This is a genomic window from Sphingobium sp. TKS (assembly GCF_001563265.1).
Lineage (GTDB): Bacteria > Pseudomonadota > Alphaproteobacteria > Sphingomonadales > Sphingomonadaceae > Sphingobium.
On the sequence record NZ_CP005083.1, the window covers coordinates 347,017 to 401,004 of the forward strand.

General features: G+C 63.4%; 61 protein-coding genes and 2 pseudogenes (1 of these 63 only partly in view). 33 read left to right on the top strand and 30 right to left on the bottom strand.

Annotation, left to right across the window (positions count from 1 at the left end):
- Together K426_RS01710 and K426_RS01715 are read left to right on the top strand one after the other, a co-directional pair.
- Window positions 1-273 carry the 3' portion of a hypothetical protein gene (locus tag K426_RS01710; protein ID WP_020818465.1) on the top strand. The gene continues 57 nt to the left of window position 1, outside the view, so 273 of the gene's 330 nt are visible here — the last part of the coding sequence; the start codon falls outside the window, past its left edge; its stop codon occupies window positions 271-273.
- A gap of 32 nt (window positions 274-305) precedes the next feature.
- Window positions 306-908 carry a hypothetical protein gene (locus K426_RS01715; RefSeq protein ID WP_020818466.1) on the top strand — a complete coding sequence of 201 codons (603 nt, stop codon included), beginning with the start codon at window positions 306-308 and terminating at the stop codon, window positions 906-908.
- Window positions 909-1,313: 405 nt separating this feature from the next.
- Here the strand turns inward: K426_RS01715 and K426_RS01720 are convergent, their stop codons facing one another.
- Window positions 1,314-3,179 (bottom strand): reverse transcriptase/maturase family protein, encoded by a 1,866-nt coding sequence (locus tag K426_RS01720; RefSeq protein WP_066553268.1) that lies wholly within the window; start codon window positions 3,177-3,179, stop codon window positions 1,314-1,316.
- A 944-nt stretch (window positions 3,180-4,123) separates the two neighbouring features.
- Between K426_RS01720 and K426_RS01725 the strand changes: the two genes are divergently transcribed.
- Together K426_RS01725 and K426_RS01730 are read left to right on the top strand one after the other, a co-directional pair.
- A complete protein-coding gene (locus K426_RS01725; protein ID WP_020818467.1) occupies window positions 4,124-5,122 on the top strand; it encodes a DUF2493 domain-containing protein in 999 nt (332 codons plus the stop codon).
- Between the two features lie 181 nt (window positions 5,123-5,303).
- The gene (locus tag K426_RS01730) at window positions 5,304-5,870 is read left to right on the top strand and encodes a hypothetical protein (RefSeq protein ID WP_020818468.1); all 567 of its coding nucleotides are present in this window, start codon (window positions 5,304-5,306) and stop codon (window positions 5,868-5,870) included.
- Between the two features lie 2 nt (window positions 5,871-5,872).
- Here K426_RS01730 and K426_RS01735 read toward each other — a convergent pair whose 3' ends face one another.
- Complete coding sequence (locus K426_RS01735; protein ID WP_015460598.1) at window positions 5,873-6,136, bottom strand: hypothetical protein; 264 nt, start codon at window positions 6,134-6,136, stop codon at window positions 5,873-5,875.
- 595 nt (window positions 6,137-6,731) lie between these two features.
- On the opposite strand from K426_RS01735, the gene K426_RS01740 reads away from it, so the two are divergent.
- Both K426_RS01740 and K426_RS01745 read left to right on the top strand, forming a co-directional pair.
- A complete protein-coding gene (locus K426_RS01740) occupies window positions 6,732-7,223 on the top strand; it encodes a hypothetical protein (RefSeq protein ID WP_020818469.1) in 492 nt (163 codons plus the stop codon).
- A 366-nt stretch (window positions 7,224-7,589) separates the two neighbouring features.
- On the top strand, window positions 7,590-7,814 hold the full coding sequence (locus tag K426_RS01745) for a hypothetical protein (RefSeq protein ID WP_020818470.1): 225 nt from the start codon (window positions 7,590-7,592) through the stop codon (window positions 7,812-7,814).
- A gap of 119 nt (window positions 7,815-7,933) precedes the next feature.
- Here K426_RS01745 and K426_RS01750 read toward each other — a convergent pair whose 3' ends face one another.
- On the bottom strand, window positions 7,934-8,152 hold the full coding sequence (locus K426_RS01750) for a hypothetical protein (RefSeq protein WP_020818471.1): 219 nt from the start codon (window positions 8,150-8,152) through the stop codon (window positions 7,934-7,936).
- A 554-nt stretch (window positions 8,153-8,706) separates the two neighbouring features.
- On the opposite strand from K426_RS01750, the gene K426_RS01755 reads away from it, so the two are divergent.
- The 5 genes from K426_RS01755 to K426_RS01775 all read left to right on the top strand — a co-directional run bounded on the left by K426_RS01755 (window position 8,707) and on the right by K426_RS01775 (window position 15,339).
- Window positions 8,707-8,997, top strand: a complete 291-nt coding sequence (locus K426_RS01755) for a hypothetical protein (RefSeq protein WP_025160433.1) — start codon at window positions 8,707-8,709, stop codon at window positions 8,995-8,997.
- Window positions 8,987-11,293 carry a type IV secretion system DNA-binding domain-containing protein gene (locus K426_RS01760; protein WP_020818473.1) on the top strand — a complete coding sequence of 769 codons (2,307 nt, stop codon included), beginning with the start codon at window positions 8,987-8,989 and terminating at the stop codon, window positions 11,291-11,293. Before K426_RS01755 ends, K426_RS01760 begins: the two co-directional genes overlap by 11 nt.
- A complete protein-coding gene (gene mobF / locus K426_RS01765) occupies window positions 11,293-14,364 on the top strand; it encodes a MobF family relaxase (RefSeq protein ID WP_020818474.1) in 3,072 nt (1,023 codons plus the stop codon). Before K426_RS01760 ends, mobF begins: the two co-directional genes overlap by 1 nt.
- A 49-nt stretch (window positions 14,365-14,413) precedes the next feature.
- The gene (locus K426_RS01770; RefSeq protein WP_020818475.1) at window positions 14,414-14,614 is read left to right on the top strand and encodes a hypothetical protein; all 201 of its coding nucleotides are present in this window, start codon (window positions 14,414-14,416) and stop codon (window positions 14,612-14,614) included.
- Window positions 14,615-14,685: 71 nt separating this feature from the next.
- Complete coding sequence (locus K426_RS01775; protein WP_020818476.1) at window positions 14,686-15,339, top strand: hypothetical protein; 654 nt, start codon at window positions 14,686-14,688, stop codon at window positions 15,337-15,339.
- A gap of 20 nt (window positions 15,340-15,359) precedes the next feature.
- Here K426_RS01775 and K426_RS01780 read toward each other — a convergent pair whose 3' ends face one another.
- Both K426_RS01780 and K426_RS32305 read right to left on the bottom strand, forming a co-directional pair.
- The gene (locus tag K426_RS01780) at window positions 15,360-16,559 is read right to left on the bottom strand and encodes a tyrosine-type recombinase/integrase (protein WP_020818477.1); all 1,200 of its coding nucleotides are present in this window, start codon (window positions 16,557-16,559) and stop codon (window positions 15,360-15,362) included.
- Between the two features lie 145 nt (window positions 16,560-16,704).
- On the bottom strand, window positions 16,705-17,235 hold the full coding sequence (locus tag K426_RS32305) for a ribbon-helix-helix domain-containing protein (RefSeq protein ID WP_063619123.1): 531 nt from the start codon (window positions 17,233-17,235) through the stop codon (window positions 16,705-16,707).
- A 132-nt stretch (window positions 17,236-17,367) separates the two neighbouring features.
- Here K426_RS32305 and K426_RS01790 point away from each other — a divergent pair, with 132 nt between their 5' ends.
- Together K426_RS01790 and K426_RS01795 are read left to right on the top strand one after the other, a co-directional pair.
- Complete coding sequence (locus K426_RS01790) at window positions 17,368-18,042, top strand: type IV toxin-antitoxin system AbiEi family antitoxin domain-containing protein (RefSeq protein ID WP_020818478.1); 675 nt, start codon at window positions 17,368-17,370, stop codon at window positions 18,040-18,042.
- Window positions 18,035-18,898 (top strand): nucleotidyl transferase AbiEii/AbiGii toxin family protein, encoded by an 864-nt coding sequence (locus K426_RS01795; RefSeq protein ID WP_020818479.1) that lies wholly within the window; start codon window positions 18,035-18,037, stop codon window positions 18,896-18,898. Before K426_RS01790 ends, K426_RS01795 begins: the two co-directional genes overlap by 8 nt.
- Window positions 18,899-18,918: 20 nt before the next feature.
- On the opposite strand, the gene K426_RS01800 is transcribed toward K426_RS01795, so the two are convergent.
- The gene (locus tag K426_RS01800; RefSeq protein WP_020818480.1) at window positions 18,919-19,518 is read right to left on the bottom strand and encodes a hypothetical protein; all 600 of its coding nucleotides are present in this window, start codon (window positions 19,516-19,518) and stop codon (window positions 18,919-18,921) included.
- 310 nt (window positions 19,519-19,828) lie between these two features.
- Here K426_RS01800 and K426_RS01805 point away from each other — a divergent pair, with 310 nt between their 5' ends.
- The 3 genes from K426_RS01805 to K426_RS01815 all read left to right on the top strand — a co-directional run bounded on the left by K426_RS01805 (window position 19,829) and on the right by K426_RS01815 (window position 21,996).
- Window positions 19,829-20,617 carry a hypothetical protein gene (locus K426_RS01805; RefSeq protein WP_145907144.1) on the top strand — a complete coding sequence of 263 codons (789 nt, stop codon included), beginning with the start codon at window positions 19,829-19,831 and terminating at the stop codon, window positions 20,615-20,617.
- Between the two features lie 282 nt (window positions 20,618-20,899).
- A complete protein-coding gene (locus tag K426_RS01810; RefSeq protein WP_020818482.1) occupies window positions 20,900-21,373 on the top strand; it encodes an Hsp20 family protein in 474 nt (157 codons plus the stop codon).
- A gap of 104 nt (window positions 21,374-21,477) precedes the next feature.
- A complete protein-coding gene (locus tag K426_RS01815; RefSeq protein ID WP_025160432.1) occupies window positions 21,478-21,996 on the top strand; it encodes an Hsp20/alpha crystallin family protein in 519 nt (172 codons plus the stop codon).
- Between the two features lie 123 nt (window positions 21,997-22,119).
- Here the strand turns inward: K426_RS01815 and K426_RS01820 are convergent, their stop codons facing one another.
- Genes K426_RS01820 through K426_RS30020 form a run of 3 tightly spaced genes read right to left on the bottom strand, consistent with a single transcriptional unit; the run spans window position 22,120 to window position 23,002 of the window.
- Window positions 22,120-22,491: a hypothetical protein gene (locus tag K426_RS01820; protein ID WP_223308157.1), complete on the bottom strand. Its 372-nt coding sequence runs from the start codon at window positions 22,489-22,491 to the stop codon at window positions 22,120-22,122.
- 8 nt (window positions 22,492-22,499) lie between these two features.
- Window positions 22,500-22,769, bottom strand: coding sequence for an usg protein (locus tag K426_RS01825; RefSeq protein ID WP_020818485.1), 270 nt, complete (start codon window positions 22,767-22,769; stop codon window positions 22,500-22,502).
- On the bottom strand, window positions 22,766-23,002 hold the full coding sequence (locus tag K426_RS30020) for a hypothetical protein (protein WP_021224284.1): 237 nt from the start codon (window positions 23,000-23,002) through the stop codon (window positions 22,766-22,768). The genes K426_RS01825 and K426_RS30020 overlap by 4 nt, the downstream gene beginning before the upstream one ends.
- A gap of 272 nt (window positions 23,003-23,274) precedes the next feature.
- Between K426_RS30020 and groES the strand changes: the two genes are divergently transcribed.
- The 5 genes from groES to K426_RS01850 all read left to right on the top strand — a co-directional run bounded on the left by groES (window position 23,275) and on the right by K426_RS01850 (window position 26,627).
- Window positions 23,275-23,589 carry a co-chaperone GroES gene (gene groES / locus K426_RS01830; RefSeq protein ID WP_020818486.1) on the top strand — a complete coding sequence of 105 codons (315 nt, stop codon included), beginning with the start codon at window positions 23,275-23,277 and terminating at the stop codon, window positions 23,587-23,589.
- A gap of 56 nt (window positions 23,590-23,645) precedes the next feature.
- Complete coding sequence (gene groL, locus K426_RS01835; protein ID WP_020818487.1) at window positions 23,646-25,265, top strand: chaperonin GroEL; 1,620 nt, start codon at window positions 23,646-23,648, stop codon at window positions 25,263-25,265.
- Between the two features lie 158 nt (window positions 25,266-25,423).
- Complete coding sequence (locus K426_RS01840) at window positions 25,424-25,810, top strand: STAS/SEC14 domain-containing protein (RefSeq protein ID WP_020818488.1); 387 nt, start codon at window positions 25,424-25,426, stop codon at window positions 25,808-25,810.
- 97 nt (window positions 25,811-25,907) lie between these two features.
- Window positions 25,908-26,327: a hypothetical protein gene (locus tag K426_RS31105; RefSeq protein ID WP_139375815.1), complete on the top strand. Its 420-nt coding sequence runs from the start codon at window positions 25,908-25,910 to the stop codon at window positions 26,325-26,327.
- A gap of 93 nt (window positions 26,328-26,420) precedes the next feature.
- Entirely contained in the window at window positions 26,421-26,627 is a 207-nt protein-coding gene (locus K426_RS01850) for a hypothetical protein (RefSeq protein ID WP_020818490.1), read from the top strand.
- Window positions 26,628-26,633: 6 nt separating this feature from the next.
- On the opposite strand, the gene K426_RS01855 is transcribed toward K426_RS01850, so the two are convergent.
- The 19 genes from K426_RS01855 to K426_RS01945 form a co-directional block, all read right to left on the bottom strand.
- The gene (locus K426_RS01855; RefSeq protein WP_020818491.1) at window positions 26,634-29,435 is read right to left on the bottom strand and encodes a conjugal transfer protein TraG N-terminal domain-containing protein; all 2,802 of its coding nucleotides are present in this window, start codon (window positions 29,433-29,435) and stop codon (window positions 26,634-26,636) included.
- A gap of 16 nt (window positions 29,436-29,451) precedes the next feature.
- The gene (locus K426_RS01860) at window positions 29,452-30,918 is read right to left on the bottom strand and encodes a conjugal transfer protein TraH (protein WP_020818492.1); all 1,467 of its coding nucleotides are present in this window, start codon (window positions 30,916-30,918) and stop codon (window positions 29,452-29,454) included.
- A complete protein-coding gene (locus K426_RS01865) occupies window positions 30,918-31,739 on the bottom strand; it encodes a conjugal transfer protein TraF (RefSeq protein ID WP_025160430.1) in 822 nt (273 codons plus the stop codon). Before K426_RS01865 ends, K426_RS01860 begins: the two co-directional genes overlap by 1 nt.
- A 145-nt stretch (window positions 31,740-31,884) precedes the next feature.
- The gene (locus tag K426_RS01870; protein ID WP_029986356.1) at window positions 31,885-33,699 is read right to left on the bottom strand and encodes a conjugal transfer protein TraN; all 1,815 of its coding nucleotides are present in this window, start codon (window positions 33,697-33,699) and stop codon (window positions 31,885-31,887) included.
- Window positions 33,700-33,716: 17 nt separating this feature from the next.
- Window positions 33,717-34,463 carry a type-F conjugative transfer system pilin assembly protein TrbC gene (gene trbC, locus K426_RS01875; protein ID WP_020818495.1) on the bottom strand — a complete coding sequence of 249 codons (747 nt, stop codon included), beginning with the start codon at window positions 34,461-34,463 and terminating at the stop codon, window positions 33,717-33,719.
- 11 nt (window positions 34,464-34,474) lie between these two features.
- Entirely contained in the window at window positions 34,475-35,497 is a 1,023-nt protein-coding gene (gene traU, locus K426_RS01880; protein ID WP_020818496.1) for a conjugal transfer pilus assembly protein TraU, read from the bottom strand.
- Complete coding sequence (locus K426_RS01885; RefSeq protein ID WP_020818497.1) at window positions 35,494-35,763, bottom strand: hypothetical protein; 270 nt, start codon at window positions 35,761-35,763, stop codon at window positions 35,494-35,496. Before K426_RS01885 ends, traU begins: the two co-directional genes overlap by 4 nt.
- Window positions 35,763-36,368 (bottom strand): type-F conjugative transfer system protein TraW, encoded by a 606-nt coding sequence (traW, locus tag K426_RS01890; RefSeq protein WP_021223066.1) that lies wholly within the window; start codon window positions 36,366-36,368, stop codon window positions 35,763-35,765. Before traW ends, K426_RS01885 begins: the two co-directional genes overlap by 1 nt.
- 47 nt (window positions 36,369-36,415) lie before the next feature.
- Window positions 36,416-36,952, bottom strand: a complete 537-nt coding sequence (locus K426_RS01895) for a S26 family signal peptidase (protein ID WP_020818499.1) — start codon at window positions 36,950-36,952, stop codon at window positions 36,416-36,418.
- Window positions 36,933-37,586, bottom strand: a complete 654-nt coding sequence (locus K426_RS01900) for a type-F conjugative transfer system protein TrbI (RefSeq protein WP_020818500.1) — start codon at window positions 37,584-37,586, stop codon at window positions 36,933-36,935. The genes K426_RS01895 and K426_RS01900 overlap by 20 nt, the downstream gene beginning before the upstream one ends.
- Window positions 37,579-37,938 (bottom strand): hypothetical protein, encoded by a 360-nt coding sequence (locus K426_RS01905; RefSeq protein ID WP_020818501.1) that lies wholly within the window; start codon window positions 37,936-37,938, stop codon window positions 37,579-37,581. The genes K426_RS01900 and K426_RS01905 overlap by 8 nt, the downstream gene beginning before the upstream one ends.
- A 3-nt stretch (window positions 37,939-37,941) precedes the next feature.
- On the bottom strand, window positions 37,942-40,533 hold the full coding sequence (gene traC, locus K426_RS01910; protein WP_020818502.1) for a type IV secretion system protein TraC: 2,592 nt from the start codon (window positions 40,531-40,533) through the stop codon (window positions 37,942-37,944).
- 1 nt (window position 40,534) lies between these two features.
- The gene (locus tag K426_RS01915) at window positions 40,535-41,515 is read right to left on the bottom strand and encodes a TraV family lipoprotein (RefSeq protein ID WP_048574957.1); all 981 of its coding nucleotides are present in this window, start codon (window positions 41,513-41,515) and stop codon (window positions 40,535-40,537) included.
- Window positions 41,512-42,384 carry a DsbC family protein gene (locus tag K426_RS01920; protein WP_020818504.1) on the bottom strand — a complete coding sequence of 291 codons (873 nt, stop codon included), beginning with the start codon at window positions 42,382-42,384 and terminating at the stop codon, window positions 41,512-41,514. The genes K426_RS01915 and K426_RS01920 overlap by 4 nt, the downstream gene beginning before the upstream one ends.
- A complete protein-coding gene (locus K426_RS01925; RefSeq protein WP_020818505.1) occupies window positions 42,371-43,696 on the bottom strand; it encodes a TraB/VirB10 family protein in 1,326 nt (441 codons plus the stop codon). The genes K426_RS01920 and K426_RS01925 overlap by 14 nt, the downstream gene beginning before the upstream one ends.
- Before the next feature lie 4 nt (window positions 43,697-43,700).
- A complete protein-coding gene (locus K426_RS01930) occupies window positions 43,701-44,501 on the bottom strand; it encodes a type-F conjugative transfer system secretin TraK (protein ID WP_021223067.1) in 801 nt (266 codons plus the stop codon).
- Window positions 44,498-45,064, bottom strand: coding sequence for a type IV conjugative transfer system protein TraE (locus K426_RS01935; RefSeq protein WP_020818507.1), 567 nt, complete (start codon window positions 45,062-45,064; stop codon window positions 44,498-44,500). Before K426_RS01935 ends, K426_RS01930 begins: the two co-directional genes overlap by 4 nt.
- A gap of 1 nt (window position 45,065) precedes the next feature.
- Complete coding sequence (gene traL / locus K426_RS01940; RefSeq protein WP_020818508.1) at window positions 45,066-45,356, bottom strand: type IV conjugative transfer system protein TraL; 291 nt, start codon at window positions 45,354-45,356, stop codon at window positions 45,066-45,068.
- A 58-nt stretch (window positions 45,357-45,414) separates the two neighbouring features.
- Window positions 45,415-45,735 (bottom strand): hypothetical protein, encoded by a 321-nt coding sequence (locus K426_RS01945; protein ID WP_020818509.1) that lies wholly within the window; start codon window positions 45,733-45,735, stop codon window positions 45,415-45,417.
- A 349-nt stretch (window positions 45,736-46,084) separates the two neighbouring features.
- Between K426_RS01945 and K426_RS01950 the strand changes: the two genes are divergently transcribed.
- Together K426_RS01950 and K426_RS01955 are read left to right on the top strand one after the other, a co-directional pair.
- Entirely contained in the window at window positions 46,085-46,534 is a 450-nt protein-coding gene (locus K426_RS01950; protein WP_020818510.1) for a hypothetical protein, read from the top strand.
- A 167-nt stretch (window positions 46,535-46,701) separates the two neighbouring features.
- Window positions 46,702-47,196 (top strand): helix-turn-helix domain-containing protein, encoded by a 495-nt coding sequence (locus K426_RS01955; RefSeq protein ID WP_020818511.1) that lies wholly within the window; start codon window positions 46,702-46,704, stop codon window positions 47,194-47,196.
- Window positions 47,197-47,236: 40 nt separating this feature from the next.
- Here the strand turns inward: K426_RS01955 and K426_RS01960 are convergent, their stop codons facing one another.
- Entirely contained in the window at window positions 47,237-48,190 is a 954-nt protein-coding gene (locus K426_RS01960; RefSeq protein WP_021223069.1) for a lytic transglycosylase domain-containing protein, read from the bottom strand.
- A gap of 110 nt (window positions 48,191-48,300) precedes the next feature.
- Between K426_RS01960 and K426_RS01965 the strand changes: the two genes are divergently transcribed.
- The 10 genes and pseudogenes from K426_RS01965 (at window position 48,301) to K426_RS02010 (ending at window position 53,607) form a co-directional block, all read left to right on the top strand.
- Window positions 48,301-49,596 (top strand): hypothetical protein, encoded by a 1,296-nt coding sequence (locus tag K426_RS01965; protein ID WP_020818513.1) that lies wholly within the window; start codon window positions 48,301-48,303, stop codon window positions 49,594-49,596.
- A 100-nt stretch (window positions 49,597-49,696) separates the two neighbouring features.
- The gene (locus tag K426_RS01970) at window positions 49,697-50,221 is read left to right on the top strand and encodes a hypothetical protein (protein WP_037485683.1); all 525 of its coding nucleotides are present in this window, start codon (window positions 49,697-49,699) and stop codon (window positions 50,219-50,221) included.
- A gap of 284 nt (window positions 50,222-50,505) precedes the next feature.
- Window positions 50,506-50,577, top strand: a pseudogene (locus K426_RS32310) (hypothetical protein); the annotation flags it as partial.
- Between the two features lie 283 nt (window positions 50,578-50,860).
- A complete protein-coding gene (locus tag K426_RS01980; RefSeq protein ID WP_021224639.1) occupies window positions 50,861-51,124 on the top strand; it encodes a type II toxin-antitoxin system RelB/DinJ family antitoxin in 264 nt (87 codons plus the stop codon).
- Window positions 51,111-51,392 carry a type II toxin-antitoxin system YafQ family toxin gene (locus K426_RS01985; protein WP_020818517.1) on the top strand — a complete coding sequence of 94 codons (282 nt, stop codon included), beginning with the start codon at window positions 51,111-51,113 and terminating at the stop codon, window positions 51,390-51,392. Before K426_RS01980 ends, K426_RS01985 begins: the two co-directional genes overlap by 14 nt.
- A 31-nt stretch (window positions 51,393-51,423) precedes the next feature.
- Complete coding sequence (locus K426_RS32315; RefSeq protein ID WP_020818518.1) at window positions 51,424-51,606, top strand: hypothetical protein; 183 nt, start codon at window positions 51,424-51,426, stop codon at window positions 51,604-51,606.
- Window positions 51,603-51,971 carry a DUF7673 family protein gene (locus K426_RS01995; RefSeq protein ID WP_020818519.1) on the top strand — a complete coding sequence of 123 codons (369 nt, stop codon included), beginning with the start codon at window positions 51,603-51,605 and terminating at the stop codon, window positions 51,969-51,971. The genes K426_RS32315 and K426_RS01995 overlap by 4 nt, the downstream gene beginning before the upstream one ends.
- Before the next feature lie 37 nt (window positions 51,972-52,008).
- Complete coding sequence (locus tag K426_RS02000; protein WP_020818520.1) at window positions 52,009-52,380, top strand: antitoxin PaaA2 family protein; 372 nt, start codon at window positions 52,009-52,011, stop codon at window positions 52,378-52,380.
- Window positions 52,377-52,637 (top strand): hypothetical protein, encoded by a 261-nt coding sequence (locus K426_RS02005; RefSeq protein WP_020818521.1) that lies wholly within the window; start codon window positions 52,377-52,379, stop codon window positions 52,635-52,637. The genes K426_RS02000 and K426_RS02005 overlap by 4 nt, the downstream gene beginning before the upstream one ends.
- A pseudogene (locus tag K426_RS02010) lies at window positions 52,634-53,607 on the top strand (tyrosine-type recombinase/integrase). Before K426_RS02005 ends, K426_RS02010 begins: the two are co-directional and overlap by 4 nt.
- A 10-nt stretch (window positions 53,608-53,617) precedes the next feature.
- On the opposite strand, the gene K426_RS32060 reads toward K426_RS02010, so the two are convergent.
- Window positions 53,618-53,881, bottom strand: a complete 264-nt coding sequence (locus K426_RS32060; protein ID WP_197672745.1) for a hypothetical protein — start codon at window positions 53,879-53,881, stop codon at window positions 53,618-53,620.
- Window positions 53,882-53,988 lie beyond the last annotated feature (107 nt).

Here is a 53,988-nt window from a genome sequence, read left to right on the forward strand (position 1 = left end):
ACGAACCCCGCCATGGTCGACCGCATCCGGCGTGCGGCAGACCGCCTCAACCGCTACGAGATCGCCGCACGCCTCGCCCAGGCGATTGCCGAAGCCGCCGACGCGGCCCACGTCCGCGCGTTCGAACAAGCCCAGTTCGGCGAAGCGAGTGCCGATGCGATCGTCGACAGCGAATATTACGACGACCTCGCCGCGGCCTGGTCGCTGGTCGCCGGCGAGCACCAGCTGATCAGCCCCGATGCCATCTTCGCGCATGACGGGTCAGTTCACTGACCCGTCCTTCCGCTCAAGCAAGGATTCCGCTCATGGCCACACAGCCCGCCCCCAGACCCGCCGTACAGCATTGCTACGGCGTCCTTCTCCATCACCGCCTCGCCTGGTGGCTCGTCGAGTTTCCCGAACTCGACGCGGCGCCGGTTCGCGCGCGCAAGCTCTCGGGCCGGCTCACGCCGGCCCTCGCCGACTGGCTTCGCTCGGAGACCGGCGATGCCGGTCTTCCCGCCGAGGTCACGGCCCTGCACCCGGACAGCCGTTGCTGGTCGGGCGAATTCTCCTGTGTGCGCGCCGCCGGGAGCGTCGATCTGTATGACATCGACGCGCATCCCTGGGGCAGCGATGCCGGCGAACTCGAGCTTCGGTTGGCGCGCACGATGATCGATGCGACGATCCGGCCGCTTCCGTCCGGCTTCACCTCGGTCTTCTTCGATCTTCCTTCGGAGAATCAGCCGGTGCTTGCCATTCGCCTCAGCGGCTATAGCTGCGCCACCTTTGAGCTGATGACCGCTCGATACATGCCGACCTATCGGCCGCGCTCGCCGTGGCGCGACATTTCGAACGACGCCGTCTCCGACAGTGGCAGCGACATCCTTGGGTGGCGTGAGGCCGCGGACTGGATCGGCCCCGTCTGATCGCTGCCGACGTCGAATGTCCGGGACGGGTGCCAGCCATGTCCCGGGCGCCGGCGTGACCACCCCTCGCACGGCGGAAGCCGCGATGCCGAAGTTCCTGCCGGCATGAGCGCATTGGCTCGCAGGATATTGCCCATATGCCTGATCTCGGGGCGCTGCGCTCCCGATTGCGGCATGGCGCAACATGGGGATGGGGCGGTTGCATGGATGGTTGGCGCATCCCGTCCTTCGCCAGGGCAGAAGGACGGGACCGGGGCTCTATTCGCTAAGCCGCCGCCCGCGCATGCGCGCGGTCCCCGGCTAACCTCACGGAGCCGAGGCCTGAGCCTCGTCTCCGTAGGGTGGGCGCGAGACGCCTCTTTCGAGGACGCCCCAGCGCCTCCCCCCGAACCGTGCTTGCACCTTTCAATGCACACGGCTCTCCATTCTGTCGGGCATCCGACCACCATGGTGTGCGACGTGACATTTGCGGCACAGAACGATGGTCCTGCGCCGCCGCGCCGATTGTTTCCACAGTGTCAGTTGGTCGCCCCGTTTGTCTTTCAGGCGGTTGGGATGATGCATCTCGAACGGTCCATCGGTATCGCCGCATGCTTGGCATTCTTCAGCGGTGAGGCGGGTAACGAGGTCGTTCGAACTCTGCGCAATGCGCGAGCCGACCGTGATGGTATCGACGATGGGATTGCCCCACGTCTTCACGATCAGATGTTTCAGCTTCCACACCTTGTGGACGCGCGGTTTGCCCCGGACCGTGGTGGTGACACCATAGTCCGCCCCCATTTTCAGGGATTTCATGACCTGCTTTCTACTCGTACGCCGTCGACAGGCTATCGTCGCCAACAAGCTCCTGAACATGACCAGCTCAAGTTTGTCGAGCGACGCTTTTACGCCGTCGGCGATCGCATAATAGTTGGCGAAGCCACAGAACTCCGAGTTATAGGCAACGATAATTTCCGCGACACTGGAGTCGAGGAACTGCGGACGTGCTCGGCCATTCCTCTTGTCGAGGTTGCCGAGCTTTTTCCGCCTGCAGAACCCATAGACCCGATCCCGTGGCACCCACAGCTTGATATTCCCCCGCGTTGGCCGACGAAGGACGCGACGCATCCCACCGCCGACCTTCTGCCGTCCCGCCATCGTGCCGGCGGAGCGCAACGTGAAGGCGCATACATGGAAGCCAAGGAACGGCGATCCCTTCGACGCATCGCGAACCCCGGTTTTCTCCGGTGATACCGCCAGATTGAGCCGCTCAGCGAGGAAGTGCTGTATATCGGCCATGATCCGGACGGCGTCCGCCTTGCTGCCGATCACACCGACAAGGAAGTCGTCGGCATAGCGGCAATAGCGCAGGCGGCGGAAGTTGGGGTCCATTTGATCGACGGATGATATTTTCCGTCGATCCCGATTGATGGCTTCGATCCGAGCCAGACAGGCCCGGACTTCTGCCTCGTCCGCGCCACCGGCACGGATTGCGTCGATCTTCTTACGAAGTGCGGCGATCTGCTGGCCCTGAGCAGCATAGGCAGGATTGGCCCGCCGTTTGACGCCCTTGTCGAAGCCCGCCCGCATTTCCTCCATGAACAAGTCAAGCTCATGGAGATAGATGTTGGCAAGCAAGGGCGAGATGACCCCGCCCTGTGGAGTGCCGCTATAGGTCCGTTCGAACTTCCATTCGTCCATGCACCCTGCCTTGAGCATTGTTCCGATCAGATCGATGAACACAGGATCATCGATGCGCCGGGCCAAGAGGCCGAGCAGGATGTCATGGTCGATGTTGTCGAAGAACCCGCGAACATCCACTTCGATCAGCCATTTCGCACCCGTCCAGGTTTTGCGGATCTCCTCGAGAGCCGTGTGGCAGGAGCGACCCGCGCGGAACCCATGACTATGTTTCGAGAACACAGGCTCATAGATCGCCGCGAGGATCATTCTCGCCGCCTCCTGAACGATGCGATCATCCGCCGTAGGGATGCCCAATGGGCGCATTTTACCATTGCCCTTGGGGATATAGACCCGCCGCACTGGACGAGGGCGGTAACGGCCATCCGCCACGCGTTCGACCAGACGATCAAGCCTTGCCAGCGTCATGCCGTCGAAGGTCTGGCCGTCTACTCCCGGCGTCATGGCACCCCGATTCCGGGATACTCTGTCATAGGCCCGCTCATATAAGCAGCGGTACCGCATGAGGCGGTGGAGACCATTGATCCGCTTGCCCGCCCGCGACAGGGCCGGAAGCGTCTCGATCCGTCTCAGGATAGTAGCGGTCTGCATCAGCAATCCCTTTCCCTTGATCCATCGAGGTTACAGAACTGCCGTCCTTCGCCCGGATGCTGCGGATTTCGACAAGGATCACTCCCGCTTATACCGCTGCTCCGTCCGCCTCGCGGCGGCTATCCCGGCCATTACACCGGGCATTTGACTACTATGACGGCTCCGTCGCCATGCAGGTCCGAACAAGCCGTCCTGTTTAGGCGATCCCGCAGTTGCGCGAGTGAGGAGTCGCGGCGTGTTTAGGTGCCCCGTTCGTTTCCTTAATCCCCTTACCGGGGCTGCGCCGAGCGGACTGGCAGCGATTCACTAGGACGTGCTCCTCGCTCCGCTCGGAATGGTGTGACAACCGCGTTCACCATCGCCAACCTGATAGCCGCTGGAATCTGGGATTCAGACAATCCAGTCTTCACCATGCACACCTTGCCTGTTGGTCAACCGTCAGGTTGCGGCACCCGACTTCGATCCATTCCCCGACATGCTATGGTCCCGTTTCCCTTTCGGAATCTCAGCCGGTTCATCACCAGCACCGGTAAGTCGGTCAGGCATAAGCTACGCCAGTAAGCTCAGTTCATTCGAACACTCCTTTCTTCTTCGCGCCACAACGGCGCACGCCCGTCCGGGTTACGATCCCGCTTGCGGTTGTTCTCGCCGGTGAGGTTTTACACCCCTATTCCTCTCTTGTGTCTGCCTAGTGTGGCATGCGGGGTTGGCGGTCCGTCGAGCATGAGCGGTCCCCCCCAATTTTGACGGCGCCGCCGCGCCGCTGACGCGTCCCGGCAACCCCGACAAAATCGGTTCCCCCACTCCCCGCTGGCGCGGCGTTAACCGGGGTCCGGCCTGTGGCCGGCTTCCCGGTTAACGTGCCTGACCTCCCTGACCACCGCATGCCCTGAGTCAGGTCTCATCCGAGGGGATGAGACAGCAAAAACGCCATGGAGGCTCACATGACCAAGTCTTTCACGAACTTCGCCGACCTCGCCAGCTTCATCGCCGGCGAAACCGGCCATCACGGCCAGAGTTCGATCTACGAGGGTGCTTTCATCGAGCACGACGAACGCGCCAAGCTGTCGCCCGTCGACGAGACCGAGCAACGCGAGATGCCCGATCCCGAGCAAGCCCGCGCAGCGGTGGAAATGGTGATGGCGACGCTGTTCGACGTGTTTCGCGACACGCGGCTCGAGCCTTTCGCGAGCGACCTCGCCTGGGGCTTCGTCAACAGCTTCCATGTCGTCGCCAAGCGTCTCAGCGACCGCGAGGACGACGCGGCCAAGGAGCTCGGAGATCTCGCCCGCAGCTTCGATCCGAGCGAGATCTACGCCTCGCAGCTCGAGGAGGCGCAGCTGCTGTGCCAGACACTGCAGGGGTGCCGCGATGCGATGGAATGCATGCGCGACCATGCCGCCGAAGTCTATCGCGTCGAGACTGGCCGTCCCTACTCGCCGACCCGCGGCAGCCGGGTGTCGAGCGGGGTCACCGCCTCGATGATCGATGCCCGCAACTATCTCGCCGAGCGCGCCCGCGAGCGCCGCGAACAGTTCGCGCCCGAAGGTCCCGTCGTCGCCTTCTCCGGCGGTCAGGTCTGGGACGATCACGAGATGCTCTGGCGCGGTCTCGACTCCATCAAGGCCCGCGTGCCGGAAATGATCCTCGCGACCACCGCGCAGACCAAAGGCTGCGACGCGATCGCCCAGGCCTGGGCGGCAGCGCGCGGCGTGAAGGTCATCCTGTTCCGGCTGGATCGCCGTCTCGGCGCCAAGGCCGCCTTCGTCCGCAACGATCGCCTGCTGGCGCTCAAGCCGGTCGAAGCGGTCATCTGCGAGGGGTCGGGCATCCAGATGAACCTCGCGCAGAAGCTGCGGCAGGCCGGCGTTCCGCTCCATGTCGTGAAGCTGGACCAGCAGGCCCCGCGCCCGGCACCGCAGCGTCAGCAGCGCTGGGCCTGAGCCCGCGCCCGAGAGAGGCTCCGGCATCCGCCGGGGCCTCTCTCTTCCTTTTGCGCGCGACATGCGGAGCGCGGGGGCATCGAACCCCCGCGCTCCGCCGGGGCGAACGCCATGCGGCATCAAGCCGCGTCCAGAGAAAAGGGGGATGAAAGGGTGGCGGTTTGCCCAAGGAGACAAAGTCATGTCCATCCTCTTTCGCATCGCCGTTCCTGCCGACGACACCCTCGCGCCGGTTGCCGTCATCACTGCCCGCCAACTCGCCGCGCTGCGCCGCATCCTTCGCGCCGAAGGCGACCGAATCGGCACCGCGCTCATCGAACCCGACGACATCATCGGCGACAGTTTCGAGGTCCGGGTCTGCCCGCTCGCGCTGGCCACGGTGACGGCCATCTTCGACCATGATCCGGCGGTGATCAGCGTGGTCGAGGAAGCGCAGTTTCGTGCCCGCCGGGTCTGCGTTCACCACTGCGCCAACTCGGCCGAAATAACCATGAGGGTCGCGCTTACATCCGATAGCGGGCTTGAACTCGATCTTGCCTATGGCAACGCCTATGCGCTTCTCGAAGCCTTGGGCGTGGACGCCGAGAGCGTAGGAGAGATCGCCCTTTCCCAGCTCAGGGAGCGCATTGCCGACCCGGCTACGTCACGGCGCGCGATGCGCTTTGGCGTCGAACAGTATCTGCCCCGGCTGAAGCGTCTGGCGGATAGCGCCGATGGAACGGACGACGCCCGCCTCGCCTGGGCCTGATTTCAATGAATTTCCCGCGACAGATCATTGCGAGGGCCGCCCAGCAATCGGTCGATCGCCATCTGCAAATGCGGGGTGCAATTGGTGTCCCGGATCGAATCGAGCACGCCCAGAGCCTCGCGCATCAAGACCAGCGCATAAGCGCGCTGCATCCTCGCATCGCCACCATCGCCTTGCCCAATTTCGCCGCGCAGCATTCGGATCGATAGCATGACCTGCTCCACGAAATGTCGATCCGATGCCTCCAAATCTTCCGGCTTGATCATCCGACTTCCCCTCGCCTCCGCCGAGGCGGAAACGAGAGAGCCATTCCCGCCCAACGCTCCCGCGCGAAGGCGCGGGAGCCGGGGCTTAAGAACACGTCGAGACATGCGCCTACGCTTTTAGAGCCGAGGCTCCTGGACATATGCGCAGGCACCCCGGCGTGAAATCACACCGTGTGCCGTTCTCGACAGGGTTCTTAAGCCCCGGCGCTGCCGTTTTTGCAGCACGCCGAAGCGCCTAGCACAGCGACGAGGACCAACCAAGCGGCACCCCGTTCGCCGGAGTAGCGCCGGGGATTTACTGCCGGGTTACCCGCTCGACTTGCCGGGCAGGAGGCAAGCACGCGTTCGCACATCTCGGCATCAGACGGGGCTTCATCGCCATAGCATGACGCTGGGTGTTCCTCGGCCGTCAAGGATCAGCGGTCCCCCCGATTTTGCCGCCGCTCCGCTGCGCTACCCGGCAACAAAATCGGTTCCCCCGCTGCCCGCTTCGCGGCGGCCATGCCGTCCCTGACCGCCTCAACACCGCGTCCCGCTGAGCCCATCCTCATCGATGAGAGATGGGGAGCACGGCATCATTCTGATGGAGGCTCTTATGGACAACCTTTCCGACGATCTCCGGGCGCTGTTCAACGCTCCGATCTGCCCGTACTGCGCGACGCTCTACGATCCTGAGCAATATGACGAGGTCGATGAATGCGCCCGCTGTTCGAACTGCTGCAGGGCATACCAGGTCGCGGCCGAACACCGCCCACCACAGCCGCACATTCCGCAAGATGACCCGCTGTCGGCAGCCGCCCAATCAGATAGTCTGGCCCAGTTTCGGGACGAGGCGGGCCGCGTTTCGAAAGCCATGATGCGCCAGACCGCCGGAGGAAGCTACCAAATGTACGAACGCTGGTTCACAGAAGCGCTCGGGCCTGCCATCGACAAGCTCGATCCGGTGCTCCGGCCCCAGGCAATCACGATCGCCAGCGAGCTTGGCTATATCGCCGATACCGAGGTCATGGCGGCCGGCTTCGGTCCAGGCCTATGCTCGATCAGCGGCATCGATGAGCATTTTTGCCATTGCGGCCGGCATCCCTGACGACATCGGGGCCGGGTATCCGCTCGGCCCCTTCTTCTCATCCATCGCCGAACTCGTTCCGGCTCGCTCGCGTGCCGCGCGGACCCGTCGGTCCGCACGCCGCTACGCCTTGCCGCAGCGTCCCGACGAGGGGAAACATCTCTCACAGACTTCCCATTATGTCGGACGGCCGAGACCGCCTCAAGGACGGTGGGGCCCCACCATTTTCTTCGGCGGATCGAGCGCGGCGCTTCTCCTTCGGCGTTGGCGGCCGCCGAAGAAAATCGTGACCCCCACCGCCGCTCACGCGGTCGCTTCGCGATCCTTGACCCGGCCTCGGCCGCCCGACGCGCCGCTCCTGTCATTCAAGACCGACAGGAGCCTATCATGCAGATCATCTCGACCAGCGCCGCCGCCGACAACGCCGCCTTCTTCGCCGCCATCGCGAATGCCGAACGCCGCGCGCTTCACAGCTACTTCGACCAGCATGTCGTGGCGGACGAGGAGGCCGGCTACATCACCATCGACGAGGGCGATTACGGCGCGCTGCCGATGACGATCATAGACCGGATCGTCCACAGCGTGCCGGGCGGACGGCTTGACGAATTCTGAGACAGATGGGGAGGGGCGCGTCTGCGCCTCTCCCTTTTTTTGCTGTGGGGTCAGAACGGACATGGAGGGCATCGAGCCCTCCATGTCCGTGCCGCGAGCATGCTCGCGGCGGGGGCTGTTCACGCCGTCAGGCGCTTTTCCACTTCGTCTATCCCGAGGCTCCGAATCCGGCCGAGAAGGTTCCCCAGCCGCTTTGTCTCGAGTTTGAGAAGACCGGTCTTCTCGATGGCCTGAATGGCTGCCTCGCGTTCCTTCTCTTCCAGTCTTTGCCGCCGCTCTTCGAGCTTGCGGACATCCTTTTCGATCGCGGCTCTTTCCTGTTCCAATGTGCGTGCCATGAAGGGCCTCTTGGTTCACGCTGATCGGGCTATGAACCGCGACACTATAGCCTCTCGCGACCGGCCTCGAAAGCGGAACGTCGCCGATGTTTTTCGGTGCACTTTTCCTCGTGCAAACAAATCCCATCAGCGTCGTTCACAACGCTAAGACGCGCAGACTGGCAGTCTCGCTTCGCGTAATCACGCCTTGCACGCCGTTCCGTCCAAAGGACGGCGAGGCGCCCCGCCGAAGGCATTTTTCATCCCAGACCATCTGTGTCACATGACGACCCGAGGGTGGAGATCTGCCCTGGTACAGAGCAGCACACCCTACGCACCAGGGTGCAGGAGCTTTCTTCGCGTTTTCAAGAAGATGAGGCGAAAACCGCGCGTGTTCGCCTGTGGGACGCATGTGGCGCCCACACGCAAACCGCTATTTTGCGGGCATTTCAGTGTGTTACGCGAGAACACGGGCCGCTCGCCAGATCGAGAATTCTTGCCATGCGGGCATGGCTGAACTATAAGACGGGCAGGTTTCTGAGACCCCACCAGCCTCCCTGCTAGGAGGCCTGGTTTTGATGACCCCCAACAAGCATTGCACGGTCAGGCTCGACCGCAGCAAATATGACCGTCTAGTCGCGATCGCGGCCGAGCGCGAATGCACCGCCTCAGACCTCATCCGGCACGCGGTCGACGCCTTCCTTGGAGCCGGCCAGATTCTCGCTGGAAGCCAGCGGCGGCTCGCGCGGATCAACGAGTTTCAGCACCTCGCTCTCGACATCATCATCCGCGAGCAATTCCCCGAATATCGCGATCGCATCCTCGCTGAAACCGACAAGCGTCTGGAGACCTACCATGGCGCGTAAGGACATTCGATCGAACGGGCGCAACATCCCCCTCATTCATCACAGCGCGCGCGGAAATGTGCAGCGCAACTCAGGCAATTTCACGCGCGGAAGCCAGCTCCTCACGCACGAGATGCTGATGTGGTTCTCGGGCGCGAAGCTGCCCTTCCTGCTATGGTTTTTTGTCTTCCTCATAGCCTTCTGCCTCATCCTCGCCGTGAAGCTCGACGAGCACGGCGTCCAGCTCATCGGAATGAAGCTCTATTCGGCCTTGTGGAACTGGATCGACCTCGATCCGAACAAGCGCGTCAACGTCACGCTTCCCAGCGGAGACGTCCTTCGCACCGTGATGCCGGCAGTCCCCTACATCCCCGAGGTGATCAGGGCATGGACCGTCGCCATGAGAGGACTGTTGGGCGCGTTCCTCATCTCGGCCTTCATCACCATTCCGTTGACCATTTGGTTCATCGACATCTCGCATCGACGCGGCCGCGCGATCCTTCAGGAACGGCATGAACGCGGCGCCATGCTTGTCGACCACGATATCCTTCTCAACGAGATCAATGAATATAATCGCGAGAAGTTCGAAACCGAGGCGGTCGAACTCTTTCCCGGGAAGTCGCCGCGGGACGTCCTCGCGCTTCCCTTCGCCGTGCGCAAGGCAGCCGGAATCCACCATCCCTACAAGCTCGCCGACATCCCTTTCCCCCATCGGCTCGAGCAGTCGCATGCGATGCTATTCGGAACGACCGGCGCCGGGAAAACGACACAGCTTCGCGATCTGATTGTGCAGATGCGCCAGCGCCAGGACAACGCCGTCGTTTTCGACCTCACGGGCGCCTACGTCGAAGCGTTCTACGACCCGGAACGCGACACGATCCTCAACCCGATGGACCAGCGCTGTCCCGCCTGGACCATCTTCAACGACTGCACGAGCTACAGTCATTTCACGGCAGCGGCTGCCTCTCTCGTTCCGTCCGACGGCGGATCGTCCGAGCCCTTCTGGGCGCTCGCCGCGCGCACTCTCTTCATCGAAATGTGCATCAAGCTCCGCGAGCGCGGCCAAACGACCAATCTCGCTCTCTCCGACAATCTGATGACGGCCGACCTGAAGCGCGTGCACCGCTATCTGGCCAACACAATCGCGGACCCGCTGACCGCCCCGGAAGCTGCACGGATGGCGGAATCGATCCGGGCTGTCTTCAATACCAATGCGCAGGTCCTGCGGTTCCTCCCCGACGAGGGCGAGCCTTACTCCATTCGCAGGTGGATGACGGCCGACAAAAGGCCCGGCGCCATCCTCTTCATCACCTCCGATTATGAGGACCTGGAGCTGAACCGTCCGCTCCTGACGCTCTGGACGAACCTGTCCATCACGAGCCTCATGTCGATGCCGCGGACGAACAGTCTGCGCACCTGGTTCGTGTTCGACGAACTCGCCGCGCTCCACCGTCTGCCGGCCATCGAGAAGGGACTTCAGACCGCACGCAATTTTGGCGGAGCAATGCTCCTCGGCCTCCACAGCTTTCCGAAGCTCGTCGAGGTCTACGGCGAAGAAGGCGCTCGAAATCTTGCTTCGCTAGCACGCACCAAGCTGATCCTCGCCACCGGCGAATATAAGACCGCCGAAGAATGCTCCCTCTACATCGGAAACCGTGAGGTTCGCCAGATGGATGAGGCCTATTCTTACGGCTATAACAACACGCGCGACGCTTCGACGCTGACTCCGCGAAAGCAGGTCGAACCGCTTGTCCTTCCCGACGACATCACCAACCTTCCGGCGCTTCACGGATATGTCAAATATCCGGACGGATTCCCCGCAGGACGGATCAAGCTCGAATGGAAACGATACCCCGTTGTCGCCGAGGGCTTCATGCCTCGCGCCAATGTTCAACCCGTTCGATCAAGGCGCGGAGAAGGGGCGTTCGAGGAGGATGGGGCAGGGGAAGCCGGCGGGCGGGACGGCTCGTTGCTGGTGATCGACGAGATTCTGGAATCTCCCAATCTCGCGCGGGATTTGGCCGCCGGGATATTGTCGGCGGAAGCAGAAGAAGAGGGGAACGCGGCGGCACGGGCGGCGCAGGGCACGGACGACCGCGGTGATCAGGGATCGGTAAAGGGTGAAAGCGCCGAAAAGGCGCCCGCGGCACCGGCCCGATCAGACGAGCAGGCTGTTGCGGCGCGGGATCGCGACGATCGGAGCGATGGCCATCGGCAGGGTCAGGGGACGCCCCAGGTCGAGGATCAGACGCTCGCCGAACTGCGTCAGGACTTCTCGGCCGGCCGTGACGACAACGATCTCGATATGGGCATCTGATGCTCTCCGTCGCCCCGATCCGCTCGGCCGCCGGGTCCGCGAATTATTTCGCGAAGGACGACTATTACACCGTCGAGGATTCGTCCGAGGTCAGCGCCTGGGCAGGGGAAGGGGCCGACATCGCTGGTCTCTCTGGCGAGGTGTCGAAGGACGCCTTCGAAGGGATTCTAAACGGGTTCCTGCCGAGCGGGGAAGGGGTCGCCCAGGTCGAGAACCGCCGGCACGGCCTCGACCTTACCTTTTCGATGCCGAAGTCCGCGTCGGTGATGGCCTATGTCGCCGGCGACAAGCGCGTGCTCTCCGCCAACATGGCGGCCGTCAAGCAGACGATGGCCTGGGTCGAAAAGAACCTTGCCGAAGGCCGGCGCGACGTCGACGGCCGCAAGGTTCCGGTCCAGACCGGCAATCTCGTCTATGCGCTCTTCCAGCACGATACCAGCCGGGCGCTCGATCCGCAGGGCCATATTCACGCTGTGATCGGCAACATGACGCAGATGCCCGATGGCAAGTGGCAAGCCCTTCACGCCGACAAGATCTGGAGCCACAACAGCATCATCGGCGCGATTTACCACAGCTACCTGCGGACGGCGCTCGAGAAGATCGGCTACACTGTAGAGCTTCGCGGCAAGCACGGAACCTTCGAGATCGTCGGCGTGCCAAAGGCCGCGCGTGAGGAGTTCAGCCAACGGCGCGAGGACATTCTCAACAAGGCGGCCGAAACCGGCATAACATCCCACAAGGGCCGCGACCAGATCACGATCAATACCCGCGATCCCAAGCTCGACGTCGAGGATCGCGGCGCGCTCAGGCAAAGCTGGATCGAGCGGGCCGCTGCGCTCGGTTTCGACGGAAAGGACCTGCGCGCGGCCGCGGAAGCGCGTGCTGGCATGATGACCGCGGTCGGGCCGCTCGAGCGCGGCTATCGCGCGATCGTCGATGCCATCGATCTCGCGCGCAGCCGGCTCGGCGATTTCCTTCGCCCACACGACCCGTTAGTCGACCATGCGCTCGCGCGCGCGGTCAAGTCACCCGAAGAGGCCCGCACGCAACTCGCGGTCGCATCGGCCGTCCGCATCCTGTCCGAACGCGAGGCGGCCTGGCCGCTTCATATGGTGTCGAAGACTGCGCTCGATCTCGGTCTCAAAGGCGTCACCGTCGAAAGCGTCGAGCGCCGGATCGATCAGCTCGTCCAGAATCGGCAGATCGTGATGGGAACTGCCCATGCCACGGACCGCGACGGCAAGATGGTGACGACCCAGGAGGCGCTGCGCATCGAGGAGAAGATCCTCGACCTGGTGAAGGAAGGCAATGGCGCCGCAAATCCCGTCCTGTCTGCTGCCGACGCGCCCGCGCGCCTTCAGGCAGTCGCGGAGCATCCACTCAATCCCGGGCAGCTTGCCGCCGCGACCCTGATCCTCTCCTCTGACGATCGCACGATCACGATCCAGGGAAAGGCGGGCACGGGCAAGTCCACGATGCTGCAGGCGGTCTCGCGCGTCGCGGAGGCCGAAGGCCGTACGATCCGGGGTCTCGCGTTCCAGAACAAAATGGTCGGCGATCTCGCCGAGGGCGCCGGCATCCAGGCCCAGACGATCGCCTCCTTTGTCCTCGCCCACGAGCGCTTCATCGCCGAACGGAACACGCCGCGCTATGAAGCGGCGCGGGAAAGGCTCGCCGGCACCATGCTCCTCGTGGACGAGACCTCGATGGTCTCGGCAAGCGATATGCTGAAGCTTCACCAGATCAGCGCGGCGATGGGCGTCGACAAGCTCGTCCTCGTCGGCGACAGGCAGCAGCTCTCCTCGATCGACTGGGGCAAGGCCTTCGCCATGATCCAGGCTGCCGGCGCGACGATGGTGCGGATGACCCAGAATATCCGCATCGGGAAGCCGGGCCAGCCGCTAACCGAAGAGCAGCAGAAGCTGAAGGTTGTCGCCGAACTCGCGAACGTGGGAAAGGCGGGCGCCGCCATGAAGGTGCTCGGCGAGCATATCGTGGAAGAGAAGGATCCGGCCGCCGCCGCGGCCGATAGTTGGCTCGGCCTTTCACCGGAAGAGCGTGAGGCGACCGCCGTATTCGCATCAGGCAGAGACGCGCGCGAGACTATCAACAAGCGCATTCAAGCCGGATTGATCGCCGAAGGAAGCGTCAAGGGCGAGGCGCTCCAGCTCACAGTCTATGATCGAGTGAATACGACGCGCGAGGAATTGCGCTATGCGTCGACCTATCGCCCCGGCCAGACCCTCGAGGTGGGTCGGGGCGGGGCGCAGGATGTCGGCATCCAGGCCGGGCGATACGATGTCCTCAAGGTCCATGCCAGTGGCAAGGTCGACCTCGCAGACGGACGGCGCAGGATCCGCTTCGATCCGCAGAAGCTGTCGCCGGCAGAGCAGCGGGACCGGCTCCAGCTCTCCGAGAAAAAGCCGCTCGATATCCACGAGGGCGACCGCATCCGCTGGACCGCGAACGACAAGGGCCGCGGGCTTCACAACGCCACCCTCGCCCGGGTGGTGAGCGTCGACGGCTCCGGCGTCACGGTAGAGACGGCGGGCAAGGAGCAACTGACCCTGCCGATGGGCGATCCGATGCTCTCGCGCCTCGACCTCGCCTACTCGCTGAACATGCATATGGCGCAAGGCATCACAACCGACAGGGCGATCGGCGTCATGTCCTCATTCGAGCGTTTCCTGTCCAACCAGCGCCTGTTCAATGTCCTCGTGACGCGCGTGCGCGACGGCCTGACGATGATCGTTGACGACAAGGAGAAGCTGGCACGGCAGCTCGACATGAACCCGGGCAACAAGACCTCTTCGCTCGAAACCGTCGGCCGCCTCGACATAGATGGGAACATGGCCAAGGGCGCGAAGGCGCGCGAGGATTTCAATCCCGGCCCGATCGACGGCGTCGACCTGTCCGATCTCCCGCCGCTGCCTGACGACCTGCCCCCGCTCCCTGACGCCGGCGCCGCAGCGCCGGTCGGAAAGGACCAGGCAGCGAAGCCCGAACCGAAGCCCGACCGGGCGGAACAATTGCCGCCGCTGCCCGAGCGCAGCCTCGGCCTCGATTTGTAGCATGAAGCCGCCGGCGCGGCGCCGGGGGCGAAAGGAAGGAGACGAAACGATGGCATGGGAATTTGAGCAGGCCGGCAAGTTCGGCAGCGAGAAGGCGGCTGACGATTATGCCAGGCGCAACAATCTCGATCCGCGCGATGTGCAGATCACCCGCAAAGGCGGGGAAGTGGAGCTCAGCATCCGCCGATCGGCGCTCGACGGGCGCAACCTGCGCGACAATGGCGAAGGCCGGCGGGATGGGTGGGGCTGAAGGAGGCGGTCATGGAATTCACTCAGCGCCGCGGCGACGCGCCCCCTCGGGCAATCGGAGGATAACCGCGCATGGGCATCGACGATCGAGACTATATGCGCGAGCGGCAGCGCGCGCGGAGCGGAAGCACGCGCTGGAATGACCGAGCCGGGCGCGTGGAGGGCGCCTGGTTCGACCCGGCCATTCGAAGCTTCGACTATCAACGCGGACGCTGGCGGGGCTCCAGGCGTTCCAGCCCTGTTCGATATATTCCCTTTGCCCTGAGCCTCCTCCTCATTCTGATCCCCCTCTACGGCGAAGCTCAACGGGCGGGCTGGCTGCCGGATCGCGAGGCGGCGATGCCATTTCCGGAATCAGGGTCGGTAACTGTGGCGAGTTGGGCGATGCACGAACCCGTTAGCAGCTTCCTCACCGTCGAGACGGCGGACAGCAATGCCGTCGTGCAGCTCATCGACCCGACCACCGGCCGACACGCCATTTCGATCTATGTCTCGAAAAATGACCGGATTCGCGTGCCGGTGCCGCAGGGCACATTCCGGCTCCGGCTCATCGAAGGTCAGAAGTGGCACGGACCGGTGCGCTATTTCGGGTCGAATACATCCTACGAGACAGCCGCTGAACTCATGATCTTTGCACCTCGGGCCGGCCACATCATTGACCTTCATCGGAGGCCCGATGGCAATCTCAAAACGCGTATGATGTTGTCGCGCCCCGAAGCTCTGTGATTCCGGACGCGTAAGTGTGGTCAGCGGCGCACGCGCGATAGGACCCGGGCGGCGACATTGCTGCGAACCGCGAGCTTGCGGCCATAGCGTAATGCCGTAGCGGGCGAGCTCCAGCGCAGCGCCTGGGCTATTCCCGCGCCGTCCTCTCCGGCAGCAAAAAGGTCCTGGGTCAGGCCGACGCGAAGGGAGTGAGTGGACAATGCCTGCACCGCGGCGGTCAACTCGCTGGCGGGGAGACTCACCAATCCCAGTTCGAATGCTGCAAGCGCGACGCGTCGGTAGATGCCGTTGACGCCCTGGCGTGTCAGCGGCGCCGTTCCGATGGAATAGGTCGTTCGGGCGAGCGCCGTTTCAGAATCGCTGGCGCGTACGCGCCGCCGATCGACTCCGACCCTGCGGAACAGGGGGCCTTCCTCGATACCGCTCGCTTCCAGCCAGGCGCCGACCCGCCGCATGGTCTCGGCCGACAGCCATGCCCAGGCGCCTTCGCCTTCCTGGTCGGTCTTGGAGAAGGGGATGAACAGCGTCGCCGAACCATCCTGCTGGGGATCGATATGCACAGCTTCGACCACCGTGAGTTCGCTTACGCGCAGCCCCGCGTCATATCCGAGCGATAGCAGGGCAGCGTCGCGCAGCCCCTGCAGGTCGCCGCCGCAGGCATCGAGAAGCGCAGCGAGGGTGAATCCCTTGGTGACATGGCTGTCCAGTGCCTTGCCGAGCCGCAATGGCGCTGCCTGGCGCTGCAAGGCTCCTCTGCGCCTGCGGACGGCCTTGAGCGCCGCGCGCACCATCGGTGCGTCGGTAGGCGCGGCTTCGCCCGCCAATCCCATCATGCGGTGGACCGTGCCGAGGCTAGCGATCCGGCGCGCGAGCGTCGCGGGCTTCTTGCCCCTGCCATCGAGCGCATTCACATAGCGAACCAGATCTTCGGGATCGGCGGGCAGCGGTGAGCGGCCTTCCTCACCGCACCAGCCGCTCCAGCAGTCGAGATCGGCGGCGATCGCCGCCTTTGTCGCGTCGGCCATGGCCGCCAGCGTCGTCTCGAGTCCGAGTTGGCTGATCGGCGGCAGATCCGCTGGAACGATGCTGGCGATCGTGCGCAGCAGCCGCATGTCGACGGTCTCGGGATCCGCGTTTGGCGATCGCGTCGGCAGCGCGGCATCGTTGGTCCGGACCACCACGATTTCGGCGTCGGAACGGCTGGCGGGTTTTTCGGCCATCGTTGCTACGCGCCCTTGCGCCGGGCATTGTGCTCATGCGGCACAAGGCGCGGCACATTTGTGCCGCGTGATTTCGCTGCCATTTTCGCGATCGTCATTTTGGCCCTTCCCTGCTGTTTCCGCGCACTTGTTCTTACCATAACGATCAATTATGGTAAGTGACAGATCGCGCGGGGAGGGCGGTTTTTGGGGCTGTTTTACAAGCTTTTCCGATAATGCTGATCAGAGCGCGATATCGACGCGCGTGCAGGACGGTCACGATGCCCGACGGATCCATCCGACAGAAACGCCAAAAGACATAGTGATGCTCATGGCGGCCGAAAAAGCCCTCGACCCCGAATTCTGCCGGAATGGCGCGCCATCGCGTTTCGCGCCTAGCGATCCGATCGAAGCAGTCGAAGAGGCCGCGAATGTAGGCATCCGCCTTGGGCCTCGCCCCAGCGGTCGCGTACAGGCATAAATTTCGCCCAGCCGCCCTCCGGCGCATTGAATGCCTGCGTAAGCTCTGCCTTGAGGCGACCAAACTGCTCGGCTTGAGCCGTTCCTTGTCCCGGCGGATGAGGTCGCGGACATATTCGCTGACATTTTCGTAGGAGCCTTCGGCGCCGACATGTGCCATGACGAAATCGCCTAGTGCGCCCCTGATCCGAACATTGAGCGTAACAGGCTTGCTCATGGCGATAACCTCCTGTTTGATATTCTGGACAGGATCAAGGGCAGACTAAGCAATGCTGGGTGCCTCCGCTGCTTCCCGCCCTTCGTCAGAAAATTCTGGAAACTTTCATACATTGGAAGTATCGGGAATTTCATGTCCTCCCTGGCGCAACAGATCACGGCAGCGGGTCTGGCCGATCATATCCTCAGCGAACGCCAGCTCGGCAATCTGCTGGGCGGCGGAGACGCCCGGCGCTACGGCCTGGTCAATCGGGCGCTCAAGGATGGTTCCCTGCTCCGCGTGAAGCGCGGCACCTACCTGCTGGCTAAGCGCTATCGGGCCGAAACCATCCATCCCTTCGCCATTGCGCAAGGTCTGATGCCGGGTAGCTATGTCTCTTTCGAAAGCGCGCTCGCCCATCATGGCTGGATCCCCGAAGCGGTCTTTGTGACCGCGGGAGTGACGCCTGGCCGCAAAACGCTCCGCTTTGAAACGACAGACTTCGGCACGTTCAGCTTTCATCCGCTCGCTATCGCGGATTATCAGTTCCTGGCCGGCGTCGATCGCGTGCAGATGGGCAAGCTCATCGCCTTCGTCGCACAGCCGCTGCGGGCCTTGTTGGACCTCGTTGCCCTGCGCAAGCAGCAGTGGGCGGGCATCGAGTGGCTGACCCATGGCATGCGGATCGACGAGGACATGCTCCTCGGGCTCCGACGGAAGGATTTCGCCAAGCTGAAACCGGTCTACAAGCACAAGGCCGTGAACAGCTTCCTCGCCGCGCTCGAAAGCACTGTCATGGCCAGGAAGGTCCGCTCAGCACATGATTGACATCATCCAGGAGAAACTGCGCCGCTACGATCCCGCCAATGCGCTAGAGGAAGAGAATGCGGTCAAGGAAATCCTCCAGGAAATCGCGCTCTATGCCCTTTGGCGCGGCGACTTCTTCGACGTCGCGCTATTCCAGGGCGGCACGTCCCTGCGCATCCTGAACAGCCTACCGCGCTTCTCGGAAGATCTCGACTTCCTGCTGCGCCAGGCCGACCCAGACTTCGACTGGACGCCTTATCTCAAGACCCTGATCGAGGTGTTCGGCCAGTTCGGGCTGAAGCTCGATGCTCTGCCCAGGGCGAAGATGGACACGGCTATCCGCCAGGCGCTGATCAAGAACGATTCCATCGCGAGCCAACTCGACCTGTCTTTTGCGGGCGCTGGTAAGCCAAAGACGATCCGGATCAAGCTAGAGATCGACGTCAACCCACCTGCGGGTTCGGGCGAGGCGTCCAGCTATCTCGATTTTCCAGCGGACCACGAAGTTCGGCACCAGGATCTGCCGTCCAATTTCGCTCTCAAGATTCATGCCTTGCTATGCCGGGGTTTCCTCAAGGGTCGGGACTGGTTCGATTTCTCCTGGTATGTCGCCAAGGGAGTAACGCTCAATCTGGCCCTCCTGCGCAATGCCCTCATCCAGGCCGGTCCCTGGGCGGGAGATAATCACATCGCCGTCGACATGCCCTGGCTGAACGAAGCGCTGGGCAGCACGATTGCGAAGATCGACTGGAAGGCCGCCGCTGACGACGTGCGGCGTTTCCTGCGGCCGGCCGAACTCAGGTCGCTTGATCTGTGGAGTGAGCGCTTTTTCCTCGCCAAACTGGAAAAACTGACGTCGACTTCTGGTCACGCTTGAGCGGCAAACCTCCAGCGCTATCATGACACCGCCGCGCGAGGCTGGCCGTGCATTCCGCGAATGTAGAAGTCTCGCTGATGCTCACTCGTGGCGACGTTGGGATGCAGCGCGGCCCGGACGGCGGGCGTTATCGTATAGACCGCATGTCGCTGCGCCCCGCGGTTCTCATGATCCACCAGGAAACCCTGATAGTGGCGTTCGATAAGACCCGCCCGCACCAGCTCGGACACGGCCCGGCTGATCGCCGTCATGCCCGTATCCCGAATGCGCTCGCTGACTTGCGCTTCCACGATCCGTTCAGCTTCAGCCGTGTCGGCCGGCAGCTCGCCCTTCGCGGCGAGCGCCGCCCGCACCTTGCCGGCGGTCGCGCGACGCTGATGGTACCGCGCCCCGCTCGGCGCGATCGCGGTCGCCAGCCATTCACGGATCGGTACCAGAGCCTCGCCATCGCGCACGAGCGGCCCGGCCTGCCCATTCGCCCGGGCGACCCGCGAAATAAGGTCGAGCACCATGAAGGTGTAGCGCGGACGCGCTGAATGTTCGGCGATCGTGCGGACGATATCGGGTATTCCGATTGTCCGGCGGGCGGGCGGAGGTGCGAAAAGGTCCTGCTGAAACATGGAACGAATCAAGCACAAAGTTAGACTCATGTGAATCCCCCAATTACTCACAAAGACGGTCATTTGGCGATTTTGCCACCAGTGTCACTTTACCGCTGGGCAAGGTAAAGTGACGTAGTTGTCATTGTTCGGCGCTTCCCTCTCTCACGCGCGGATGAAGCTGTGCTAGAGCGTGGCGATGGATCTGGACCAGTTTCGCTCCTCCGCTGCCTCCATAGCCGCGCCGGTCGCTCGCCCATTGTTCCGGCTCACAACGGATCTCGACCTGCCGCCGCTGCCCGGGCATGCGGCCGCATCCTCGCGCCACTCCATGGCGAACCTGCTGGAGGAACTCATCGACGCTGCGGGCTGCAATGAAATTCCAGCCCCCGCCCGCGCACCCGATCAGCCCTCTATCGTTGACCTGTTCGGAGCGTTGAAGACGGCCGCTGCCGGCTTCGAAGTGGCTCCCGGCGTGGGCCTTGCCGAACACTTCTGGACGCACCCGGTCGCTCTACATAATGGCGAGGCCGCCGCCTCCCTTCTGCGCACCGCACGCAACGGGCATTCCATACACGGTTTCGCCGTCCTCTATGCCACCGATGTCCGGCCGCCATTGCTCTATGGCCCCAATATGTCGCCGCTGCGTGTGACAGGAACGATCGGCACCGAAAGCGACATCGAGGGTCCTTACCTCGCGCTCGTTGCCTTCGAAGGCGAGCCGGACGGTCGCGCCGCAGCGATCGAAGCGTACGCAGCCCCGATCTTCCATGCTCGACGGTTCATCCTCGTTCGTTCGGAACTCGATCGGGATGTGCTCCGCGCTCTCGAGCATCTTCAAGCGGCGCTGGATGCCCACGGCGTCGAATGTGCGATCCACCGCGTCCGACCGGGTGCAGACGACGAACGAACCCTGATTGAATTGGTCATCTCGAACGCGGTAGGTGGCCGGCGCATGCGGCTGGCGATCGATGCGACGCGTGAGGCCACGCGGTGCCAGGCCGAGCGTACATCTCCCGGGTTCGTGGTAACGCACCGGAACTGGAGGGACGGCAGCTTCATCGCTTGGCTCGCGCAAACGGTAATAGCTGACGGTCGAACAATCCCCGCAATTGCATAACCAGGCCCATCGCGAGAGGCAGGCTCGCGTCACTATCCTCGCTACCCCATCGCGATGCGGTTCCGTCTCCGCCTGCAGCGGGTTCAATATCCGCTTTTTCGTGGAAGCCAGCGCGGTTCGATCAGAGGTACCGCCAACGTGCGATCAGGCTCTTGAATCGAACTTTGGCCTCACTAGCTCTGCAATACCGGACGCCATCCGGGTCCGGATGGACATAGAGGGCGTCGGCTCTCGCATACCGACGCTTCTCATGCCCAAATTGCTTCGTTGGAGGATTTGGAAATGAGAACCAACTTCGACTTTACGCCGTACAGGCGATCAACGGTCGGCTTTGACCGTCTTTTCAACCTGCTTGAGGCGGGAGCACGCGAGGACGACGGCTATCCGCTCTTCGATATTGTGAAGCTTGGCGATGACAGCTTCCGCATCACCTTGGCGATCGCAGGGTTCAGACCCGACGACATCGAGATCGTGGCGCAGCAGAACCAGCTCACCGTGACCGGCAAGCGCGCCGATGATGCGGACAAGGGAGAGTATCTCCACCGAGGCATCGCGTCTCGATCGTTCGAGCGACGCTTCCAGCTTGCCGACTTCATCGAGGTCGGAGCGGCGAGCTTCGAACATGGACTGCTCTCGATCGAACTCCGGCGTGTCGTTCCTGAAGCAATGAAGCCGCGCCGAATCGAAATCGGCGGCGGAGCCCCGGACGGTCGCCAAATCGGCGAGGCGAAGGAGAAGGCGAGCGAAGTTGCCTGATCCCGCCGCCGGCCTGCCGGCGCCGCTTTCGTCCCTCCCGCCAGCGGCGGCCGGCAGGTGCCGGCAGGTATCGACAGGATCCAGCCAGAAAGGAGATGCTTATCATGGCTTTTCGTGATCTCATTCCCTGGAGCCGGCAGGAAAACCGGCTGCCTGTCTCGGTCAGCGCCGAACAGGACCGGGACACTCATCCGCTGCAATCGCTTCACCGCGAGGTGAACCGTCTCTTCGACGACGTCTTGCGTGGCTTCAACATGCCCGCCTTTGCCGGGTTTGATCGGCGCGCCGGCTGGCCTCACCTAGAGCTCGGCGAGACGGACAAGGAAATCCGTGTAACGGCCGAACTTCCCGGCCTGGATGAGAAGAATGTGGAGGTGCTGGTCGAGGACGGCGCGCTCACTCTTCGCGGCGAGAAGAAGGCCGAGGTCGAGGACAAGGACCGCGGCTATTCTGAACGAAGCTATGGCCGCTTCGAACGTCGGATCAGCCTTCCGAACGGTGTCGAACACGACAGGGCGAGCGCAACGTTCAAGAACGGCGTCCTGACTGTGACAGTGCCACGCTCCGATAAGCCCGACGAGAGTGTGCGCCGAATTCCGATCAATGGCGGTGCGGCGTCATGAGATAGGCCGGGGGCGCTCTGCTCCCGGCCACCGGCGCTCCGAAGCTCCTGCCCCGGAATTTCAGGAAGCACCATGAGCCAATTTCTCGATTAGCGGGCGGAAACGGGTCTGGTTACCAGACCGTCACCTGGCTTCACGGTCCTGGCGGTGCGCTGCCAGGTCGAGGGCGGTGAGAACACGGTCGATCACTGCTGCTTTGCTCGCGGCCTTTGGAAGTTCGCGAACGGCGAATTGCTGCATCTTCGTCAGATCGTCTCTGGGAATGCTAATCTCGATCGGTAGCATGCCCAACCGTTCGGGATCGACACCCTGTGCGGCTCGGCCCGATGCAAGCAGATGATCGAGCAGCCGCTTACGATCGGCAAAAGTCCAGCGCAGCGCCTCGAGCTCCTGCGGACTGATGGATAGCAACGCGATCGCGAACTCCATGATATCGTCGAACGGCAGGCGCACGCGCGCACCATCCTTGCGGCCGCGTCGCATCCGCTTGAACACCCCTTGATTCACTGAATCGAAATCACGCCGTCGACGGCGTTCCATTCCGTAGGGCGTATCAGCCCTTCATGGGCTATGCGCACAGAATGGAGCGCCGCCTCGATCTCGCGACGCCAGTGGTCGAGAAAATCGAACAGCACGGGAAAGTCTGGAGCGAGATCATATTCCTGCCAGACGAATAGCTGGAGAAGCGAAGGCGCGTCCGGACGATAATAGTGGATTTCCGCAGTCGTCAGGCCATAGCCGCGCAGCTGCGCAATAAATCCCCGGTCGATCACGGCGACGGCTGCGGCCGCTCATGGCCCTGATCAAGCGTGTGCATCGCCGCAAGAATTTCGTCGACTGGGATGGGACGCCTTGCTCCAGGGGGCTTGCGCAAGCCAGGCTGGTTTCTGACCGCGGACCTGTCGGACGCCCAGGACGCCAGAATTGCGCGCTTCACTTCCGGTTCCAGGCTCGGATGCCGGGCAACTTCAAAGGGATGAAGAAAACGGGAAAATGGTTGCGACATTGCTGTGCCTCCTTTCCTTCTCGTCGCTCCATTGTTGTTCGTGGCGCCACGTCCACCGCTGCAAATCTTGGTGCGCGCGTGAGTCGCGTCAAGAGGGCATTCGCGATGACCAAGGCACTGAAATCAGGGCAATTGGCACTCACTCGCGCAGAGTGCCAATATTTTTCGTTGCACCCCTTGAACGGAAAAATCTCCTTTCCTAGCTTCGGAAAGCCTGTCGTTCAGATGAACGAGAGGGCCATCACATATTGTTTTGCATCCGGAGGTTATGCATGCATTTCCGCCCCTTGCACGACCGTGTGGTCGTCCGCCGCATTGAAGCCGAGGAAAAAACCTCGGGCGGCATCATCATCCCCGACACCGCCAAGGAAAAGCCGCAGGAAGGCGAAGTCGTCGCCGTCGGTCTCGGCGCGCGCGATGACAACGGCAATCTCATCGAACTCGCCGTGAAAGCCGGCGACCGGGTCCTTTTCGGCAAATGGTCGGGGACCGAGGTCAAGATCGACGGCGAGGACCTGCTCATCATGAAGGAAAGCGACATCCTCGGCGTGATCGACAATGTCGTCCCGCTCAAGCAGGCGGCCTAGCAGGACCGCCATTCCTCAAGCATTCAGGAAGGAACAAGGAAAGGAGTTAAGCCAAGATGGCTGCCAAGGAAGTGAAATTTGCGTCGGACGCGCGTGATCGCATGCTGCGCGGCGTGGATACGCTTGCGAATGCAGTAAAGGTCACGCTCGGTCCCAAGGGCCGCAATGTCGTGATCGAGAAGAGCTTCGGCGCTCCGCGCATTACCAAGGACGGCGTCACCGTCGCCAAGGAGATCGAGCTCAAGGACAAGTTCGAGAACATGGGCGCGCAGATGCTGCGCGAAGTGGCCTCGAAGCAGAACGACAAGGCGGGTGACGGAACCACCACGGCCACTGTGCTCGCCCAGTCGATCGTGCGCGAGGGCTCGAAGGCGGTGGCCGCCGGCATGAACCCGATGGACCTGAAGCGCGGCATCGATCTGGCGGTCGGCGCCGTGGTCCAGGATCTCGCTGCGCATGCCAAGAAGGTCAGCGCCAACAGCGAGATCGCCCAGGTCGCCACCATATCGGCCAATGGCGATGCTGAAGTCGGCCGCATTCTCGCTGAAGCCATGGAGAAGGTCGGCAATGAGGGCGTCATCACAGTCGAGGAGGCGAAGAGCCTCGCGACCGAGCTCGAAACGGTCGAGGGCATGCAGTTCGATCGCGGCTATCTCTCGCCCTATTTCGTGACCAACGCCGAGAAGCTCAAGGTCGAGCTCGAGGACCCCTATATTCTCATCCACGAGAAGAAGCTGTCCAACCTGCAGGCCCTCATTCCGCTGCTGGAGCAGGTGGTTCAGTCGGGCCGGCCGCTTCTCATTATCGCCGAGGACGTCGAAGGCGAGGCGCTGGCCACGCTCGTCGTCAACAAGCTCCGCGGTGGGCTCAAGGTCGCGGCCGTCAAGGCGCCTGGCTTCGGCGATCGCCGCAAAGCGATGCTCGAGGATATCGCAATCCTCACCGCCGGCAATGTGGTCAGCGAGGAACTCGGCACGAAGCTGGAAAACGTAACGCTGGGGATGCTCGGCCGCGCCAAGAAGATCATCATCGACAAGGACAACACCACCGTCGTCGATGGCGCAGGCGCACGCTCGGACATCGATGCCCGGGTCGCGCAGATCCGTGCTCAGATCGAGACCACGACCAGCGACTATGACCGCGAAAAGCTGCAGGAGCGCGTAGCCAAGCTAGCAGGCGGCGTCGCGGTCATTCGCGTCGGCGGTGCGACCGAAGTCGAGGTCAAGGAAAAGAAGGATCGTGTCGATGACGCGCTCCACGCCACTCGCGCCGCGGTCGAGGAAGGCATCCTGCCGGGCGGCGGCATCGCTCTGCTCCGCGCGCTGAAGGCACTCGACGGTCTCAAGGCGGCCAACGACGACCAGCAGTCCGGCATCGACATCGTCAGGCGGGCTCTGCGCTCGCCGGCGCGGCAGATCGCCGACAATGCGGGCGAGGACGGCGCCTTCATCGTGGGCAAGCTTCTGGAAAGCAGCGACTACAACTGGGGCTTCAACGCCGCCACCGGCGAATATGAAGACCTGGTGAAGTCGGGCGTCATCGATCCGGCCAAGGTCGTGCGTACCGCCCTCCAGGACGCCGCCTCGGTCGCCTCGCTGCTCATCACTACCGAGGCGCTCGTGGCCGAGCTTCCAAAGGAAGATAAGGCCGCGCCGATGCCGGCGATGGATTACTGACCTCCTGGGCGGGAGGGCATGGCCTTCCCGCCCTTGCTCGCACATCTCTCGAATGCAAGCGGGCCTGCTACATCGACTATCTCCCATTTCTGACCGGACCGGAATCAGGGTAGCTTCGGTCGAGAAATTTCGTAGGATGGTGCTGGCAGGAGATCAGAATGCACGAGTTTATCGACAGTTCGGACGACGTGCTCGCCCTCGCAGTCTCAGGCAAGATCACCGGCTCGGATCTTGACGCGATCATGACCCGATTGGACAGCGCGATGGCGCGACACGAAAAGGTGCATATGTTCGTTGAGACGCGGACGATCGACGGCATCGAATTGTCGGGCTTGCCCGCTTACACCGCCCGGGCAATGCCCCTCTTCGGGAAGCTCAACCGCTTCGGACGCGTTGCCATCGTTGCAGATCAGGCCTGGATTCGCTTGGCCAGCCGCCTTGAAAGCGCAATTCTCCCGTTCATCAGCTACCGCGTGTTCGAGCCCGATCAGCGCGCCGAGGCACTCGCCTGGGTTGACCCTGCGAAGACGCAAAGCGGGGCCTGAACACGAGCTGCAGCACTGAGATCGGCCGCTTGGTCCACGATCCCTGCTATCTTGACGCGGGGCGATCAAGCACCGGACATCCCCTCGCAGCCTCGCGATGGATCGCGGCAACCATGGCATTTTGGCGGTCGCTTCTCTCCCGCTGAAAGCGGTCAACCGCCGCTTGCCGCGCCCGAGCCTCATCAACTGTGAGATCCGTCTTTCCCAGATCCGGCAATTCGCTTCCGGCTTTCGCGCTCTGCGCGCGATACCATTGAACGAATTCCTGGGTGAGCTCGGGCGAAAACGCCCCGCCGTGCCGCTCGGCATAAGCAGCCTCCGCTTCGATCGCAGAGGCCATATCCCGGAGTTTCATCGCCGCCGCCTGTGCCTTGGCGGCGCACTCCCGTGGTGGCAGCGCACTCTCCTTTGCCGTCGCAAGGCCACCTTGGGCCAGGAGGGCGCTACCGGCAATGACAACTGCCATCCATTTCATCTCGAACCCCCTCCGCGCAACCTTGCGTTTGACCATTCCTAATCGGGCAAAGCGGCGCGCCGTATGGCCGTTCGGACAGTGCCGCCCCTTGTGAACAAAGATTGAACATGCTAGTGAACTTCCTGGGAGTTCACCATGCGAACCGTGAAATTCGACATCGAAACCTATAATAGGACCAAGGCTTCGGGCACGCCGGTCTGCACGCATGTTGACGAGGAATATTGCGAAATAGGGACGGCTGTCGATCACGATGGCAATCCTACGCTCGGCGGTCGCATCGGCTATGCATTGGCCTATCTGCTCATGGCTGGCTGCGTCGGCTATTTCGTCCTGTTCGTCTAAAGCTCCTCATTCTCGCAGCTTGGGATCATGGAAGAAGCCATGGTCCCTGCCCCGGTTTACCTCGCTTTGAACATCGACCGCGCCTTGGATGCGTTGACCGCGCATGGATTGGGCAGCCTCACGCGTCAGGTCGATATCCGCCCTGCCCTCTTCGATTATGTCCGCTGCCGTCGATGACTGGCCGCCTCCGGGACCGGCCGGCACTCCGGCTAGCCCGCGAGGCTGGTAGGCCGCCCGAACGTCGGCAGCGCTATCGACGGAGGGATGGTGCACATCGACGAGATCGGGCGCATGGAGCCTGCCCTCGATCTCGGACCGGATCGACGCCTGCTTTTCGTCCATCCAGCGCGTGATCATCTCCTGCCGAACCGCTCGCTGCTGATCGGTCAAGTCGGTCGCCCAGAGCTCCGGCGCGTCGAGCCCCGGATTTGCGACCTGCTGGTGGCGATACCATTGGGCGAGATCCTGACTCAGGTTCTCGCTCAATTGCATTCCATGCGTCTCCGCATAGCTCGCGTCGCGCGAGAGCTGCTGCGACAGCTCATCGAGCCGTCGCGCGGTTTCCGAATAGGATTTCGCCAGAGCCAGGGAATCTTCGGTGCTGACCGACGACGAATCCGTCCTTGAGCCACGGGCGAAGACACCGCTCCGAGCATAGGTGCCTTCCGACGTCGAAGCGCCGCTACCGTTCGCATGCTCGTCACGAACCCCGCTTGACGAGGTGTTGCCGCTCTCACTGCTCCGAGAATCGTCCGTCGTCCAATTCATGGTGTCCATCTGGCTACCCGACTTGGACACATTGATTCCGAGCCCCGGCAGCCCGCGCCCACCCGAGCCTCCGTTGCCGCCACCGCGGCGGCCGCCAAGGCCGGCCGAAAGTGCTCCACCGATCTGATCGGATATCTGCGCTTGGCGATCGTGCCGCCCCGAAACGCGCTCGCTTTGCGAAATCGTCGATCGCTCTTCCAGGCCCTGGGTACTGCTGCCCGTGCGCCGATCGAACTGCTCTACAGAGGCATTCGCCTGATTGCCGCTGCTCGATTCCCAACCCCGCGTATGCTCGGTTGAGCTTCCGAACGTGCTGCGGTTCGCATGGGTCGCGGTCAGAATCTCGTTGGCGGCATTCTCATAGGCACGCGCCTGGCGATGCGCCTCGCTGGCCATTTCGCGCCATTCAGCGACCGATCCCGATGTCATCGTCGGCGTGAACCCAAGGCGCGAGATGGCCGCGGATGTATCATATACCTCCTGGCCGTTGCCGAACCCCGTCACCATGGCGCCATTGTCCTGACGCCACCCGAAGCTGGCGCCGCCGCCCATATAGGTGGGCGCCGTCGACCATTGATCGGCCTGCCGCATGTTCGACGTGGCATTCGCCCAGCTCACGTTGCCATACGAATAGTTGCCGGTCGTCTGTTCCAGCGCCGCCGCTTCCGCAGCGTTCTGCGCCGGCGCGAGCATGGACATGGAATGCCCGGCAATCGACATCGCGCCGCGCGCGAGGCCTGCCGCGAGAAAGGGCACGCTCATAAGCATGAAGCCAGCGATCGTGGCGGTCTCGCCATTCACCGCCCCGATCCCCGCATAGCTTGCGAGCGTAACGCCGCCTTCCGCGACGCCTGTCGCTGCCGACGTCGCCCGCGTCATGCAGATCATGTGAAGGATGACGTAAAGCGGCCCCCATGCGGCGAGATAGAAGAACCCTGTCACATAGCCCTTCAGCGTCGAGACGCCCGTCTGAGGCATCAGGAAGAGCGGGAAAACGACCGGGAACATGGCGAAGAAGACCACCGTCAGCACGATGTTCAAAATCGGAACCCATGCCATCGCCTGCTGAGCGATCGAATTATAGGTGTTGCGCGCCTGAATGTCGGCACGGGTCTGCGCGAAGGTGTCGATCTCTGCGGCGCCCGTCCCGCCGGACATCGAATTTCGGGCCTGCATGAAAGCATTGATTGCTGTGTTCTGGCGCATCACCTCAGCAAAGTTGTTGCTCGTGCCCGTGAAGGCCGCACTGACGATGGGAACGTCGTGTTTGAGCTTGTCCGCCGCCAGAGCGTTGCTGAGCTTGGGATAGACCTCCTTGCCCCAAAGAGGCGCGTTGGCCTCGATCATTGGACCCCATTGCGCGTCGAGCGCCTGGTACGCCTGCCGGCAAGTGATGATGAAGCTGTTAACCGTTCCGTCACCTTGTCGCTCAAGCCATTGCTGCGATCGGGCTTCCGAGCCCGGCCCGACCGCAGCCCAGAGATCGGGCGCCTTCGCAAGATTGGTCAGCGACTTCTGATAAAGCATCACATCGCCGAACAGGCAGTTCTTGAAATGGTTTTCGAGGTTGGTCGAGAACTCCGCATCGCGAATGATGAAGTTGCGCGTCGCATCGAACAGTCGCGCGCCATACACCATGCCGTTCGTCGAGTAGTTGAGCTCGCTCGGCATGACGAAGACGGTCTCGGCCGTCCGCGTCAGCCAATCGCCCACCTGTGTCGTGAAGCTCGCAAGCACCCCCAATCCCATCGGTACATTGTCGACCGTCGATGGCGTCAGGCCCGGGTTGATGCGATCCGTTACCTTGATGTCCACCGTCGGGACCATCAGGCAAAGATAAATGGCCGTCGCTTGCAGGAACCAGTTCAGCCACGCCTTATAGTTGAGCGTGAAGGCCACCACGAGCAGCGAATAGATGAGGCCCATGACCATGACGACGCGGATGAGCGAGCGATAGCCACCGCCTCCCGACCACGCCGCGACTGCGTTGAAGATGTTTACGAGATACTCGCCGCCACCAACCGTGAAGACCTCAAGCATCGGTCTGCCCCCGCGCCTAGTTCAGACCCTGTGCGTTGAGGCCGCGCGAAAAGTTCAGCGCGGCCGCCATACCGGGCGTCATGGAATTCTGGAGCGTCGATTCCAGCATAATGCTTCGGTTGATGATCTGCATCGTCACCTGGAGCTTGTTGTTCAGCCGGACGTCCCGTTGGCTGAATTTCGCCCGGGTAGACGCGATTTGCTGTTTCCACTGCGTCGCGGTCTCTTGATCGAAGGTCTGATAATGAACCTTCGCCTGCTCGACCCGGTCGAGCATATTGTCGAGCATCGCCGAAAGCAGGTCGACGGCGACGATCTCGGACAGCGTCTCGATCTCGCCTTCCGTCAACGCATAATGCGCATAGGCCTGAACTCCCAGGATCTTATAGATCGGAACCGTGGCGAGGTTGAGGAGCTGCTTCTCGGCGGCGTCCAGCGGAGTATCGGAGCGGATCTTGTCGCTCATCGACCTGATCATCGTGGCGATCCGCGGCCGCAGCGCGGACGAAGCGGGGACGGAGAGCGTCTGCTCCCCCACATCGTAGCAATTCTCGTCGTTGCACTTCAGTATCTTGACGGGCGGCGCGTCGGCCGTGCCATCGAGCAACGCAGTGACGACCGCTTCTTCGGCAGGTCCGAACATCACGACCTTCCCGCCCACGCTCGGATCGGTCGACGGCGTGGTCACGACCGTTCCCACCAGCGTCATGATATATTCGGAGAATGTCTTGTCGAATGCGCCGAACTTCGCCGATTTCTTAAGGGCCTCCCATGTGTAGTTATGCGGTTCTCCGACCAGCTGGTCTTTCATCGACGCGTCTGTGTTTCCCGCGATGGTCGAATCCCGCCTGTTGCCGTTGTTGCAACCCTGGCGGGCTGCCGCCCAGTCCGAGAATACGCCCTGGCTGTTGCCGACGGCTTCGCAGATCGTCGCGCGCGTGGTCTCCATCTGCGGCCAGATTCCGCCGACCAGCGCCTGCGCCGTCTCGCAGCTCGAGATGTTCATCTGATTGAGGAGCTGCGCCTTCTGGCTGAACTCGTCCATCACCTTGCCGATCTCCGGCGAAACAGAATCGATGGCGAGCTTGAAGGCAAAGCCGAGCGCATTGTTGGCGGTCGCCTTCAGCATCGCGATGATCTCGCTGGCATTGATGAAGGAGAAGCTCCCACTGAAGAGGTCGATACCTCCACATCCCGCACGCGCGCTCGGAAGCTGAAGATTGAACGGCTGGACGCTTTTCTGCGGGAAGCGGGTCCAGACATTACCCAGCGAGTAATAGCCCGCCGATTGACCCTGAAACGCCGATGGGCCGGTGACGTTCGCCGCGCCGCCCACGTCCGAAAAGAAGCTGTTCATCTCGGAGGCGACGTCGGCCCGGGCGGTCCCGGTGCACGCGAGATTGGCCATAGCCAATATTCCCGCCCAGGCAGCGGACGAGCGAAGCACACGGCCGATCAAGCCGCGACGGCGAACCTGTTCCATCAGAAGTCGCTCCCCACCTTGGTGTTCGTCAGCGCGAAAATGCGATCCATGATCTCGTCGGCGCTGAGAATCCCATATCCCACCGGAATCGTGCGTTTGGTGACGGTGTCGAACAGTACGAGCGCCGGCGTCTCGTTACCCGGGACGCCCATGCGCGCGCGCTGGCCCGCATCGACGACATAATTTGGAAAATCGCGGCTCGGCCCGCCGTCCATCGAAACCGCCATCACCGCCATGCCGTGACTGTCGGCCACCGATCGCAGGATCGGTGAAAACAGGTCGCATGCGCCGCAGCTCTGCGCATAAAAGTAGAAGAGCCCGTAGCGTTGGCTAAGGTTCGCCATAACCGCATCGCGATCGGCGCGCCGGTTATCGAGCCAGGCTCGCTTGCCCACCGTCGAAACAGGCCGCTGCAGCGTGTAGTCGAGATCGGGGTTCTGCCACAGCGCGCGCTGCCAGGTGTCTGAGAAGGTCGAAGCACGGTCGAGCTGCTCGCGCTGAAATCGGACGTAAGCGATGACATTTTCCTCGGTCGGATCGAGGATCGCCCGTGCCTTGAGCTCGTCGAGCTGGCGGGTGATGGCGGACATGCGCTCGACCGCGCTCGACGGGACCGGGACGGCTTGCTTCTCCGGCTCCGTCGCTCGCGGCTTGCTGCAATAGAACCATTGACCGAGCCTGCGTTCTGCACAGTAAAAGTCATCGCCGGCATCGGCCCGCTCGACGCCATCCGACGCTCCATCGCGCGGCTGGGCCGCCGCGGGAACAGCCAGGCCAGCGAGCGAAAGCGCCAGAAGCGGCGCCGCCATGATTGGATGCATGGACAAACTTCCTTTCTGATAGATGCTCTCACCCACGAGCCTCATGCGCGGGAGGGAACGGGAAAGGTCGGCCGCGGCGGAGACGTCCGTAGGCGCCGCGCCGGTCGATTCCACCGAAACGCTGCGCATCGCGTCCTTGACCATGCTATTTGCCGTGCAGGTCATAGTACCCCTGAATTTTCAGCTGGATCTGGGTCATCGTCTCGACTTCGTCCGGAAGCCGCGCGGCATCGACGAACTCGGCATAGACCTCGGTGAAATCCATGAGGGAAAGGTCGAGCCTGGCGAATTCCTCGATCGTAAAGCCAAGGCACTGCTCCTTCTTGGGAGCGCCCCAGGGCTTGCTGAGCTGAATTCGTCCCTGCTCCTGCAGGATGCGGCTGAGCTTGCTTTCAAAGCAGCAATAGGCCGTTCGCCGGGTCTTGCAGATTCCGAGAAAGCTCGACGAACAGTAAGTGCCGACCTTGTGGCAGAAGCCCATACGATCCTTGATGTCGAGCTTCATCTCGTCCTGAGAGCATGCGAAGAGCGCGAGGAACGGCGTGGCGAGGGCCGCGATCGCGCCTGGGCCGCCGGCAAGCGCGGCTGCGCCCGCGCCCACGCTCAACAAGCCGGACACCTTGCCGGCACAGCAGTTGATCAGCCCGAATACCGGCTTGTGGCAGGTCTCTCGCGTGCCCTGGAAAACCGTGAAGTTGTTCTCGTCGAACTCCTTGCCGGCCTGGTCGATGGAGTGAAGAGCGACCAGCGCATCCTTGAACTCGGTCGACGCCTCGCGCACGATCGGCTCGCAGTCGCCATTGATGCAATAGACGTCGTCTCCGCAGATATATTGCGGTGCATCGGTCACCGCGCTGCCGGGTGTCGGGCAGCGGTAGACCCGCTCCTCAACCTTGCAGGCGCCATCCCGCTCCTCGTCGAGGCATTCGGTGCGCAGAAAGGAGCAGCTTCCGTTCGCTTCTAGATCGCCGCAATCGTTTGCCGGCGTGAAGCGATGACACACATAGTCGCGTTTCCACGCCCAGCAGGCTTGCGTCACCGGAACGCCGTCGATGATCCGCGTTTCAGGTCCTTCCGTGCAAACATCCCCGCCAGGCTGCAACGAACACATCTCATCGCCGGCAAGACTGCCGCAGCTGTCGACCCTTCTTGTTACGACAGTGCTCGTGCTGCCCTTTGCATGCCACGACGCCCCGGTGAGCGGGCTGACGCTGAGCGCGACCGGCAAATCCGCCGTGCATTCATATTCCGTCGCATAATAATCATCGCAATATTTGTTGTCAGGCCAGGGCCAGCCATAGTCGCGATGGGCAGCGCAGGCCTGTTTCCGAACGCCTGTCGGCTTGCAGACTCCTGAGGAAATATGAGGGGCAATGGCGGCATAGCGCGCGAACGGGGTTCCATATGCGCTGTCGGGCACCACATAGTATTTGTAGCTATCGACGGTTTGCACCTCGGGCACCATGCGGATGGTGCAGGTCTCGGGCCTGTCCTCGACCTTGGTGCCGCTGTTGCAGGTCGCCTCGTAATAGCCCTCAGATCCTGAGCCCGGCGGGAGCGGGACGCACGAGCCGGAGCTGCCCCCCATGCTCTCCCCGGCGAGGTAGGCCGATGGATCATTCTCGACGGTCGTGGCGCGAGCGGTTGTCTCGAGGATCTCGGAATTGCTGAACGTCGGCCGTGTCCGGTCCGCGTCCGTGGTGATGCGATACTGCTCGTTCGACGCCTTTGTCGCCGCGGCTTCCGCTTCCATTCTTTCCGGATCGTCGAAATAGGCGCCTTGCGGCAGCGCCGTGCCGCCATAGCCCGGCACCGCTTCCGCGCGGGCATTGTCGGTCGGCACCAGCGTCGTATCCTGCCGTTTCTCATTGGCGAGCGAGCGCCCTTCCTGGCGGGCCTCCTCGACCGACATCTGGGCAGAAGCGGGGGAGGCGGCGGCAAGACCCGCGATAAGCAGCATCAGCGAGAAGCGGACGCTCACGGCAACGCTCTCCTTAGATTGGAGAGACCCACCGCCGCCACGCGCGCGCCCGGACCGTTGCCCTCGGCGAACGACGACAGCGCATATTCGACGGTCACATTGCCGATCATCCGGTCGTGAGGCGGGACCTTGGTTCGGCATGAAAAGCCGGCGCAAAGGTCGAAATCCGATGAGACCGCGACGTAGGTCGGCACCGCCTGTACGTCGAAGGCGCGGAACAGTCTCGGGTCGATGCCGATGTTGGCGAAATCGTCCTCCCGGTCGACGATCTTGCCCAGAGCCTGCGAGAACTCCTTCATCGAATTGTTCGGAAAGCCGCGGAAAACGACGACGCCCCCTGCCCTCGCCGTGTCCTCGATAAGCTGGCGAAGCGCCTTGGGGGGCATCGAGAGGCTGGCGAACGCGATGAGCTGCGGCGCCTCCCCGCCGCCGACTTTGGCGTTCGTCGCAGCACCCTGCACGATTTCATCGAAGTCGACAGCCCCTGCAGGTCCTTTCGGCAGATCCGTCGCCGCGACGCGCCGCATGTTTTCCATGCCGCTGTCACGAACGGTAACCGCCTCTTCCCGAAACGCGTCACCGCGGTCCTTGATCTGATCGACGAACGCCTCGGCATCCGCCTGAAGGTCCGCCGATCGCTTCTTGATGGCCTGAACATCGATGCCATCGACGGTCTGGGCCAGGAGAGCGGTCATGCTGGCGGCTGCGACGAGGCCAACGGCGCCCAAGATGAGAAGTCGCATCGCTCCCTCCTTCACAGCACGCAGCAGTTGCGCTTGCGCCAGACCAGATAGCCCATGTCCTCGCCCCCCGCGGGATAGGCACGACCGGCATCCGGCGGCATTGTCGAAGCTCCGATCGCCGAGCAGGCGAAGCGCCCGCTCACCGTCGGAATCGGATTGGTCATCTGAAACCGGTACTGCTGTTTGCGCATGACTGGCATGAGGTACTTCTTGCACAGCCCTTCCGAGCCCATCGTGCCCCAGGCGAGCGCCTGCCGGTGCATCTTGTAGGCAAAGCGCGACAATGCGAGCCGCGAGGACTGGACATGGCCGATCGACGCCGGGATGTTCCCGTTCAGGGGATACATGGACCCCTGACAACCTGCGCACCAGAATAGCTGGTCGAGCGGCAGGTTCACCGTGCCGGCGACGCAGTCGCCCGCACAGGCTGCCTTGGCGAGCGGATTTGCGAAAATGATCGCTTCGGGGTTGATGAGCGCCGCAAGCGAGTCATCCTGCCAGAGCGGATCGACCTCGGTCATATAGGCGATGTCGAAGCTCGCCTGCTCGAAGCAGACGAAATCCGTAAGGATCTCCATCCAGTAGAGCAGCGGATAGACATACCAATGCACATGCCATTTGGCCGTGCTCTGCGACCTGCCGCCGACCATCGAAGGGCCGGCCAGATAGCCCTGACCGATATCGAAGCCCGGAGCGATGCGCACTCCGCCAAGATTGGGAAAACACCAGGGCTTCATGGTGACGTCCGCCAGGCGGGCAGGCTCCCAGAAGCCCACGGAAATGCCGATGCGCGGTAGAGGATCTGCACAGGCGCATATGGGAGACGCCGGGTTCTTCGTGTCGGGTCGGCCGCTCGGCCAGATCTTCAATCCGCCCACCGACAGCGGAAACAGGCATGACCAGCAGACGTCGGTAATCGGGTTGACGAACTTCCCATTGCAGGTGGGACCGGCAGCCTCGGCGCGTGGCGCCAGCATGATGGCGAACAGGACGACGAGAAACGTGCCGAAAATCGGTCGAAGTCCGCGCATCATTCTCTCTCCGCCAGTTGATCGAGATACGCCGCGTCGGCGCGCCGCTTCGCCCGAAGGTAAAGGACCGTGACCACGAGCGCTGTGGCGAGCAGCACGGCGATCAAACAGGGCGCGGCTCGGCCGATGCGACCGCGCAGCTGGTCGAGAAGAGTCACTGCGCCGGCCAGGGTGACGCAGAGAGCGAGCCAGGACAGGCGCATGGTCCTTAGCCTCGCCGTCTCGGGCGCCGCCATCGGCGTTCGGAGCATGTCGAGCCACAGCGCCATCAGCCGGACTTCCCTGGCTTCAGCACGATCTCGGAAACGCGCATCGTCCTGCCGTTTTGGCTGACCACCGCAGGCGTATGCTCGATCCCGAACGTTGCAGTGAGCTTGCCTTCCTGGTCGAAATAGAAGCGCCGCTTCTTCGCCGTCATCGCATCGATCGGCGAACCGTTGACGAAGATGATCTTGGCCTTGAGATCCGTATAGCGCGAGGTCGCCCACGCGAGTTGCGTCGCATCGTCGCCGTCGACGAAGACGAGGTCCTGCTTTATCTCGACGAAATCGAGCGGATTGATGCGATGACCGGCACCCGCAATCAGATTACCCTTCTGGTCCCGAATGTCGCGCTCGATCGCGATGGTCGGATCATAATCCCAGCTTCGCGCCATGCGCGCCGGAGTGATCCCGTCGACAGGCTTGGGCCGGCGAACTCTCTGTTCGACCCTTCTGGCAAACTGCTCGTTCATGCGGGCAAGCTCGCCGCTGCCCTCCGCCCGCCGCAGCCGCGCCTCGATCGTCGCCAGCAGATCCGGCTCGATGATGGGAAAGACCTGGCCGACATGGCCATAATCCCTGGCTTCGCCAGGGATAGGGCCGATGAGGAGCATGGCCGCCGCGAATGAAGCGATGCCGGCACCGCTTGTCAGAACAGCTTTCACAGGATCGGCTCCCCGGTTCCGATGACTTGCCGGCCGCAAACAAAGCCGATCTCGGCATAGCGACTGTCGAAGCCGTCCTTGTGCGGCGTCGCCGCGAAATAGCAGCCTGGGGGCACGACCCCCGTCGCACCGGGCACAAGGCGTTCGCCCGCCTTGGTGAAGGGCTTCATGCGAACAGTCGGAACGCCGTTGATCGTTACCGTCATGCCGTCATGCGCGATCACGTCTCCCGCGACAGCATAGACCTTCTTTCCAAACATCCTTGGCCTGGCGCCAAAATGGCGGCGCAACAGCGCGCTCGCCGGCGGATCGAAAAATATGAACTCTCCCTTGGCAGGCAGGCGGCCCCGCTCGATGAGGAAGGCCCAGTTCGGCAGGGAGTCCGTCGTATTGACGAGGAAAAGGTGGTCGTCGCTCCAATCTGCCAGCCCTGTCAGGGCAACGCTTCCGCCGACGAAGGCGCCAAGCAGAAGCCAAAGCTTCGGGTTCGGTCGCCAGCCCCGCTTCGCCGCGTCATTGACCGCCGCTGCCATCGGGACCTCCAAAGGTTGAAACGGTGGCAGCCGGCGGCTCGTACTGGGGCGCTGACGCGGCCGGCGCCCCGGGCATCATAGGCGCCGGTGCCATGGGATCCGGGTATCCGACCGGCGCCGCGGGCTGCGCCGTCATGGGCTGCTGCGGCTGTGCCGCGAGCATGGCCTGCTGCTCGAGCTGCTGAAGCTCCAGAGCCGATGCTTGCTTCGGCCGAGCAACGCCGGATGCATAGACCGCCTCCTTCAGCTTGTCGGTGATGTCGGGGACATTCTTCGTGAGAACGGCTTCCCCGACGAGCACGATCTCACCGCCCGAGCTTCGCCGCTCGAGCTCCTTGTCCAGCGATGCCATGAACTTGCGCATCTCCGCCTCGACTTGCGCCGGCGGAGAGGTGGAGCGCGCTTGTGCCTGGACATACTCGCCGACGATCGAGGACAGCCGCGCGGAAACGATCCGCTCCTGCTTGGGCGTGATCAGCGCCTTTGTGACCCACATCCCCCATATCAGGACACCAATGACCAGAAGGCCCGCGACGATCTGAACGGACGAGAAGCCCGCGAAAATTGCGCGCTTCGCTGCGGCCGCCGGTTGGGGCGCAGGGGACGGCAGGTCGAGCTCGGTCTGTTCAGCCATGATCAGCTTTTCCTTCGGGCAGGGCCGCAGGCACGATCTTCTCGCGGCGCAGAACGATCAGTCCGGCGGCAATCAGGAGATGTGCGGCGATGAAGATGTTCTTGAATGACGCGATGCGGTCAGGAGACGCGGCGACGTAGCGGGCCGTCAAATTGTTGAGCTGGTGCATGAGCCCATCGAGCGAGAAACCCCCGAGCGCCACGAAGAAGAGCGCGAACAGCCCCCAGGTCAGCAAGAGCGTCGATGCCGTGAAGCCGATCAAGTGCAGATAGAAATGGAGCAAGCTCCGCAGGGCGGGCTGTCGCCCGACCGCGATGTCCGCGCCATTCCTCCTGTGCGCTGCGGCATCCATGGCCTACTCCGCCGCCTCGGCAACGTCGACTTGCTCGTGCGACGCCCACTTTTCCGGATTGCCGGGGAAGGCGACCCGTTCGATCGCCTCATCCATGCTTAGCCCTCGCGCGACCAGCGCCTCGATCGCCGCGTAGATAGCCGGGCTCGACGAATAGACGGTGGCCGAGAACGGATCGAGCACCAGCCTGCCGACGGCCAGGGTCTCGGGGCCCTTGATAAGGATGTCGGAATATTCGCGGCCGTTGATCTTCAAGGACCGCAGCAGCGCGTCGGTATAGTCGTCCATCTCAAAGCGGTCGTGCTTCTTGAAGTCCGCGATTGTCTCGGGCTTCTGCTGGAGAATGACGAACCAGTCGGAGTTCTCCAGCGCCGCGACGGACCCGGCCGACTTATAGTAATCGTTCAGGGACTGCGTCGCCGTCACCAGCGCCGCGCCATATTTCCGGCAGGTGCGAGCATAGGTCTCGATGAAATCGGCCATCGCACCGCCGCGCAGCATCTGCCACGCTTCATCCAGAAGCAGCGCCTTCGGGACCGAACGATCGACTTTGCGCATCATCTGCTGCGACATGAACATGATCGCGGTCAGCACGACGCTGCGCAGTTCCTCGCGGGATGAAAGGTCGGAGAGCTCGAACACCGTGAGCTGCGCCGACAGTTCGAACGATACCTCGCCCTGGAAAAATCGCCCGTACGTCCCTGCCGACGAAAAGGGGCGCATGGCGATGCCAAGATCCATGGCAAGGCCATTTCCGGTGGCTTCGAGCGCAGCGATCACGTCGTCGATCGAGCCCTGGCGTCCCTTTTCGCTCCAGACGCTGTTAACGGCCCCGTCGATGAGGCCACGCTCGGTATCGTTCAGCCGGTCGATGTGGCGCGACATCTGGTTCACGATGGCTTTGAGCATCGCCATGCAGTCGAGCAGGTAATCCTCGTCGCTGCGGGCCAGCTCCTCATCGATCATGCTGAAGGGGTTGAGGCAGAAGCCGGACGACATCGTAAATTCGACGAACGCGCCGCCCTGGAGCTTGGCGGAGTGCTCGAAGGAGCGACCGTCGTCGATCACGACGACGCGCGCGCCGGCACCGCAAAGGGAGGCACAGAGCTCCTGCAGCGTCACGGATTTGCCCGACCCCGATTTGCCGAAGACGGCGACATTGTGGTTGCCCGCCGCATTCTCGAACGGACTCCAGAAGAAGGGTTGTCCACGCCGACCGATGAGCATGAGATGCGGCACCTGGCCGCCGAGATACTCGCCCTGGATCGGGGCCAGGTTCGCCGCCGTTGTCGTGAGCAATGTGCGCATCCGCTTCATGCGCTCGAGGTCGCGTGCAAGCCCGTTCGCCATTGTCATGGGCATGGCGCACAAAAGGCCCATCACCTGCAGGTACCGATCGTCGAGCAGGTCCCAGCCCGCTGCGCGATAAACCGATTTGAGCACGCGTTCGTTGGCGTCCCCCCTGCCCTTCGGCGAGAAGGAGGTCACGCTGAAGAAGACACGCACCAGCTTGCGCCCCTGGCGCAGCTCGTCGTTGACGTAACGCCATTCCTGGCTTTGCTCGCGCAGCTGCGGCAGGAAGCGCGCCGACTTGGAGTCCGCAAGGCTCGTGGTGCGCATGAACTTGAAGCTCGCCTTGTTCGACGATGCCAGCGGATCGGGGAACTCGACGCACAGATTTGTCGCGACCGGACATGGCATCCTGAGCTTGTCGGTGAACATGTCGCCAATGAGCCGGGCGACATCCCACGGCGCCCAGCGGCTCGGCAGGTTCCGGACCGAGAATGAGCGAACGTCGAAGACGTCCGGCAGAATCTCACCGATCTCGGGCGCCTCGTCCACCGTCGCCCCGGTTGGCCGAAATCGCTCGGTTCTGAGCAGCATGCGATCGGGCTCGATGTGAAGCTCCACATCCCGGCGCACCGCCTGGTCCGCAATCGGATCGAGCGGATTGTAGTTGACGACGTCCTCCCCCGCCGCAGTGGTCGGCGAGGTTATGTCGTCGATCCACCCGATGAGGTCGGTCGGATCCATCTTGCGGGCCGGCACATTGATCGATGCGAGGGCCGAGATCAGACCGTCCATCACCGCCACGATTTCCTCGACAGACACGCTCGAGGATTCCGGGGTCGAGTAGGAGATCGCCACACGGTGGTTCCGCAGCGAGAATGGCGCATCCGCGGAGAGCGAGCGCCACACCCCGTCGGTCAGGAAGTCGATGCGGTGCTTCGCCATGCGCTCGTAGACGCCGCGAGCCGAGTAGCGCGGAAGATACCAGCGCGAGAGACGCTCGGACACGCGCGGACTCATCCACTGGTGGAATTGCAGGCATCCCGGCGCGGGGATCGCTTCGGAAAGGAACTGGGTGAGGATCTCCCCTGTCCGTTCGTCTGCACCGATCAAGGGAGCTGCCTCGATCACAAAGCCCCGCGACGCGCTGTTGTAGAACACGCCCGTCTTTGCGTCGAAGCTGCGATAAGGGAGCCAGTCGGCCAGCATGGGCACGCCAAGCTCCGGCCGATCCGCATCGGGACGCTGGCTGTCGCCGAGGATCCCTGAAAGAAGGCTCTCGAAGAAGCCGCCCTTCCCCGCCATCTCAATGATCCTCCGGCACTGAGGCGGGGAAGTCCGCGGCGCGAACGGTCGGCGCAGATAGGTTCGGCTTCGAGGCGACGGGAGTGCCATCAGCGGCGGCATCACGCGCATCCTTCGCAGCGGACCCGGCAATCTGCCGATAGGCGGGATCGCTTTTCACCCGTTCGACGGCCTTTTCGCCCGCCGCAGAGATCGTCGTCGGCGGCGCCGCAGAAGCCGCCGGCTCCCTCGCATGGCCGCCCGCCGGCGCCCCAGAGGGGGACAAGGGCGCCGGCGAGGCGGTTACGGATGGTGCGTGGGCAACACCATCCGCGGGGGCTGCGGCTGCTGGGCTTTTTTGCTTTTGCGCGAGCCGCGCGGCGACATCCGCCTTGATTGTCTCGAGCGGGTCGCCTCTCCTCGCACGCGCGGCAGCGACGGCATCGGGATCCGGCGCAGCAGGATCCCCAACACCAGGCGACCCACCCGGCGGGTCGACGCGGTCGACGGCATCGGCCAGACTCTCCGGGACCCCTAGCGCGTAGTCCAGACGCGCATTGGATGGGACGGTCTGCGCAAGGCTCTGCTGCCATTCACCGCTCGCGACGACCGCATGTATGGCGCTTTTCTCATGCAGGCGGCCGCGCTCGTCGATGTAGGGCTGGAAGACGATCCTGAGCACCTTCTCGCGCGTCCGGGCTGGATCGGCGGGGACAGTGGCGGCGGTCCGCCTCGATGAGCCAAGACGGCTCCGATCCCTGGTGGAACGCGGGGCAGCGTCAGCCGGAAGCGCGACCCCTTCAGCTGCATCTGCCGTAATCATGGCAAGCGCGCGGTCATCGATCGTTGCGCTCGGCGCGCAGACGCCATCAGGAGCAGCGCAGGAAAAGTCGCCGCGCACATTTCCGCCGAGCGCTGCGCAACCTCCAAGCGCAAGAGCGGTCGAAAGCAGCAGCGGCGCGCCGAGACGGCGCCAGGGGCTATGCAACGCAGCGTTTCTCATGACCGCGCCTCCCGAAGCCATGCTTCAAGGAAAGCCCGGGGGCGATATCCTTCGATCATCGCGCCATCGCTACGCACGATGACGGGAGTGCCATTGAGGCCGTTCCGCTGCGCGAAGGCCTCGTTCGCATCGAGGCCGGCCGTGTTGCACGAAGCCTCGCCCTTTATCGGCTGCCCGGCATAGGCGGCATGGAGCGCAGCCTCGCGGTTCTTGGCGCAGTAAACCCGGTCGGCGAGATCCCGGCTTCCCAGCACCGAGATCGGCCGCTCGACCACGCGCACGTTCATGTCCTTGAGAACGCCAGTCAGCGCCCGGCAATAGCCGCAGCGAAAATCCGAAAAGACCGTGACGGTCGGGCCCGCCGGATTCCCCCAGACGATCGCGCCATCCTTCGGCAGGCTCGAGAGCGAAAGCGTTCGCGCCTTGGCGGGACTTGCCGGCCGCTCGAGCCGTGCAGGTGCTGCCGCCAGCTGCTGGCCCGCCTCCTCCTCGCCGCCGGCGGCAAGCGCGTTTGCCCGCGCGGAGGAGCCGACCAGCATGTCGGGGTTCATCTCGAGCAGGCGCGCCGCCGTTATGTCCTGACGGGTCTGCATGTCATAGACGCGCCCGATCACCAGATAGCGGGCGCTGGTGTCGACATAGAATAGGTTCTCGCCCGCGGTGATCTCGCACAGGCCCGCAATTTTGCCGCAGTCGATCGCACTCACGGCAGTCTTGGGTAACCGCGCCTTCAGGAGCGCCTGCACCTGGCTTTCGGCGCTGCCCACATCTGCGGCCAGCGCGATGCCCGCGACGCTCAGGGCCGCGCCGGTCGCAACCAGAAGGCGCGATCGCCGAGTGAGCGAGCGGACACGATCAATTGCGGACATAGACACCCTCCAAGAAAACAATTTCGACATCGATCCCGGTCGGCATTTCGATCACCGGCTGATATTGCTCGGCGCGCTCGATCAGATATTTCGACACCATGTCGCCCGACTGCGCGACGCCTTCGCCAAAGCCGCCTTCGAGGATTTCGCCCGTCGAAAGCTTGTCGCGCTGCCCGTTCGTGGTGATGTTCGTTCCCTGGAACACGCTGTTGGCATTCGCGGAGAAGCCGCGGCCGAAGCCGCCGGCGAGCCCGGCCAGGAACGCCTGGGTGACGAGCGAGCCCTCGCGGGACACCACCCTTCCCCGCACGCCGGTCTTGCCGCCGAAGGCAATGAATCCCTTCACCTCCGACACGGCGTAGCGGCCGCCCGGCTGCGGGCAGGTCATCTTTTGCAGCTTGACGTAGACTTTCTCGCTCGAAAGATCGCCGCGCGCCGCGCCGTTGATGAGACAGCCTTCGATCTTGGTCGTAAGCAGCCGGCCGTTCTGATAGACCGAACGCGCGGGCCCCGTAACGCGGAGCACCACCGGAAGCGGGTCGGTCTGGCTGTTCACGCCGGCGCTCGCGTCGACGCCGACGATCACCTTCGCCCTCGCGAAGCTGTTCGGCGGCAAATAATTGACGCTGTCCGTGTAGGTGGTGTTGCCTTTGGCGACCCGCGTGGCGTTCCCCGTCTCCGCCGTGTTGAAGCTGACAAGCTTCACCTCGCTTGCGGTGCCCACCGGTCCGCGCGCCGCGGCGCCTGGGGCACCGTCGGGACGCTGGTAAGCCTGCGGTCCGTTCGGGCCGTAGAGCGCCGCCGGGCCGGGCGCGGGCGGCGTGGCGGCCGGGCGCGCATTGATCTGCCGCCGCAGCTGCTCGTTCTCGGCTTGATAGGCCGACAGCACGCGCTGGCCGTCGGCCTGCATTGCCTGGTTCTGGCCCTTGAGCGCCTCCACCTGGGCGGTCAGCATCTCCAGCCGGCGGTTCTGGCCGTCGATCGACTTCAACTGATTTTCGGTGGACTGGAAGCGGTTCTCCGAGAGCGCCATCCACTCCTGCTGCGAGAGATTGCGGTTCACCAGGTCCTTGGTCGAAACGGTGACCTCGCTCGTGCCGTCGTCGGCGAGCTTGTCGCCCTTCTCATCGCCGCTGAAGATCCAGAACGAGGAGAGGATCAGGCCGGCGCCCGCCACCCCGGCCAGCAGCAGGCGCTGCTTGCGGCGAACGGCTTCGTTCGCGGTGAGATCGCTGGCGACAGGAGATACGCCCTCGTCCGAAGCCCCATCAAGAGCGGGACGCTTGCGATTCAGGAAATCGAATAATGCCATGTCCTCACCTTCCGTTCTGGGACACGAGGTAGGCGGTGGTGACCTTGCCCGGAGCGAGCTTGCTCTCGGCGATCGACACGGCCAGGGCGCTCGCTGGAGCGACCATCGCTTCGGTCAGCTCGACCTCTGACGGACCCTTGTTCTCGATGCGCAGGACCTTGCCGCTGAGCTCCGAACCGCGATATTCCGCGATCATCTGCACCTTGAGGGTGCCAACATAGACCGGCCGCAAGGCGCGCTGGCGCATCTCGTAGCCGTCGGCGACCGCATTCGAATACATCGCCTGCACCAGCTCGACCGCGGCATCGTGGGTCCCGAGCCTCTCGGCCGGACCGTTCTCCGCTGCGCGTTCGTTTGCGATCGCCGGATTGGAGACGAAGACCTGGGCGGCCTGGTCGCCGCCGATCCGGCAGACGAACTTGTAGACATAGCCGCGCTTGCTCGTGGCGAAGAAGGAGAGCGCCGGGCGGGCAAATCCGTCGGGAACGGACAGGTAGATGTCGCCGCGGACCGGCTCGTTGACGACCGAGAAGTCATCGGTCGGATTGCCGGTGGAGATCTTGGAGACCGACGCGAACTCGTCTTCGACCAGGCTGATACGCGTCAGGTCCTTGGCGGACGCCTGGCAGTCGACCTGGCTGCTGTCCGCCGCCATGATGGTCTGATCGGCCCAGGCGGGCTGCGCGCTCAGCAGAACGGCAATGCCTATCAGCGCAGCGCCCGTGCAACGGCTCAGATGACAGTTGACGCGCGAGAGGAAGGCGGTGCCCGCAGCGGCACTGCCGACGACATAGACGGACATCATTGATCCTTCCCCTGCTCGGCCGTCACCATGCCGAAGCCGATCAGCTTCAGGGACAGGCCGGAATATTCCCAGTCGTACCGAAAGGTCCGCCGCTCGTTCGAGATGACCCGATTGCCGACGATCGTATGCAGACTGCCCGTCACCTCCGAGCGCAGCCCCTTCGTGTCGAGCTCCATCTTTTCGATCGTGAAGAACTGCGAAATCGAAGATCCACGCTGTTCGTTCACGATCTTGAGCAGGTCCGCCTTGACCTTGCCCTGGGAGGCCGGCGCCGTGATATCGAGCACCGCGTTCATCCAGTATTCGAGGTTCTGCGGGCTGCGATTGAGGGTGAGCACCACCGTGTCGCGCGTGATCATCTCGAGATATTCGCGGCTGACCCCGGCGGAGCTTACCGTGACCGGCGATCGCAGGATCGGCTGCAGCACGATTTCGCGGTCCCGCGACACCGTGAAGATAAGCAGCAGGATCGTCAGTGCGCAGAGGCCGACGGCGACGATCGCGAGCAGATTCCGCTGCCGCAAGACCCGCTGGCTGTGCGAATGGCTGTAGGAAAGTTCCATATCACCCCGCCATCAATCGAAGGTACGAGGGTGGCGTGGCTCTCAGACCGGTGAAGCCGGCCGGAAGAAACCAGTAGGCCAGATGGAGAAGCCATGACGTCGCCCGGCCTGCCTTCGCTTTTCTGAGACCCCACCAGCCCGCACCCGAAAGCAACATGCCGATGAGGATGTGCTGAGACAGAATCCCCCAGACGAAGGGGATGACCATCGCCAGGAACTCATCCAGGGTCCACAGCCCGATCAGCTCGGGATCATCCAGATGAGTCGGGATGACGTACTTATCCGCCGCCATTGCACCACCCTCTCCTTGGGTCGGTCAAAGCTGCTACTTCGCCCGACCGCAGGAATGATCAGATCGTCGCGGTGACCGTCGACGTGACGATGGGAATGCCCGTGCCGGCGCCGACGCCGACACCGACCGGGATGGCGATCTGGCCCATGGAGAAGCGACCGGAGGCGAGCGCGACGATGCCGCCCGCGAGCGAAAGCACCGTGATGATCTTGCCGCCCGAGCCCTCGAGGAAATCGGTGAACTTGTTGAGCGCCGTGTCGAAGGTCGTGTCGGCGCCGGCGAATGCCGGACCGGCGAACCAGAAGGAGGCGAACAGGAGGGCGGCGATCACGACGATCGCCAACTCTGCGCGCCCGGTCTCTTTCAGGACTGACTGCATGTTGGGTTCCCTTCAATTGGAGACGCGACGAGAACCGCGCCCAGGGAAAGCTGACCAACCCGCGGCCGGGTCGTCACGGGCAGCCGGGGTGACGGGGGAAGAATCTTTCGCCGATCGAGGCCCTGCCCCCGAACGCCGGGCGGCCTGCCCGCTCATTCGGGGCATGGCGCCCCGGATTACGGGGCAGACTGGCCCGGAATGCGGGACAACTTGCCCCGGAAATTGCGGCGCTGGTGGCGTCCCGGTAGACTCGGGGCTACGACTCAGCAGATATTAACCATCGAGACTCCAGGCTCCGTCGCAGTAGTCAGCGCCATGCTGCCTTTCAGGAAGAAGGATTCATCTCGACGTGGGGACGACGGCCGCCGAACACGAAGGCTTTGTGCTCGATGTCTCCGGATATCTCTTTCGGCTGACCACCGAGTGCCTGCGCCTATTCTCCAATGAGACGAACGAGCATCAGACGCTCGTATCGCTGGTCGCGGCGCGGCTCGCCGAACCGGGTGCCGCGGGCAGGCATGAAGTGCGCACGATGCGCGAGCATTTCGCGGCGATTCCGACCCATGGCGACGTGAAAATCCGGCTTCCGCTCTCTGATGCGAATGCCCAGGCGCTTGAGGAAATGCGGCAGGCTCTCGGCCGCCGCCTCGACACCACACTGACGATCGGCGACGCGCTTTCGGCGCTGCTGTTCGACTATGTCGTCGAGCTCAAGACCTCGCAGATACTGGACCGGTTGTCGCTTGAGCAGCGCCTTGACGGGGGCGAACCGGGGCGCACGAGCACGCGGCTAAACTAGGAAATCGCCCGATCTTCGCGAGCTATATCGCGGTATCTGCGCTGGAATATTGCGCTCACTCTGGCTCCAACGACGCTTGCAAAGCGGGATTCACCGTGTTTGCCTTGTCCCCTAACGGGGAGGTTCGGGGGCTAATGTCGTCTCGCGCCACAGCTGGATCATAGTTCGTGCTCGAGCCGGATGACGAAACGATCCTGCGCGATTTCGTACCGCTCATTCGGTGCATGATGGACCGAAAGGACATCCCGCAACGCAAGCTCGCCGCCCTCACCGGCATCAGCAAGACGCGCCTGGGACTGCTGCTGCACAGCGACCCCACGAAGCGGTCGCCCATGACTGTGGACGAGCTTCAGATCATCCTGCACGCGCTCGGAACCGACATCGTCGCGGCCTATGTGCGCATCAAGGCAAGCGGGACGATCCCGCAGCCCCTGATCGAGCGCCATGACGTGCTCTTCACAATGATCTGCGACGCATTCGTCGACATGCCGGAAGGCCTGATCGTTCTGCTCGAAGAACTCGAAGGCATCGATGGCTCGGAAGTCCGCCCGGAATGGGCGGTGCCGGTCAGGCGAGCCGTCGTCCGGAAACTGCTGGACGAGGTGAGCGCCAAGCTGGCCCGCCGTGCACGCCTGGCCGAGAGCGATGACTTCCGGATCTAGCCCGACCGGATTCGGCGCCGGGCCCTTCCCCGCCGCGCTCCTAGAAGAGCGAGACGCTCGCGACGCGCGCGGGCGGCACCGACCGAGGCGGGAAGACGCTTGCGGTCTGGCGCGGCAGCACGGTTGCTTGCCGGTAGACGCCGCTCAAGCGCGCCCAGTTCATGAGGACATTGTCGACATAGGCCTGCGTCTCGGCGATGCGCGGCACGAGCCCGCCACGGACGCGGCCAGGCCCGGCATTGTATGCGGCAAGCGCCAGATGATAATGGCCGAACCTGTCGAGTTGCTGGCGAAGATATCTCGCTCCGCCGCGCAGATTATCCTCGACGCTATAGCGGTTCACTCCCAGCGAGGCAGCCGTCCCGGGCATCAGCTGGGTCAGGCCGAAGGCGTTCTTGGGCGACAGCGCATCGGTGCGATAGCGGCTTTCGCGAATGATCATCGCATCGAACAACCCGACCGGAATGCCGTATTCGCACGCGATCCCGCTCATCAGCTGATAATAGCTGGCGCGCCTGCTCTCAGCGTCCGCCCTCAAGAATCCTGTCGGCCGATAGGGAAGGACGCCGCAGCCTGGCTCGAAGCGATTGGCCGCGAAATCGAAGCTCGCGCCGCCGCGCATCCACGCAGGAACGGGGATGGCAGGCGCCGGCGGCAACCATTCGGCGGAGGCGGCCGAGCCTTCACTCCCGGCGCTTCCGCTTGCTGCCTGCTCGAGCGCAACGCCGCTGTTCGTGAAGCTGTTCGCCATCTGGAATTCCACCCACCGGCGGCTGAGGTCATGCACCCGAAAGTCCGGCGGACGGGCACCGGTCGACACCGGGTTGGGCACGCTCGGGGGTTCGGCGGCTGCATCCGGCCGGCTCTCCGGCCCGGGCGCGGTCATCGTGATGAGCTGCACTCTGCGCGCGGGCTTGGCCTCTTTCCCCTGGGCTGCCGCGCCCCCCGACACGACCAGCGCCACAATGCCGAAACCGATCCCCAACGCCCTCATTGCACCCTCCCTGCTACCGAAACAGGCCAAGGGAAGATCAGCGGCCGCCGGGTTGTCAATCCGCGTGCCCGAGCAGTGTCAGCCTCAAAAATCAAGATCAGGAGGCGCCGATGTGGCTGATCCCGCGCAATACGGACGGGACCCGCGCAGGGAGAATTGCGCTTCCCGCGCCCGTCCGAGAGGCTCTCGTCCGCTGGTATGTCGGACAGGGTTCGCGCGCCGACGAGGAAGCGGGGATCATGCTTGTCCAGCAGGCGCGCATCGGCGAGAGGTGGATCGCCTGCGACTGTTTGTCGGCCGACGCTCCGCCCCCGATCCTGACGCCGGCGTTCCTGTCGGAAGCAGAAACCTACTATCTGCGCCGTCTCACCAGCGTTAACCGTCCCGAACACAGGGCGGACTGCCCGTTCTTCCGCGATCAGGCCACCAACCGGCTGAGCGAAGTGCGAACGCAGGAGAGCCCGGCCGATCCGCCGACCGGCTATTTCGAGGTGCTGCGCCCGGCGCCCGAGAAGCTGGCGCAGCGTCCCGAAGAGGAAAGCAGCGACGACAGAACGCGCCAGGCCTCGGTGCCAAGGCTCGCCCGATTGCTCTGGCGTCTTATCAACCTCTCCGGTCTCAATCGTACGCTCTGCCTCTCCGACGAGAACCCGGAACATTCGATCAGCGACGAGTTCAAGACGCTGGCCATCGCGGCGCAGCGCGTCGAAATCGCACCGGGCATCGAGCTCGGCCGTGCCCTCTGGACGCATGCACAGGCGCTCCACAGCAAGCGCATCTATGCCCGCTTGCGCGAGCTCTCCCGAGTCTGGCCGCCCGGGCATGCGCCCCAGGGCTTCCTCGCGCTCTTCACGCAGAAGTTCGAAGGTTCGACGATCCATGTCGCCGGGAGCGATCCTGTCGTGCTGGCGAACCGCGTCCAGTCCCCCTCGATCCGCGGGAACACGATCAAGGGCCCCTATCTGACGATCGTCGTGGCGGGCCAATATCCCGAAGCGCATGGCTATGCGCCGCTTCGCGGCTATGCCCAGCCGATCTACTCGGGAAAGCGCTTCATCCCTGTCGATTCCGAGTTCGAGCGCGCGGTGCTGCGTGACCTGCTGCGGCTGCGCTGGTCCTTCGATCGCGCAGGGCTCGACCTTCTCCTCGAAAAGCCCGTGTTCGACACGCTCACGCCAATCGGATCATGCCGCCCGGATTTTCTGTTGGAAGCGCGCTCGCGCAGCACCGGCGAAACGCGGGAGATCATCGTCGAGGCAATGGGATCCACCGATGAAACCTATCTCGCCGCGAAAGCCGTGACCCACCCCCGCATGCAGCAGATCGCCCCGGTTCTGTGCGTCTCTCCGGACGACGTGGAAGAGGCGCGGATCGCGCCGCTCGTGCGGAAGGCGTTCGGCTTGTGACCGGCCCCTCTCGTTCCGTTTCGAGAGAGCGGCCTCGGACCGATGGCGCCTGCCGCTTTCTCATCGCCCGTTCATGGCATTCTGTCTGGAGGATAACGCTGTGCAGGACCGGTCCGCCGATTATGCGGCGCTCGCCGCTCACCTCAATCCCGACGATCCTGGCGACGGCGCCCGCCAGATCGATGCCACCATCATCGCCTATCAGCGTGCCCGATGCCGGCCCGGCAACCACGGACAGCTCGTGCGGCACCTCGGCATGCTGCTCATGCTGATCGCTGAAACGATCGCCGTGTTTCATGGGATGCTATGGCTCGAGCCGACCGCGCTCGCGCCCTATTTGGGCTTCATCCTAGAGGTTCCGCTTTGGACCGCGGCTCCTGTTGCGGCCATAGCCATCTGGCTCGCCTTTTTCCTGTCCTACCGCATCGAAGAGAAATCTGGTCAGGAGCTGCCGGAGCCGCCCGCCGCGATCCGCGACTGGCTCGAGGCGCACGACCATCGCCACGGAATTGCCTGGTGGCACGAGACGAGATGGCCTTGGCCCAAGCTGCGCGCCCACCGGCGCGAAATATTCGGCTATGTGATCTGGCGCAGAACGCCTCTGCCCTTGCGAGCTGCACCTTGAGGGTTGGCGGGCGTCGGCAGCTTAGGGAAGGGGCGCGGAGAGTGGCGCAAAGCTATCACCCTCGGTGGGCACGAATTCCGCAAACGTGCTCGCCTTCTGGGAATGTGGTCCGAAAAGCATCCGAAATCCCCGGCCCTAACATCCTGACGAAGCCTGACAGCGGACATAGCCAGACTGACGCGGACACATCGAACTCGCCGTCGCGGTCGACGCTAGAATTGGTCGGCGCAGCCCAGATAAGGTAGCTTAGCGCAAGGTATGCCTGGTGCTACGGAGGTCGCGCTATGGTGGCGCCAACATCAATCATACTCGATGACGCCCTTAAGGGGCGCGTCCAGCACCTGGCCGAAGTGCGTCGACGCAGCTCGCATTGGATCATGCGCGAAGCCATCGCACAGTATGTCGAACGTGAGGAAAAGCGCGAGGCATTCCGCCAGGACGCCATACGGGTGTGGGACGAATATCAGCAGACGGGCCTGCATCTGACGCTTGAGGAAGCCGATGCCTGGTTGGCGAAGCTCGAAGCCGGCGAGGACGCCTCTCAATGTCAGGGTGCGATGCAGCAACCGGATTCACCTCTAGCAATTTCACCCAAAGTGTATTACACTGAAATACAGATTTCAGATGCAGGAGTTTATCATGGCGGCAAGCCGTATGGTGCAGGCTCGCGTTCCTGGCGACATTCAGGATGCGGCCAGTCAGGTTATTCGGGCTTCGGGCCTGACGGTCAGCGACGTGGTGCGCGTGTTGATGACCCGGATCGCGCAGGACAAGGAGATTCCGGCGGCGCTGTTCCAGCCCAACGCGGAAACGCTGGCCGCCTTCGCCGAGGTCGAGCGCGGCGGCCTCGAGCGGTTTGCGTCCGTGGATGCGCTGTTCGCCGATCTTCATGCGGACGATTGAGCGCACCACGGCGTTTCGCCGGGACTTCAAGCGCGAGGCGAAAGGGCCGCGCCGCAATGTGCTGGATACCGATTTGCGGCGGATTATCGAGGCGCTGGCTACGGATGCGCCGCTGGAAGCGCGGCACCGGGATCATGCCTTGACCGGCAACTGGAAGGACTATCGGGACTGCCATGTAAAGCCCGACCTGGTGTTGATCTACCGGCTCATTGACGATGACCGGCTGATCCTCGCCCGTCTCGGCTCCCATTCGCAGCTCGATCTGTAGGCAGATGGCTTGCCGCCGATATGGAGGCCCTATGACCGATGAACTACCCGACAATCCGCCGATGGACGAAGCGTTCATGGCTGGCATGAGGCCATCCCGGCGTGGGCGCAGCGCCGAGCTGCTGACTATCGCCGACCGCGCCGCGGCGCATGTGAAGCGTCCCTATGTTGACCATGCCGAATTGCTCTACGACGAAAACGGGTTACCGAAATGATCCCCGGCACTTCGGCCACGACACCCCCGCAGCGCCGCCCAGTCATTCTGCACGTCAGCTTCGATGAGGCCGGCGCGGCGATCGGCCGCTTGCTCGCCATCGCCATGCCGCCGACGCGCGCGGCCGAGACCGGCGCATCATGGAAGGTCGCGGATTTTCTCCTGGCCTGGTGGAACGGCGACGAGTGCGGGCATTTCCCGATCATCCACTTGTGCAACGTCGATGCCGTTATTGCCGAGGATATGCTTACGATCATGGCCTATCTGGCGCAGGAGTCGACGACCTACGCCGATGCCTGGGGCTACCGCGACGCGATGGGCGACCTTTGGGTGCGCTATCGTGGCGACCCGGCCGAGGCCGTTTAAACGTGCCGGAGATCCACCGCCATCAATGGGAGGCGATATGACCGACGACGAGCTTCTGGACGACAACGCGGCCGAGCGCGCCCAAGCGGCGGCGCTGCGCGACCAGGCCCGCGCCGGGGGCTTGCGCTTCGAGGCGTATCTTACCAAAGATCAGGCCGACTGGCTGTTGGAGCAGATCGAACGGGGCAGGTTTGCCGATCCTTCCGAGGCGGTGTTCCTGACCGTCCAGAACTTCATCGAAATGGAGCCGCACGGCGATCTACGCGACGAGTTGCTGCGGCGTCGTATTCAGGCCGCGATAGATGATCCGCGGCCGGGGATTCCGCACGAAGAAGTCTGCGCCAAAATAGAGCAATGGATCGCCAAGCCGCGTCCCGAACCGGCGCGGTGGCAGAGGGCGGCGCAATGACCGCGCCCTCCCCTGCCCGGTTCAGCGCCGAGGACCGCGCCGTGCTGCTGGCCGTGAAAGGCGTCGGCCCCACGGTTCTTGAGCGCCTGGAAACGCTTGGCATCGCCAGCATGGAAGCCCTGGCGTGCCAGGGCGCGGACGAGGTGTGCCGGCGCATCGCGGCGATGCTGGGCGCAAGCTGCTGGTCGAACAGTCCGATGGCGCGCGGCGCGATCGAGCGGGCGATCGACGCGGCCCGCCAGGAGCGCGCGCGATGAATCAGCTCGCCCCCCTGGCCTCGCCTGCATCGTCGCTGCGCTGGCGCTGCCGGCGTTGATCGCGGCGGCCGACGAGCGCGCGCAGCTTCGATTCCTTGAGTTCTTCGCCGTTGCGATCCGCAATCCCCACACGCGCCGCGCCTATATGCGCGCGGCGGGCGAGTTCCTGGCCTGGTGTGAGGCGCGCGGTGTCGCCTCGCTCGCCCAGGTGCAGCCGCTCCACTTCGCGGACTGGATCGAGGCGCTAGGCGGCGAGCTGGCCCCGCCCAGCGTCAAGCAGCAGCTCGCCGGCGTGCGCCGCCTGTTCGACTGGCTGGTGACAGGCCAGGCCGTGCCGGTGAACCCCGCCGCGTCGGTGCGCGGGCCGGCGCACAGCGCGCGGCGCGGCAAGACGCCCGTTCTCGCCCCCGACGAGGCGCGCCAGATACTCGACACCATAGACGTTGCCACCCATGCCGGCTTGCGCGACCGCGCGCTTATCGGCCTCATGGTCTATAGCTTCGCGCGGATCGGCGCGGCCGTCGCCATGACCGTTGACGATGCTTTCGTCCAGAACCGCCGCCTATGGGTCCGCCTGCACGAAAAGGGCGGCAAGCGGCACGAAATGCCGTGCCACCACAACCTTGAGGAATATCTGCTCGCCTATATCGACGGCTGCGGCTTGCGCGAGCGCGCCAGGGGGCCGCTGTTCCGCACGATCGCGCGCGGCACTAAGCGCCTAAGCGATGCCCCCCTCGCCCAAGCCAATGCTTTCTTGATGGTGCGCCGCCGCGCGACCGCGGCGGGCATCGGCACCGCGATCGGCAACCACTCGTTCCGCGCGACCGGCATCACGACCTATTTGAAGAACGGCGGCACCTTGGAGACGGCCGCGACTATGGCGAACCACAGCTCCACCCGCACGACGCAGCTCTACCACCGGCGATCCGATGACGTGACGCTGGACGAAGTGGAGCGGGTGTTGATTTGAGCCGGCAGGATCAGGCGTGGCGGCTGATATTCGCGCCGTGGTCGCCTTGCATCATCTGCATGGCGCTCTGTAGCATCGCCAGGGTCATGGCGTCGTTTCGGGATTGGGCGCCTGCAATGCCGTCCCGCGCGAGCTGCACGAAGTTGACCCGTTCCCAATCATCGAGCGCGATCGGTGCGCCCTGCCCTGTCCCAACGGGTATCTTCACCGTCATTCCGAGAAACGCCGAGCTGTCATCCAGCGACATTTCGCCTCTTTTGATCTTGCCGTTCATCCAGTCGAACAGCTCCTGGCGCGTCATGCTGGTGAAATCAGGCGGCGCGGCGCTGCCTGGCCCGGTTTGAGCGGTGCTTGCCGGCGCGGTGGAGAGAGCCGCCGAGA

What these genes read in the sequence shown, in the direction of transcription:
- K426_RS01850 (WP_020818490.1), top strand. Translation starts at nt 26,421, where the DNA reads ATGCGAACCGTGAAATTCGACATCGAAACCTATAATAGGACCAAGGCT.
- traL (WP_020818508.1), bottom strand. Translation starts at nt 45,356, where the DNA reads ATGGCGGCGGATAAGTACGTCATCCCGACTCATCTGGATGATCCCGAG.
- K426_RS01960 (WP_021223069.1), bottom strand. Translation starts at nt 48,190, where the DNA reads ATGAGGGCGTTGGGGATCGGTTTCGGCATTGTGGCGCTGGTCGTGTCG.
- K426_RS01930 (WP_021223067.1), bottom strand. Translation starts at nt 44,501, where the DNA reads ATGATGTCCGTCTATGTCGTCGGCAGTGCCGCTGCGGGCACCGCCTTC.
- groES (WP_020818486.1), top strand. Translation starts at nt 23,275, where the DNA reads ATGCATTTCCGCCCCTTGCACGACCGTGTGGTCGTCCGCCGCATTGAA.
- K426_RS01815 (WP_025160432.1), top strand. Translation starts at nt 21,478, where the DNA reads ATGGCTTTTCGTGATCTCATTCCCTGGAGCCGGCAGGAAAACCGGCTG.
- groL (WP_020818487.1), top strand. Translation starts at nt 23,646, where the DNA reads ATGGCTGCCAAGGAAGTGAAATTTGCGTCGGACGCGCGTGATCGCATG.
- K426_RS32305 (WP_063619123.1), bottom strand. Translation starts at nt 17,235, where the DNA reads ATGAGCAAGCCTGTTACGCTCAATGTTCGGATCAGGGGCGCACTAGGC.
- K426_RS01735 (WP_015460598.1), bottom strand. Translation starts at nt 6,136, where the DNA reads ATGATCAAGCCGGAAGATTTGGAGGCATCGGATCGACATTTCGTGGAG.
- traW (WP_021223066.1), bottom strand. Translation starts at nt 36,368, where the DNA reads ATGCTCCTCATCGGCCCTATCCCTGGCGAAGCCAGGGATTATGGCCAT.
- K426_RS01900 (WP_020818500.1), bottom strand. Translation starts at nt 37,586, where the DNA reads ATGGCTGAACAGACCGAGCTCGACCTGCCGTCCCCTGCGCCCCAACCG.
- K426_RS01935 (WP_020818507.1), bottom strand. Translation starts at nt 45,064, where the DNA reads ATGGAACTTTCCTACAGCCATTCGCACAGCCAGCGGGTCTTGCGGCAG.
- K426_RS01750 (WP_020818471.1), bottom strand. Translation starts at nt 8,152, where the DNA reads ATGGCACGCACATTGGAACAGGAAAGAGCCGCGATCGAAAAGGATGTC.
- K426_RS01730 (WP_020818468.1), top strand. Translation starts at nt 5,304, where the DNA reads ATGTCCATCCTCTTTCGCATCGCCGTTCCTGCCGACGACACCCTCGCG.
- K426_RS01895 (WP_020818499.1), bottom strand. Translation starts at nt 36,952, where the DNA reads ATGGCAGCGGCGGTCAATGACGCGGCGAAGCGGGGCTGGCGACCGAAC.
- K426_RS01870 (WP_029986356.1), bottom strand. Translation starts at nt 33,699, where the DNA reads ATGCTGCTTATCGCGGGTCTTGCCGCCGCCTCCCCCGCTTCTGCCCAG.
- K426_RS01915 (WP_048574957.1), bottom strand. Translation starts at nt 41,515, where the DNA reads ATGAGAAACGCTGCGTTGCATAGCCCCTGGCGCCGTCTCGGCGCGCCG.
- K426_RS01715 (WP_020818466.1), top strand. Translation starts at nt 306, where the DNA reads ATGGCCACACAGCCCGCCCCCAGACCCGCCGTACAGCATTGCTACGGC.
- K426_RS01800 (WP_020818480.1), bottom strand. Translation starts at nt 19,518, where the DNA reads ATGTTTCAGCAGGACCTTTTCGCACCTCCGCCCGCCCGCCGGACAATC.
- K426_RS01965 (WP_020818513.1), top strand. Translation starts at nt 48,301, where the DNA reads ATGTGGCTGATCCCGCGCAATACGGACGGGACCCGCGCAGGGAGAATT.
- trbC (WP_020818495.1), bottom strand. Translation starts at nt 34,463, where the DNA reads ATGCGACTTCTCATCTTGGGCGCCGTTGGCCTCGTCGCAGCCGCCAGC.
- K426_RS01810 (WP_020818482.1), top strand. Translation starts at nt 20,900, where the DNA reads ATGAGAACCAACTTCGACTTTACGCCGTACAGGCGATCAACGGTCGGC.
- K426_RS31105 (WP_139375815.1), top strand. Translation starts at nt 25,908, where the DNA reads ATGGATCGCGGCAACCATGGCATTTTGGCGGTCGCTTCTCTCCCGCTG.
- K426_RS01780 (WP_020818477.1), bottom strand. Translation starts at nt 16,559, where the DNA reads ATGGCCGAAAAACCCGCCAGCCGTTCCGACGCCGAAATCGTGGTGGTC.
- K426_RS01980 (WP_021224639.1), top strand. Translation starts at nt 50,861, where the DNA reads ATGGCGGCAAGCCGTATGGTGCAGGCTCGCGTTCCTGGCGACATTCAG.
- K426_RS01925 (WP_020818505.1), bottom strand. Translation starts at nt 43,696, where the DNA reads ATGGCATTATTCGATTTCCTGAATCGCAAGCGTCCCGCTCTTGATGGG.
- traU (WP_020818496.1), bottom strand. Translation starts at nt 35,497, where the DNA reads ATGATGCGCGGACTTCGACCGATTTTCGGCACGTTTCTCGTCGTCCTG.
- K426_RS01985 (WP_020818517.1), top strand. Translation starts at nt 51,111, where the DNA reads ATGCGGACGATTGAGCGCACCACGGCGTTTCGCCGGGACTTCAAGCGC.
- K426_RS01885 (WP_020818497.1), bottom strand. Translation starts at nt 35,763, where the DNA reads ATGGCGCTGTGGCTCGACATGCTCCGAACGCCGATGGCGGCGCCCGAG.
- K426_RS01865 (WP_025160430.1), bottom strand. Translation starts at nt 31,739, where the DNA reads ATGCATCCAATCATGGCGGCGCCGCTTCTGGCGCTTTCGCTCGCTGGC.
- mobF (WP_020818474.1), top strand. Translation starts at nt 11,293, where the DNA reads ATGCTCTCCGTCGCCCCGATCCGCTCGGCCGCCGGGTCCGCGAATTAT.
- K426_RS01860 (WP_020818492.1), bottom strand. Translation starts at nt 30,918, where the DNA reads ATGGAACAGGTTCGCCGTCGCGGCTTGATCGGCCGTGTGCTTCGCTCG.
- K426_RS32315 (WP_020818518.1), top strand. Translation starts at nt 51,424, where the DNA reads ATGACCGATGAACTACCCGACAATCCGCCGATGGACGAAGCGTTCATG.
- K426_RS01720 (WP_066553268.1), bottom strand. Translation starts at nt 3,179, where the DNA reads ATGCAGACCGCTACTATCCTGAGACGGATCGAGACGCTTCCGGCCCTG.
- K426_RS02005 (WP_020818521.1), top strand. Translation starts at nt 52,377, where the DNA reads ATGACCGCGCCCTCCCCTGCCCGGTTCAGCGCCGAGGACCGCGCCGTG.
- K426_RS30020 (WP_021224284.1), bottom strand. Translation starts at nt 23,002, where the DNA reads ATGTCGCAACCATTTTCCCGTTTTCTTCATCCCTTTGAAGTTGCCCGG.
- K426_RS01945 (WP_020818509.1), bottom strand. Translation starts at nt 45,735, where the DNA reads ATGCAGTCAGTCCTGAAAGAGACCGGGCGCGCAGAGTTGGCGATCGTC.
- K426_RS01855 (WP_020818491.1), bottom strand. Translation starts at nt 29,435, where the DNA reads ATGCTTGAGGTCTTCACGGTTGGTGGCGGCGAGTATCTCGTAAACATC.
- traC (WP_020818502.1), bottom strand. Translation starts at nt 40,533, where the DNA reads ATGGCGGGGAAGGGCGGCTTCTTCGAGAGCCTTCTTTCAGGGATCCTC.
- K426_RS01790 (WP_020818478.1), top strand. Translation starts at nt 17,368, where the DNA reads ATGTCCTCCCTGGCGCAACAGATCACGGCAGCGGGTCTGGCCGATCAT.
- K426_RS01840 (WP_020818488.1), top strand. Translation starts at nt 25,424, where the DNA reads ATGCACGAGTTTATCGACAGTTCGGACGACGTGCTCGCCCTCGCAGTC.
- K426_RS32060 (WP_197672745.1), bottom strand. Translation starts at nt 53,881, where the DNA reads ATGAACGGCAAGATCAAAAGAGGCGAAATGTCGCTGGATGACAGCTCG.
- K426_RS01795 (WP_020818479.1), top strand. Translation starts at nt 18,035, where the DNA reads ATGATTGACATCATCCAGGAGAAACTGCGCCGCTACGATCCCGCCAAT.
- K426_RS01920 (WP_020818504.1), bottom strand. Translation starts at nt 42,384, where the DNA reads ATGTCCGCAATTGATCGTGTCCGCTCGCTCACTCGGCGATCGCGCCTT.
- K426_RS01760 (WP_020818473.1), top strand. Translation starts at nt 8,987, where the DNA reads ATGGCGCGTAAGGACATTCGATCGAACGGGCGCAACATCCCCCTCATT.
- K426_RS01740 (WP_020818469.1), top strand. Translation starts at nt 6,732, where the DNA reads ATGGACAACCTTTCCGACGATCTCCGGGCGCTGTTCAACGCTCCGATC.
- K426_RS01775 (WP_020818476.1), top strand. Translation starts at nt 14,686, where the DNA reads ATGGGCATCGACGATCGAGACTATATGCGCGAGCGGCAGCGCGCGCGG.
- K426_RS01805 (WP_145907144.1), top strand. Translation starts at nt 19,829, where the DNA reads ATGGCGAACCTGCTGGAGGAACTCATCGACGCTGCGGGCTGCAATGAA.
- K426_RS01745 (WP_020818470.1), top strand. Translation starts at nt 7,590, where the DNA reads ATGCAGATCATCTCGACCAGCGCCGCCGCCGACAACGCCGCCTTCTTC.
- K426_RS01995 (WP_020818519.1), top strand. Translation starts at nt 51,603, where the DNA reads ATGATCCCCGGCACTTCGGCCACGACACCCCCGCAGCGCCGCCCAGTC.
- K426_RS01725 (WP_020818467.1), top strand. Translation starts at nt 4,124, where the DNA reads ATGACCAAGTCTTTCACGAACTTCGCCGACCTCGCCAGCTTCATCGCC.
- K426_RS02000 (WP_020818520.1), top strand. Translation starts at nt 52,009, where the DNA reads ATGACCGACGACGAGCTTCTGGACGACAACGCGGCCGAGCGCGCCCAA.
- K426_RS01770 (WP_020818475.1), top strand. Translation starts at nt 14,414, where the DNA reads ATGGCATGGGAATTTGAGCAGGCCGGCAAGTTCGGCAGCGAGAAGGCG.
- K426_RS01905 (WP_020818501.1), bottom strand. Translation starts at nt 37,938, where the DNA reads ATGGATGCCGCAGCGCACAGGAGGAATGGCGCGGACATCGCGGTCGGG.